Here is a 56,453-nt window from a genome sequence, read left to right on the forward strand (position 1 = left end):
GGCGTGTTCACCGAAACTCTAGGAAAGGTGTTCTCTTCCATCACCACGGCCCAGGAAGCGGAGTTCTGGGAGAAGCAACGCCATGGCCGCAACGGCTCATTGGCCGCCAAGCTGCACGGCGCACGAATCGTGTTGTCCAGCGAGATGACGGACGCTCGCCTGGATGAAGCATTCATCAAGCTGTTCACGGCCGCTGACTTGCTCACAGACCGGAAGCAACGTCCCGCTACTCAGCCCGGACCCGACCCAGCCCACACGGAAGATCCTGTCCGGCGTCCCGCTGTATGTCTCGCGGGCCGTCACGCCTGGCACCGTCTGGGGCCTGCCAAAGGACCGCGTGCTGGCCATCACACGACGGGACGTGCAGGTGGACGTATCGGCAGACGCGTTCTTCACCTCAGACCGAGTGGCCGTGCGCGGCACCATGCGGCCACCTTCAGCTACCCGCACCCGGCGGCCATCACCAAGGTCACGTTGACCGCGTAGCGCCCTGACCTGGGGGTATGCCCCCTTGGCCCGTCACGCCGGACCGCAAGCGTATAGCAGCTCTGATTCTGTACGGGTTTCGAGGCTTCAAGGGGACTGATCCCGGAGAGACGCAGGGTCCGCCCCAAGCCTGTACTTTTCAAGCATTCCGGCCAGCTCGTCTTCAGTACGCCCTTCCGGGCTGAGTGAAATTTCGTGTATAAGTTGTTTGGTGTCAACTAGAAATTTCTCCAAGGTCCCAGAAGGAAGGGCCCCGAGCGGGAAGGCGTGCGGCTGAGGATCAGGCCAAGCGCGTCGAAAGAGTGGGGAGTTTTCCAGGTTCTGCGTGAATATTTTGGCCCCTTCCTCCGGTAGTTCTTCCGGCGTGAAAGCCATGATCAACACGATCTTGGCCACCGCCAGGTAGGCGTACCCGGTGTTGTCCTGGGTAACCTCCATATCAGGCACCGAATCCATGGGTGACAGTAGGCAGGAACTGATTCCCATGCCTACATAGGCTATGGGTTCCTCGGAATGCGCGAGGAATATTCGGCCGTGACGAAATGGGCTGGGAGACTCCGCCATTTCTCGGTAATCCGCCTTCGTGAATGGGTTCTGCTGCGCTGCGTGGTTGAGGGCATAGGCCATCCACGACTTGCTGGACCAAGTGGCCAGTATTTGGAGTTTGCCCTCCGTGAGATGAATTTTCTCCCCGTTGAAGATGAATCTTGCGAGGATGCCCTTAGCGTCGCCCTCTAGGCTGCTCATCCAGCCGTGGTTGCATTCTCCGCATACCGGCACCGTGACGTGTGGTAGCCACTTCGCATACTTACCCGGGGTTTCCGTCACTGCTTGATAGCGGCCGTTCTGACCTTTTCGAAGCACAGTGTGAATCCTTGGTATGCGCTCCCCGTGGGTGCCCTCAAGGAGAATTCTTGCCCCCTCGGTGGCGTGCATCCACTCGGCCCAGATGTGTTCCTTTGTTTTTTTCCCCCTTCTCCCGCAGAAGGGGCAGTCAATGAATCTACCCATGTCGACCTCCACTCAAGTGGATCGGGGACTCAGTCTGAGTAATTGGTCCCGCCTGGAACTTAGTCGGAGCTCTCCGCAACGCGCGCCAGCCATGTACCTGTGCCAAGTCTGGGGCTGATTAGGTTCCCTGTCGACTCGACGCCCAATGTCTCGGACTTTCGACTTTGCTGGGGGGTGACACCATGCCGGGCCCCGTCCCGAAGCGTAGTGACCAGCGTCGCCGGCGCAACAAGGGCGACGGCCCCGAGGTGGTGAAGGCTCCTGGCGGAGACGAGATGGGTCCCGCTGGTCTGCCCGATTGGCATTAGATCGCCTGGGAGCTCGACGCCAGCCCGGGAGCATCACAGACGGTTGGCGACCCGGCGCACACATCCCTGACAACGCCGCCCCGTCCCTGTCCCCGTGACTACCTCCTGCGCCGGGGTGGTTGCGGGGGCATTCCTCGTTCTATGACGCCTCAACCTCTGCCATCAGTAGCCGGAGCGTCAGCGAGTGCTTTTCTGGCGGTAGTTTGTCCATGGCTAGCCGCGCGTAAGTGACGCCCCCAGCTCTGTCTCCGGACTTGGCCAGCATCAGCCCACGGTGCACTTCAAGGTGGGTTGCGAAGCGAGGCAGCGTCGCGGGTAGTTCGCGTCGGGCGGCTTCTTGTGCCTCAACGGCTCCCCGCTCATCCCCAAGCCTGGCGAGCAGCAGCGAGCGGAAGACGTTCACTCGCCACCAGGGAACGGCATAGTCGCTGGTCTGCTCATACGACCCTGCCTTGTCGAACACCCTTTGCCCTTGTTCTGACAGCCTGAGTGCCGCCCCACGATCTCCTCGTAGCGCGGCAGCGTGCGCCTTGCCGTAGATGGCGTTGAGGAGCCCTAGGGAAGGTTTCTGGCTGATGGCCATGGCCTGATCGGCCAGCACGTCGGCGACGCCGAGTGATGCCCCCTCGTATCCGAGGGCAATTGCTGCGCGACCGCGTACCCAGACGCGGGCCTGATCGTCGCCGGACTCGTCCGCAGCTTCGGCAGCGAGCCGGTACCAGTTGACCGCCTTGGATCCATCCGCCCCGGGGAACGTCTTGGCGTAAAGGGTCATGAGCCGGGACGCCACAGACCACAGCCGAGGATTCTCAAGCTGTTGCTGTACCACCACTAGCTCACCGGACACGCGACGCTGAATGTCGGCGGCGCCAAGGCTCATGTACTCCGTGCCGTAGGTGTCTAGTTTGCTCTCCCATTGGTCTACGGACGGACCGCCCCGGAGTCGGGCGGCGAAGCCCACGGACAGGAGGTCAGAGGCCACCACAGGCGCTATGGCAGCCCCTGCTGCATCAGTCAGGAATGTGCGTCGCTTCACATCGTCCTCAAGCACAGCTAGGGGAACATCGAGCACTGCGGACAAGCACCGGAGGTAGTACGCCCCCGGCGTTACCTTGCAACGCTCCCAGCGGCTGACGTACTCCCGATCAAGGTTCGTTCCAAAGGTGTCGTTGATGGCTGACGCCAGACGCCCCTGGCTCCATCCGCGCGCCCGGCGTAGATCCCTGATCAGCTCCCCAATAGACATGACCCCATCTTGCCCCTAGTGCTGCCACTAGACAGGTCAAGAAGGGCGTTCCGGAGGCTACTTGCCCCTACGGATGCCACTACGCAGCCCTGCCTGCTGTCGGGACTATCACGGGCATGACCGAGCCGACGAGATACACGACCGCATCGGTAGAACTGCCCTTACGGCTGGAGCTGGAACCCGTGGCGGTAGATGGCTGCGATGTATGCACGGCGCTGGGGAACGAACGAGAGGCGGCGCGATTGGCGGGGGACGGCTCGAAGGTCTCTGACTGCAAAGTTGAGATCAGCAGGCATCCGCACTCGGCGAAGAGTTGGGGGCGGCGGTGAGCGTGGCCGAGATGCCGTTGGAGCCTGAGTTGTGGGAGCCGTACGCGGACTCTCCCGAGGGCTGGTGGACGGAGTACGGCGGACGGTTGGATATGCGCTCTGGAGTCGTCTACTTCCCCCCTGGGACGCCCTTGCCGCCGTGCCCCTTCCCGTGTGCCAACTGCCGCAGTAAGGGCCGTCAGTAGCCCCGAAGCCCCGTTGTGCTGAGTGCTCAGGGCAACGGCGCGGTACCTCCCGATGGGAACCAGCGCGACCACGGCAGATGTGCCATGACTCCCGCCCCGTCCGCCCCTTGACTGGGGTGCCGCTTCGGCGGTGAGGGATGCCGCATCAGCCCCGTTCGGCGACGGCGAGCGATACAGCGGGGTGGGGCTTCCCTCTCTATGTGCGTATCTTGACAGACTCAGATCTTCACGATGCTCATGGCCACCATCGTGCCGCATGGCCCCTACGGCGGTCCCGCGCAGGGCCCGTCGGCGTGCCCGCCGCCCGGACGGCACCGGGGCGCGGTCGGTGCAGGCCCCTACGGAGCGGCCGTTCGCCGCATGCGGCGGGCGAGCAGGACCGACAGTCCCGCCGTGGCCGCCGAGATCGCGGCCAGGCCGCCCGCCGTGACGATCCAGGCGGGGACTCCGCCCACCTTCAGCAGCGCGTACTCGTACGTCACCCGCCGGTACGCCGTGTCCGCGGCCGTGCGGCGCAGCTCGTGGTCGCCGGTGATGTCCGACGGGTTCGGGAAGCGCTGGTCGAGGGCGGTCAGGAAGGTCGGGGCGGGGCCGGTGAGGTCGCTCACCGGGCCGGTGGGTGTGATGCGGCCCGCGAAGAAGATCTCGGGATCCGATCCGCCGAGGGTGCCGGCCGGCTCCATCCGGTGCGGGGCGAGGACGTACAGGCCCAGCGACTGGGGTGTCTTGGCGAGCCGGGACAGGCGCATCGGGTAGACCAGCCGGTCGCTGGCGAACGACAGCCGCAGGGGGTCGAGGGTGCCGTTCAGCGGGCCGCCGCGCTCGGCGGGTGCCAGCCGGATCGCGACGTACTCCCAGTGCCGCGCCACGTAGGGCCGCAGCTCTCGGGAGAGGGCCTCGGGGAGTTGGAAGCCATGGGTTTTCAGCCAGTCCCGCAGTGCGTCGGGGTCGGTGGCGGTCAGGCGCGCCACGTCGAAGGGGCCCAGCCGCTCCCGGCCGACCACACCGACGCCCGGCCCGGACGCGCCGGGGGCCGGCGGGGCCGCGGCGCCGTCCGTCGTCCGGCTGAAGGGCCAGTCGCCGCCGCGCGGCCAGAAATAGTGGCGCTGTTCGACGGCGGGGGCGGTGAGTTCGCCGAGGTCGGAGAAGAGGTCGGGGTCGCCCAGTTTCACGTCGGCACGGTGGGGCACCGGCATGATCCACGCGGCGTCCGGCGCGGTGCCGTCCACCGTCAGGCTCATGACGATCTGCTCTCGCCGGCCGTCCCAGTGCACCGCCGACATCTCGCGGTCCACCGCGATGGTGGTCTTCGGATCGTGCACCATCGCCCCGCAGCCGCACGCGTACGCGGGCCGGGCCAGTGACACCAGTTGTGTCGCCAGCAACAGCAGCACCACCAGCAGGGCCCGCCGCCGCCCGGTCGTACCGAGCGCCGTGGACACGCCCATCGTCGTCCCCCGTTCCTCACCGCCGACCGCCGTGGTCAACACGGTCACAGACGGGGAAGGGGACCGGACGGTTCCGCCGGGAGAGCCGCCGTCAGGCCGTATCCCTGCCGCGGGCGGCGCGGAGGACCTCGCGGGCCTCCGCCTCCGTCTCGACGGCGGGCGGGGAGCCGGGCAGCGGCTTGCGGGCGCTCTCGGACATCAGCAGGACGGCGACGGCGCCGATCACGGCCGCGGCCATCATGTAGTACGCGGGCATCATCCGGTCGCCGGTCGCGCCGATGAGGGCGGTGACCACCAGCGGCGTCGTGCCGCCGAAGAGCGAGACGGAGAGGTTGAAGCCGATCGACAGGGAGCCGTAGCGCACCTTGGTCGGGAACAGCGCGGGCAGCGTGGAGGGCATGGTGGAGGTGAAGCAGACCAGCAGCAGGCCCAGCGCGGCCATGCCCAGGGCGATGGCGCCCAGCGAGCCCTGACGGATCAGCAGCAGCGCGGGAACCGAGAGCAGCAGGAATCCCGCGCAGCCCGCCGCGATGACGGGGCGGCGGCCGAAGCGGTCGGTGAGGCGACCGGCGAACGGCTGGACGCCCATCATCAGCACCATCACCGCGAGGACGACCAGCAGTCCGTGCGTCTCGTCGTACTTCAGCTCCGAGGTCAGATAGCTCGGCATGTACGACAGCAGCATGTAGTCGGTGACGTTGAAGACCAGGACGAGCCCGACGCACAGCAGCATCGCCCGCCACTGCCCGCAGACCATCTCGCGCAGCCCGATCCGCTTCTCGACCTCGCGGCGTTCCTTCTCCCGCGTCCGCGCCTCCTTCTCCAACCGGGCGAAGGCCGGGGTCTCTTCGAGCCGCATCCGCAGGTACAGGCCGATCAGGCCCATCGGTCCGGCGATCAGGAACGGCAGGCGCCAGCCCCAGGAGTGGAGGTCCTCGGTGGACAGCAGCGCGGTCATCAGGGTGACCAGGCCGGCCCCGCCGACGTATCCGGCCAGGGTGCCGAACTCCAGCCAGCTCCCGAGGAATCCGCGCTTCTTGTCGGGCGCGTACTCGGCGATGAAGGTGGACGCGCCGCCGTACTCACCGCCGGTGGAGAAGCCCTGCACGAGGCGGGCGAGGAGCAGTAGGACGGGTGCCCCGACGCCGATGGAGGCGTACGAGGGGATCAGGCCGATGGCGAAGGTGCCGGCCGCCATCATGATCATGGTGATCGCCAGGATCTTCTGACGGCCGATCCGGTCGCCGAGCGGGCCGAAGACCATGCCGCCGATGGGGCGTACGAGGAACGCGGCCGCGAACGCGCCGAACGTCGACAGCAACTGCGCGGTCGGGTTCCCGGACGGGAAGAAGACGTGTCCGAGGGTGACCGCGAGGTAGCTGTAGACGCCGAAGTCGAACCACTCCATCGCATTGCCGAGGGCGGCCGCCGACACCGCGCGCTTGACCATCGCCGGATCGACGACGGTGACCTCGCCCGAGGTCGGCTTCTCCAGATCGGCCACGGCACCGAAGGGGCGGCCACCGTGCCTACGGGGCCCGGATGCGACGGGGGACTGCGTCGGCACGTGTTCGCTCGCCTGCGCTCTCTTGGACGACTGCATGACATCGCCCGCCATCGGGGTGACGGACAAAGGTCGACCATAGGTGCAGAACGGTTCATCACGGACAGTGTGCGAATGACCGCGCAGTCGGCCGTATACCCGCTTCTTGCAGGGGAAACACGCCTTCGCCGGGATTTCGGCGGGTGTGCGTTCTGTGATCCATCTCGCGGTGATCGGCCGCAACCGGGGGCGGGGGTGTGAGGTGCGCCACGGGGTGGCGGGAGGGGCGCGGAGTGGGAGGGCGCGCACGCCGGGGTACCCGCGCGGACGGCGCGGCGGCACTGTCGGCCACCGCGCCGATGGATCGTCGCGTCTCTCAAGGATCCGCCCTACGGGCGCGGTCCGCCACTCGGGCGCGGTCCGCCACTCGGGCGGCGCGTCAGGGCGGCCCGGGCGCCCCTGCGCGGCACCGCGGGCCCGCGGGCGCCGCCTCACCGCATCCACGCCTCGTACGACAGCACCTCACCCGACGTGATCCGGAAGTCCGGCAGGTCCTTGGTGAACGTCACCTCGCTGCCGAGCAGTTCCCCGGTCACCGGGTCCAGGATCACCATCTGGCGGGTGGCGTTCATGGTGCCGTCCGGCCCGTCGTAGACGTACGCCTGGCCGCGGCGGCCGAGGCGGTCGGTGACCGCGCCGGCGGGCCGCAGCCCCTCGGCACCGGCCAGCATCCGCACGACGGCGGCCGTCTCGCGCGGGCCCGGCGTCCACGCCTGCCGGAACGACGAGAGCGCCGTGAGGAGTTGGGGCGTCCGGGCACCCGCGCCGCCGTACAGCGACGCCAGATGCTCCCGCAGTGCCCCGGCGTCGGTCGGCGGCCTCGTGCGCGAGGCCAGGCCGCCCACCCGCGCCCCGGAGCCCGCCGGATACGTCGCGCGGTGCAGCACCTTCCCGTCGTTGACGGTGCGCCACCTGCCACCGGAGTCGTCGATCACCGGGCGGCCCGGGTGCCGCGGGTCGGTGGCCACGACCAGCTCCGAGCCGCTGCCGTCCGCCGCCCAGCGGGTGAGGCGCTCCTCGGGCACGGTGACCGGCGGCGCGGCGTCCGGGCCCGCCTCCATGCTCATGGACCAGCTCCGCAGATGACTGCCCCGGCGCGGCCCGTCCCGCCCGCCGGCCGCCCGCGCCCTGGCCTCCGCCCGGCGCGCCACCTCCTCCAACGGCACCGACGGGGCGCCGGCGCGCGCCTGGAGGGCGACGGGGACGGCGGCGGCCGCTGTGCTGCCGGAGTCGGAGAGGGTGAAGGCGAGCACGGCGACCAGCGCGAAGACCGCGGCCTCGGCGCGCAGGACGAGGCGCCGCCGGGCCCGGCGGGTGCGGTCGCTGTGCAGCAGGCGGTTCAGGCCGCGTTCGGCGCGGGCGTCCAGCGGGCGGTCCCGCCAGGGCCCTTCGTCGGCCCGTGCGGGATTGGCCGCGCGCAGCAGCCGAAGTTCGTCACTCATTGCCGTCGTCTCCTGCTCGTACGCACACGCTCGTCCGCCTACGGTCGATCTCCGCGCGAAGGCGGCGCCGGGCCCGGTGCAGCCGCATGGCCGCCGCGCTCCGGCCGCACCCGAGGGTCACCGCCAGCTCCTCCACGGTCAGCTCCTCCCAGGCCGTCAGCCGCAGCACCTCGCGGTCGGCGGCGGGGAGGCGGGCCAGCGCCTCGTGCACCCAGGAGCCCGGCCGTTCGGCGTCCGGGCTCTCCACGGTCTGCCGGCGGTGCACCGCCTCGTGATGGCCGAGCCGGTGCAGCAGCCGCCGGTAGCGGCCGAGCCCCCGCGCCGTGTTCGCCAGGCAGTTGCGGGCCACGCCGTACAGCCACGGCAGCGGCGCTTCGGGAAGCTCGGCGCGGCGTCTCCAGGCTATGGAGAAGACCTCCGCCACCACTTCCTCGACCTCGTGTGCCTGCCCGTCCCACCGCCGCGCCACGAAGCGGCTGACCGCCCAGTAGTGCGCGCGATAGGCATCGGCGAAGGCGTCGTCCGTGCTCATGAACCGTTGGTGTCCGGCATGGCCCCGATCTTCACACCCTGACGGGGTGACTCTTCCCACCAGGTCCCCGGCCCGCTTCGGGCCCGCAGGCGGTGACGTTCGGGGCGGGCCCGGACACCTACCGGGCATGAAGTCTCCCGTCCGGTGGCTCACGACCACCGACCACAAAACCATCGGCACGATGTATCTGGTCACGTCGTTCGCGTTCTTCTGCGTCGGCGGCCTGCTGGCGCTCCTGATGCGCGCCGAACTGGCCCGCCCCGGCCATCAGATCGTGTCCAACGAGCAGTTCAACCAGGCGTTCACGATGCACGGCACGATCATGCTGCTGATGTTCGCGACGCCGCTGTTCGCCGGATTCGCGAACTGGATCATGCCGCTCCAGATCGGCGCCCCCGATGTCGCCTTTCCCCGCCTGAACATGCTCGCCTACTGGCTCTATCTTTTCGGTTCGCTCATCGCCGTGGGCGGATTCCTGACGCCTCAAGGAGCCGCGGACTTCGGCTGGTTCGCCTACGCGCCGCTTTCCGACTCCGTGCATTCACCAGGCATCGGCGGCGATATGTGGATCATGGGTCTGGCCTTCTCGGGTTTCGGCACGATCCTCGGTTCGGTCAACTTCATCACGACGATCATCTGCATGCGGGCGCCTGGCATGACGATGTTCCGGATGCCGATCTTCACGTGGAACGTGCTGCTGACCGGTGTGCTGGTCCTGCTGGCCTTCCCGGTGCTGGCGGCGGCGCTGTTCGCGCTGGAGGCGGACCGTAAATTCGGTGCGCATGTCTTCGACGCGGCCAATGGCGGCGCGTTGCTGTGGCAGCACCTGTTCTGGTTCTTCGGGCATCCCGAGGTGTACATCATCGCGCTGCCGTTCTTCGGCATCGTCTCCGAGATCATTCCGGTGTTCTCGCGGAAGCCGATGTTCGGTTACATCGGTCTGATCGCGGCGACGATCTCGATCGCCGGTCTTTCGGTCACGGTCTGGGCGCACCACATGTACGTGACGGGCGGCGTGCTGTTGCCGTTCTTCTCGTTCATGACGTTCCTGATCGCGGTGCCGACGGGTGTGAAGTTCTTCAACTGGATCGGCACGATGTGGAAGGGCTCGCTGTCCTTCGAAACGCCGATGCTGTGGGTCATCGGCTTCCTGGTCACCTTCACCTTCGGCGGTCTGACCGGTGTCATCCTCGCCTCGCCGCCGATGGACTTCCACGTCTCGGACTCCTACTTCGTGGTGGCGCACTTCCACTACGTCGTCTTCGGCACGGTCGTCTTCGCGATGTTCGCCGGCTTCCACTTCTGGTGGCCGAAGTTCACCGGCAAGATGCTGGACGAACGCCTGGGAAAGATCACCTTCTGGACGCTGTTCCTCGGCTTCCACGGCACCTTCCTCGTCCAGCACTGGCTGGGCGCGGAAGGCATGCCGCGGCGTATCCCCGACTATCTGGCCGCCGACGGATTCACCACCCTCAACACCGTCTCCACCGTCTTCTCCTTCCTCCTCGGACTCTCCCTCCTGCCGTTCCTCTACAACGTCTGGAAGACGGCGAAGTACGGCGAGAAGATCGAGGTCGACGACCCGTGGGGTTACGGCCGTTCGCTGGAGTGGGCGACGTCCTGCCCGCCGCCGCGGCACAACTTCACGGCGCTGCCCCGTATCCGTTCCGAATCCCCGGCATTCGACCTGCACCATCCGCAGACCGCTCGCGAGGTCGAATCCGGAGTGGTGCCGGTATGAGCGAGGGCACCCGGATCGAGGAGGCCATCAACGAAATCGAGGGATATCTGCTCTGGGAGGCGGAAAAGGACCGGGCCCGCACTCGGGCGGAAGCCTTCTGCGCCGCACTTCCCTGGCTCACCGAAACCCAGCGCGGGGAAGTGGAATCGCGCTACCGCCAGGACCAGCGCGAGACGTCCCGGGTCTATCTGGAACGCATCGCGTCGCGCACTGCCGCGCTGCGGGCCGAATACGAAGGCGCGTATCGGGCGCTGCGGCGACGGCTCGTCACCGCCTGCCTCTGCGCGGCGGTGGCGGTGGCGGTTTCGGCGGCCGTGTCCGCGGCCGGCCTCACCGGGCGGTGAGGCCGGGGCGGGTGGTGCGGTCACGGCGGCCGAGGCGGCCGGCCGCCGTGATCGAGGGGGTCCGCCGGTCGGTCAGCCGGTCACCGTGATCTGGGACGCGGGGTCGGTGGTGTCGGTGACCCGGTAGGTCGCGTTGAACGTCGAACTGGTCGCGCTGGTCGGGCAGCCGAAACCGCCCTGCACCTTCACCGGCACCGAGGCGTTGGTGAAGGTCAGGGTGGACGGCGCGCCGTTGGCCCAGGTGCCGTTCACCGTCGCCGCCCCGGTGGGCGCGGCGGTCACGGTGCAACTCGCCAACCCGCTGGTCTTCAGGACGAAGCCGCCTGTGGGGATGGTCAGTCCGGCGGTCACCGGAGTGCCGTTCTGCATGGCCACGCCCCAACTGCCGGTCGTGGTGACGCTCGCGCTGACACCCGGCATGCTCGTCGTGCACGAGCCGTACGTCGCGGGCGAGATGCCGCTGCTCACCGGGCCGGCCGGGTTCTGGTTGCCGGGCGCGGCCGGTACCTGCCCGGTGGAGGTGGAAGTGGTGCAGGTGACGGTCACCGAACCGGCGGTGAAGGTGGCCTTTCCGCTGAGCGTGGCCGTGAAGCCGTGCCCGGCGGGGCTCACCGTCGTGGACGCGGCGGCGGGTGACTCCTGGCCCGCGGGCTGCGCCGCGGCGGAGCCGGCGACGGCCGGCGACAGCGCGAGGACGGTGGCGAGGCCCGCGCCGGCGGCTAACAGCGCGCGGGGGCGGTGTGTGGGGTGCGACATGGGGGGTCTCCTTAGGGGGAGGGGGTGTCAAGTGGTGCTGGAGGGGGTGCCGATGGTGCGGGAGGGGTTGTGCCGGTGGTGCGGGAGGGGTTGTGCCGATGGTGCGGCTGGGGGCGTACGGGCGGTGCGTGGGCGGTGTACGGGCGGTGCGCGGGAGATCCCGTACCGGTGGTGCGTGCGCGGGCGTGCGGACCTGCCGGACGGTGGGGGGGAGAACGCGCCCGGCTTACGCCTCGGTGGGTGCGGGCGCCGGCTGCCAGGCGAAGATCATCGCGCCGCCCAAGATTCCGAGGACTGTCCCGATCAGGAATCCGCCGAGGTTGGACATCACCAGAGCGGCCGCCGCGCACAGCACCGTGACGATGCCGGCGAGGCCCCGGTAGTACGGCGTGAACCACGCCGACAGGCCCATCAGGATCATCACCAGCCCCATGAGCACGGACGGGATCCCGGCGATGCCCTGCTGGAGCATGATCTTCAGAGGTGCGAGCGGGAGGGCGCAGATCTCCGCGCCGGCGAGGACCGCCACCAGGCCGCCCCAGAAGGGCCTTCCCTTCCGCCAGCGCCGCCATCGGGCCGCCATGTCAGAAGCATTCCTTCTTGCCCTTGGAGATCTTCATGCTCAGCCCGGAGAGCTTGAAGGTTCCCGCGTTGGTCGCCCAGGCGGTCTGCCGCAGATCGCTGATCGTGATGTCGTCGGCCTGCTGCGCGAAGAGGTCCTGCATGCCCCGCGCGTCGTCCGGACCCTTGTCCAGGGTGGAGGCGTCCCGGCCGATCTCGATGTGCCGGAAGGACGCGTTGCCGGAGAGCTGGGTGGCGTCCACGAACAGGTCGGTGGCCTGCACGGGCCGGTCGCCGGTGCCCGCGCTGAGATGGAGGGAGATGTCGCCGATCACGGGCAGGTGGGTGACGACCGACTGGCACAGGTTGTGCAGCTCGGCGGTCTTGATGGCGGTCACCACGACCGGGAGGAGCTTTCCTCTGGCGTTGGCGTCGACGCTGCCGTACTGGGCGAACCCGTCGCCCTTGAGACTGTCGGCGGACACCTTGAACTGCTGCCCCGAGACGGCGAACGAGGCCGCGAGGGCACCGTTGGCCAGAGCGAGGCCCAGGGCCGCGGTGCCGGCGAGGGCCGGGACGGTCAGCACGGCGAACCTGCGCCAGCTTATGCGTCCCGTGACATGTCTGCCGTGTGCGTCCTTCATGACGTTTCCCCTTCGAAGAGCGGTGGATCGCGCTGTCGAAATGTGTGGGGGGAGTGCGGGGCGCCGCGCGGGGTCCGTGCCGAACTACCAATGGTTACCGGCGAGTTGAATGTAAGTCTGCCAATGAGCGCTGGCAAGGTTGAGGGAGCTACCGTTTTCGGACTACTCACGCCGAACGGCCCCGCGAGGCGTCATGACGCGCCGCGGAGCCGCCCGGTCGGTCGCCGCGCGCGTCAGCCGTACCGCACCTGAAGCTCCTTGACGCCGTTGAGCCAGGCGGAGCGGAGCCGGCGCGGATCGCCCGCCAGGCGGATGTCCGGCAGTGCGTCGGCTATCGCGTTGAAGATCAGGTTGATCTCCAGGACCGCGAGGGACTTGCCCAGGCAGAAGTGCGGTCCGCCGCCGCCGAACCCCAGGTGGGGGTTGGGGTCGCGGGTGATGTCGAAGGTCTCCGGGGCGTCGAAGACGTCCGGGTCGTGGTTGGCGGAGGAGTAGAAGAGCCCCACCCGCTGCCCCTTCTTGATCTTCGCGCCGCCCAGCTCGGTGTCCTGGGTGGCGGTCCGCTGGAAGGAGACCACCGGCGTCGCCCACCGCACGATCTCCTCGGCCGCCGTCGCCGGGCGCTCCCGCTTGTAGAGCTCCCACTGGCCGGGGTGGGTGAGGAAGGCGTGCATGCCGTGCGTGATGGCGTTCCGCGTCGTCTCGTTGCCGGCGACCGCCAGCAGCAGGACGAAGAAGCCGAACTCGTCCGAGCCGAGGTTGCCCTCGTCCTCCGCCGCCACCAGCCGGCTGACGATGTCCTTGGCCGGGCACTCCTTGCGAGCGGCGGCGAGGTTCATCGCGTACGAGATCAGTTCCATCGCCGCGTTGGTGCCGACCTCTTCGGTGATGGCCAGTTCCGGGTCGTCGTAGGCGATCATCTTGTTCGACCAGTCGAAGATGCGGGACCGGTCGTCCTGGGGGATGCCGATGAGTTCGGCGATGGCCTGGAGGGGCAGTTCGCACGCGATGTCGGTGACGAAGTCTCCGGCGCCCCGCTGCCGCGCCTCGGCGACGATCCGCGCCGCCCGGTGGCGCAGCGCCTCCTCCAGGGCGCGGATGGAGCGCGGGGTGAAGCCGCGCTGCACGATCTGGCGGACCCGGGTGTGCTCGGGCGGGTCCATGTTCAGCATGATCAGCTTCTGTACGTCGATCTGGTCGCGGGTCATCGAGGCGTTGAACCGGATGATGGAGGTGTTGAGGTTGGCGGAGAAGATCTCCGGCTTGGTGGACACCTCCTTGACGTCCTCATGGCGGGTGACGACCCAGTAGCCGTCGTCGTCGAAGCCGGCGATGCCGTGCGGCTGGGCGTTCCACCACACGGGCGCGGTCTGCCGCAGCAGCGCGAACTCCGGGAGCGGAACCCGGTTCTGGTAGACGTCGGGGTCGGTGAAGTCGAACCCTTCGGGCAACGCGGGGCATGGCATCGGCGACTCCTGGTCCGATCCGGCAGGGGGTCTCTGGCAGCGGCGATACGACTGACGGTACGTCAGTTAGCGGTCCGGTGAAGGTAGTAACGGGCTCCACAAGTGGCAAGGGTCACGGCGTTGTCCGTCGCGGACAAGGGCGTGCGGCCCTCTTGCGCCCCGCAGGACGCCTCATAAGACTGTCCCGCGGAACTAGAACGCGTACTAGTTCTTTTCCGTGGGTGCCGGGACACCCGCGGACGCGAGGAGAGGACGAGTCAGTCATGGCCGCGGAACCCGTCATCGTCGAAGCCGTACGCACCCCCATCGGCAAGCGCGCAGGCGCGCTCGCCAACCTCCACCCCGCCTACCTCCTTGGCGAGACGTACCGCGAACTCCTCGCCCGGACGGGCATCCAGCCGGACTGCGTCGAACAGATCGTCGGCGGCACCGTCACTCACGCCGGCGAACAGTCCATGAACCCCGCCCGCAACGCCTGGCTCGCCATGGGCCTGCCCTACGAGACCGCGGCCACGACCGTGGACTGCCAGTGCGGGTCCTCCCAGCAGGCCAACCACCTCGTCGCCAACATGATCGCCGGCGGCGTCATCGACATCGGCATCGGCTGCGGCGTCGAGGCGATGTCCCGCGTGCCCCTGGGCAGCGGATCCAAGCACGGACCCGGCAAACCCTGGCCCGACGAGTGGAACGTCGATCTGCCCAACCAGTTCGAGGCGGCCGAGCGCATCGCCCGCAAACGGGGGCTGACCCGCGAACGCGTCGACTCCCTCGGGCTGCTCTCCCAGGAACGAGCGGCCGTCGCCTGGGCCGAGGAACGCTTCAAACGCGAGACGTTCGCCGTCCAGGTCCCCACCACCGAGGACGAACAGGCCGCCGGCCAGGGCATGTGGCGACTCGTCGACCGCGACGAGGGACTGCGCGACACCACCATGGAGGCCCTGGGGCGCCTCAAGCCCGTCATGCCCACCGCCGTCCACACCGCGGGCAACTCCTCGCAGATCTCCGACGGCGCCGCCGCGCTGATGTGGGCCTCCAAACGCATGGCCCGCGCCCTCAAACTCAAACCGCGGGCACGCATCGTCGCCCAGGCGCTGGTCGGATCCGATCCGCACTTCCACCTGGACGGGCCGATCGACGCGACCCGTGCCGTCCTGGGCAAGGCCGGCATGTCCCTCCGGGACATCGACCTCGTCGAGATCAACGAGGCGTTCGCGTCCGTCGTCCTGTCCTGGGCCCAGGTCTTCGAACAGGACCTGGCGAAGGTGAACGTGAACGGCGGCGCCATCGCCCTCGGCCACCCCGTCGGCGCCACCGGCGCCCGCCTGATCACCACCGCCCTCCACGAACTCGAACGCGCCGACAAGGAATTCGCCCTGATCACCATGTGCGCGGGCGGTGCGCTGGCGACCGGGACCATCATCCAGCGGTTGTAGGGGAAATCCCCGAGAAGACGCCCGCCGGGAGGGCGATCAACCTAGGGGTAGCGGCAGGTCAGTTGGGTGGAAATCCCCATACTCCGCGGCGCGAAGGGCCCGTAGCGTCGACGACATGAACCGAACTCAGCGGAACACCCCCGCACCGGGCGGGAACCGGCGCTTATCGCGCGGACTGGCCGCCGGCACCGCCCTGTTGCTGACGGCGCTCACCGCCGCCCCGGCCCTCGCCGCACCGTCGGCCGCGGGGGTGCGGGCGGTCGGCGGGCACGGTCCCACGAGCGCCGGCGGGCAGAGCCCCGCCATCTCCGGCGGGGCGAGACCCGGAACGGCACACGTGATCGCCGACGCCGCGCGGGCCGGGCGCGGGGCGCTGCTCTCCGTCACGCCCCTCGGCCGGCAGGACCGCGCCGAGGTCGTCTCCCACGCCGAGGACGCGGGCCTGGACGCCGCCACCGCCCGGCACGGCGTCGCCGCCTACCGCCTGACCTACCGCACCGTCACCCCCGACGGCCGCCCCACCACCGCCTCCGGCCTGCTCGCCCTCCCCACGGGCGGCGGCCGCCACCTCCCGCCCGTCGTCCACACGCACGGCACCCTCGCCTACCGTGGCTACGCCCCGTCGGTGGCCGAGGGCCCCGACCGGGCGGTGACCGTGCTGTACGCCTCGGCCGGCCGGGCCGCCATCGCTCCCGACTACCTCGGCCTCGGCACGAGCCCGGGCCGCCACCCCTACATGGACGCCCGGTCCTCCGCGTCGGCTTCGCTCGACATGCTCCGCGCGGCCCGCTCCGCCGCCCCGCGACTCGGCGCCACCCTCGACCGGAAGGTCGCCGTCACCGGCTTCTCCCAAGGCGGCCAGGTCACCATGGAACTCGGCCGCGAGCTGGACCGCGGCGCCGACCCCCGCTTCCGCCTGGGCGCTCTCGCACCGATCGGCGGCCCCTACGACCTGGACGGCAGCGAACTGCCCGGCATGTTCGACGGCCGCGTCGACCCGCGGTCCGCCGTCTTCTACGTCTCCTTCTTCCTCACCGCCCAAAACCGCCTGCACCCGCTCTACGACGACCCGCGTGAGGTGTTCCGCGCCCCGTACGCCGACCGCGTCGAGGACCTCTTCGACGGCGATCACCCGGCCGAAGACATAGCGGGCAAGCTGCCCGAGCGCCTCGAAGACCTGCTCACCGACACCTGGTACGAGAAGCTGCGCCACCCCTCCGGCGCCCTGCTGGAGGTGCTGCACGCCAACGACCGCACCTGCGACTGGACACCGGACCCGGGCGTGCCGGTCACCCTGTACTCCGCGACCGGCGACCGCGACGTGCCCATGGCCAACACCCGTGCCTGCGCCCGCGAACTGGCCGGCCACGGCGTCAAGGCCACGGTCGTCGACCAGGGCGCCGACGCCGACCACTACAGGTCCTTCCTGCGCTCGCAGCCGTCCATATCCCGCGCCCTGCCCGTCGCGCGGTCTTAGCGGGGCGCGCGACGGACAGGGGGCGGGGCACGGCGGCGCGGGGCGGGCTTCAGGCCCCTGGCCCCCTGGCTGCCCTGGTCCGGGCGGCGGCCCCGAGGCTCCCGGCTCCGCCCGATCCGCCGCTCACCGCTCGGCGCGGTCCGTCGCCTCCGATTCCACCCGGTCCGCCGCTCCCGCGGCGAAGGGGATGGGGGTGTCGAAGGAGACGGGAGTGTCGAAGGCGGCGCGGCGGGTGGCGCGGCGCAGGGCCTTGAGGACGGGGGTGCCCAGGGTCAGGGTGAGGAGGACGGTGACCAGGGCGCGGGGGAGGTCCCAGCCCAGGGAGGTGGCCAGACAGTAGGCGAGGTAGCGGGTGAGGTTGTCGTGGAGGGGGTCGCCGGGGACGAAGGAGATGCCCGAGGTCATTCCGGCGAGATAGGGCCAGCCCTGGAGGTTCATGACCAGCCCGTAGAGGACGGCGGCGACGGCACCGTATGCGGCGAGCAGCGCCAGTTCGCGGCGGCCGCGCAGCCGGTCGGGGCCCGGCAGCAGGCCCGCGCCCATCGACACCCAGCCCATCGTCAGCATCTGGAACGGCATCCAGGGGCCGACGCCGCCGGTCAGCAGCGCCGACGCGAACATCGCCACCGAACCGAGAACGAAGCCGAAGCCGGGGCCGAGCACCCGGCCCGACAACACCATCAGGAAGAACATCGGCTCCACCCCGGCGGTGCCGGCTCCCAGGGGGCGCAGGGCCGCGCCCGCCGCGGCCAGTACGCCGAGCATCGCGATGGCCTTCGCGTCCAGCCCGGTGTCGGCGACGGTGGCCACGACGACGGCGAGCAGCAGCGGCAGCAGAGCGGCGAAGAGCCACGGCGCGTCCGTGGAGTGCGCGAGGCCCGACCCGGAGTCGGCGAGCAGCGGCCAGCCGAAGGCCATCACACCGATCGCCGAGACCAGGACCAGGGCCGCGACGGAGCGGGGCCCGAGGCGTACGGCGCGCGCCTGCCGTTCGGCGACGGGGGCGTTGGCGGGCCGGCGGCGGGTGTCCTGCGGCGGGGGGAGTTCGCGCGGCGGTCCGGAGCGGTCCGTGGTCATGACGTGGCCTCCAGGGCGCGCGCCACCTGGGGGACCGTCAGCCACGGCGAAGGCGCCAGGACCTTGGCGACCTGCGGAGCGAAGGAGGGAGAGGAGAGCACGACCTCGCGGGTGGGACCGTCGGCGACGATCTCGCCGTCCGCGAGGATGACGACGCGATGGGCCAGTTCGGCGGCGAGTTCGACGTCGTGCGTGGCCAGGACGAGGGCGTGCCCCTCGGCCGCCAGCGCGCGCAGCACCTCGACCAGGCGGGCCTTGGCGGCGTAGTCCAGGCCGCGGGTGGGCTCGTCGAGCAGGAGCAGCGGCGGGCGGGCGGTCAGGACGACGGCGAGTGCGAGGGCCAGGCGCTGGCCTTCGGACAGGTCGCGGGGGTGCGCGGAGTCGGGGACGTCGGGCAGCAGCCGCGTGACGAGAGACCGGCAACTGCCGGCCGGGGCGCCCGCGTCATGGTCGGCCGCGGCGCATTCCGCGCCGACGGTGTCCGCGTAGAGGAGGTCGCGGGGCTCCTGGGGGACCAGGCCCACGTGGCGCAGGAGGGTGCGGGGGGCGGTGCGGTGCGGTGTCGCGCCGCCGACCCGGACCGTACCGGCGGCGGGCTGGTGCATGCCGACGAGAGTGGTGAGGAGGGTGGATTTGCCGGCGCCGTTGCGGCCCATCAGGGCGACGGTCTCGCCGGGACGGACGGTGAGGTCCACGCGGTGCAGCGCGTCGATCCGGCCCCGGTGGACGGTGAGTCCGGAGACGACCGCGGTGACTCCGGAGGCGGGGGAGGCCGCGGTGGTGGCGGTGGCGGCGATTCCGGAGGCGGGCGCGCTGCCGGCGGGGCCGGGGCGGCCGGGCGCGCTGCCGCCGAGACCGGGGCCGCCGGGCCCGCCGCCGGGTGCGTCGGGTCCGCCGGTCCTACCGGCCCCGCCGGTTCCGCCGGGCGCGCCGGGCCCGTAGCTCCCGCCGGCGGCGTCCCCCGGCCCCCCGGCGACCCCGCCCGCCTCCGCTGGCGTATGGGCCTTCAGACGGTCGCGCAGGGGCGCGGCCTTGCGGCGGGCGTCGCGTACGGACAGGGGGAGGGGCGACCAGCCGGCCAGGCGGCCGAGGGCGACGACCGGCGGGTGGACGGGGGAGACGGCCATGATCTCGGCGGGGTCGCCCATCACCGGGGCCGCGCCACGGGACGGCAGCAGGATCACCTGGTCCGCGTACTGCACCACCCGCTCCAGACGGTGTTCGGCCAGCAGGACCGTCGTCCCCAGGTCGTGGACCAGGCGCTGGAGCACCGCCAGCACCTCCTCGGCGGCGGCCGGGTCCAGGGCCGAGGTCGGCTCGTCCAGGACCAGGACCTTGGGGTGGGTGGTCAGGACGGAGCCGATCGCGACGCGCTGCATCTGCCCGCCCGACAGGGTGGCGAGCGCCCGGTCGCGCAGGTCGGCCAGGCCGAGCAGGTCGAGGGTTTCCTCGACGCGGCGGCGCATCACGTCGGGGGCCAGGCCCAGGGACTCCATGCCGTAGGCGAGTTCGTCCTCGACGGTGTCGGTGACGAAGTGCGCCACCGGATCCTGGCCCACGGTGCCGACCACATCGGCCAGTTCGCGTGGTTTGTGGGTGCGGGTGTCGCGCCCGTCCACGGTGACCCGGCCGCGCAGGGTGCCGCCGGTGAAGTGCGGTACGAGGCCGCAGACGGCGTTCAGCACGGTCGACTTACCGACACCGGACGGGCCGACGAGGAGGCACAACTCCCCTTCGGGGACGGTCAGGTCGATGCCCTGGACGGCCGGTTCGGCGGCGTCCCCGTAGGTGACCGAGACCTGCTCGAACCGGATCACTGGGTGGGCTCCTTCGCGAGCGGATCGGATGTGCGGCGCCCGGCGGGCGCACCGGAGCGGCCGTCGGCGCTCCCGCCCTCGCCAGGCCGTCCACCGGCCCGCCGGAGCCCGGTCCCGGGCGGTACGGGCGCGACGAACGCCGGGAGGAGGCCCAGCAGGAGGGAGGCGGCGGGCCAGAGCGGAAGGACGGGGGCGGTGAGGGGCACGGCGGGCGGGTGAAGGGCCGCCGGGTCGTAGGAGCCGGCGAAGAGGATCAGGGCGGCGGTGGCGGGGCCGGAGGCGGCGACCAGCACGGCGCGGGCGCCCCACCGTTCGGGGCGGTAGCGGGTACGTGCCGCGCGGCGGCCGCCCAGCCACAGCCCCGCGACGGCGGCGCCGAGTCCGCCCAGGAGCACCGGCGGGCCGTAACCCCCGCCGGCCCCGGCCAGCAGCCCGTACGTCCCCGCGCAGACGCCCAGCAGCCCGCCGAGCGTGAGGGCCGACGTGGTGTGCCGTACGGCGCGCGGCACGTGGGCGGTGCGGCCGTAACCGCGCGCGTCCATCGCCGCGGCCAGCGCCACCGAGCGCTCCAGGGCGCCTTCCAGCACCGGCAGCCCCACCTGGAGGAGGGCCTTGACGCCGCGGTCGGGCCGGCCCCGCAGCCGCCGGGCGGCGCGCAGCCGCCGCACATCGGCGACCAGGTTCGGCGCGAAGGTCATCGCGACGACCACCGCGACGCCCGCCTCGTAGAGCGCCCCGGGCAGCGACTTCAGCAGCCGGGCGGGATTGGCGAGCGTGTTGGCGGCGCCCACGCAGATGAGGAGGGTGGCCAGTTTCAGGCCGTCGTAGAGGGCGAAGACCATGCCCTCCGCGGTGACCCGGCCGCCGATCCGCACACCCTTGGCCCAGTCGGGCAGGGGCACTTCGGGGAGCGTGAGGAGGGTGTGCGTACCGGGAATGGGCGAGCCCAGGACGAACGCGAACACGAGCCGGATGGCGATCACGACCAGGCCGAGCTTGACGAACGCGCCGTAGGAGCGGGCCCAGGGCGCGTCCGTGCGGCGGGCCGCGACGACATAGCCGGCGACGCCCGTCAGCAGTCCGAGCAGCAGCGGATTGGTGGTGCGGGAGGCCGCGGTCGCCAGGCCGAGCGCCCACAGCCACCACGCGCCGGCGTGCAGCGCGGTGCTCCGGGTCGCTCGCGGGGCGCTCATCCGCGCCGGCGGCGCGCCTGCCATACGGCGGCCGCGCCCAGTACGGCGACGGCCGCCAGGCCGCCGAACAGCCCGGCGGACGGGCCGCCGTCGTCCCCGCCACCGGCCGCCCCGTCGGAAGCGGCGGGCGCCCCCGTGGTGGGGTTGCCCCGCGACCCGCTCACCTGCTCGGCGCACCCCGACTTCGGGTAGTCGGCGATGGCGCACAGCAACGCGTCGGCGTCGTAGCGCAGGGGCCGGGCCACGGCGGCCAGCGCGTCGCCCGCCGAGGCGTCCTCGGGGACCCGGGCGCAGGCGGTGCGGGGCTTGGGCGGTGTCTCGCCGCCGGGTGCGTCCGCCGCGGTGCCGAAGTCGATGACGACCCCGACGCGCTTGCTGCCGCCCTTGGCGGGCGTGCCGTGGCACACCGCGGCGAAGGCGGCGTCCGGCCGGGGTGTGGCCGCCGCGGCGGAGTCGGCGCTGACGGCGAACCGGAACCCCTCGACGGCCCCGTCGGCCGGCCGCACGGTGGCCGGGCCCTCGGTGGCGTACGCCCACGAGCCGCCCTTGCTGTGCCAGAACGACCAGTAGCGGTATTCCTGCGCCTGCGCGGGCGCGGCGCCCAGGCCGCAGACCGTGCCGGCCAGCAGCAGGGCGCCGGCGACCGAGGAACGCCTCAACAGCCTCATCAGAGCGCGTTCTTCTTCTTGCGGCCGCTCAGCAGGAAGCCGACTCCCGCACCGGCGGCGAGCCCGACACCGACGATCCACCAGACGCCGCCGCCCCCGTCGTCCTTCGTGCCGGACCCGGCGTCCTTCCCCGGCGTGGCGGACGGCCGCGCGCCGCCGGCCGGCTCGGGGCCGGTGGCGTTGAGCGCGGCGACCAGGTCGGTGCCGCCGAAGGAGCGCGGGTCGGTGCCGGTGGCATGGGCGGCGAGGACCAACTGCGCGTACGCGGCGGGGCCGCTCTTCTTCGCCCAGTCCGCGGAGTTCTTCTCCAGCCACTTCAGCGGCTGCCGGGCGGCGGCGCCGTGCGAGCCGGCGGCCAGTGCCACGACGGCGTCGGCGGTGTTGCCGACGTCGGGCTGGTCCTCGGCGCCCGGCATCGCCGACATCAGGTGGTGGCCGTTCTTGTCGAGCTGCGCGACGAGGTAGGCGTCGGCGCCCGCCGCGGCCCGCTCCGGCCCGCCCGCCCCGGGCTTCGTCTTTCCGCCGTCCTCGCAGGCGAGCGGCTCGACGGGCTTCTTCGCGTCCTCGCCGGCCGGTTCGACGACGAAGCCGGCGCCCCGGGCGCCGAGCGCGGCCGCGGCGGTGGCGTCGGCGTTGGGGACCAGGGCGCCGTCCTTGGGCTGGAAGGCGAACGCGCCCCGTTCGGCCTTCTTCGCGTCGCACCCCAACTGGAAGGCCGGCAGCGCGTCGTACGGCGTCCGGCCGCCCTTCGCGGACTTCACCGACTCCGGCTTCACGCGGGCCGAGACCAGCGCCCCGATGACGACGGACGTGGAGTTGGCGTCGCTGGGCGAGCCCGGCAGCGAACTCCAGCCGCCGTCGTCGTTCTGTACGGACTTCAGCCAGGTCACGGCCTTCCGCACGCTGTCGGCGTGCCCGCCGAGCGCGGCCAGCGCCTGGACGGCGGCGGCCGTCTGGTTGGTGTCCCGCATGGTTTTGGCGTCGCACTTTGCGGCCGGGTCGGCGCGGAACGCGGTGAACGAACCGTCGGCGCACTGCTGGCCGGTGAGCCAGTCGACGGCCGACGCCGCGGGCCGCACGCCGAGGGTGTCCTGGGCGAGCAGGGCGAGGGACTGGCGCCACACCCCGTCGAACTCGGGGGACTGCGTGCCGTACAGGCCGTCGGGCAGCTTCTTCGGGGAGGGGGCGGCGGCGGGCGCGGCGGAGTCGGCGAACGCGGCGGGGGCGGCGGCCGCGCCCAGCACGGCCGCGGTGGCCAGTGCCGTGGCGGTGCGGCGGGCCAGGACGGCGAAGGAATGGGCCATGGGGGCCATGGGAGCCACGGGGGCCATCGGTGGGTGCCTCTCGGGTCGGTTCGCAGCGGTGGTACGCAGCCGCGCTCGGCCGGCCGTCCGCGCGCCGATCGGTTGATCCGCGCCGGTGGCACCGGGCTCGACTCCGTATTCCTCGACGGTGCCGCGACCGGCCGCCCGCGGGGGCGGGTGGTCCGGTGGCGGGAGCCTTGGTCGTGCCCGGACGGGCGCTCCGGCTGCGGCGGCCGTGCGGGCCGCGAGCGGGTCGCGGTGCGCGGGCGGGCCGTCCTCACGGTTGCGGGTCAGCGCCGGATTTCCACCGGCTTCCCCCGATCGGGCACGAATGAAGTTGTCCCGCACACCTTAACCGGCGGCCCGCCGGGACTCGCTCGCACGTACGGGGCCGGGCCTCGGGGGCGGCCTGGGGCACCTGCGACCAGCCGCCAACCATGCCCGCCCCCTGCCCGCCGCCGCGCCCTGCCCGCCACCGCCCCCTGCCCGCCGCCGCGCCCACCGCCGCCGCGTCACCCCAAGGGGACCGCCAGATAGGTCGCGGGGTCGGAGCCCGGGACGCGCTCCGCCCGGCCGAGTTTCACCAGGCGGCGCAGGTGCGCCTCGGCTTCGGAGACGGCGATGGTGCGGGAGCCGTAGGGGATCTGGTCCCAGGGGCGGTTCCACTCCATGGCGACGGCGAGCTGCCACGGCGTGAGCGGTTCGCGGAGCAGTGCTCTCAGTGCGGACAACCGCTCTTCATGGTGAGCGATGAGCTCTCTTACGCGCCGGTCCGCTCCGGTGAACGCGTGCTGATGGGCGGGCAGAACCTCGGCCGGGGCGAGCCGCCCGATCCGTTCCAGGGAGTCGAGATAGTCACCCAAGGGATCGGTAGCGCCCCCCGAGCTCTCGACGTCGTTCGAGCAGGCGGCACCCCCCTCACCGTCCGGGTCCTCGTACAGACCGATGTGCGGGCTGATGCCGGGCAGGAGGTGGTCGCCGGAGAAGAGCCGCCCGGAACCCGGCCCCCGCAGCGCCGGATGCTCCTCCTCCAGATGCAGGCACACATGGCCCGGGGTGTGGCCCGGGGTCCAGATGGCGCGCAGCCGGCGTCCGGGCAGGTCGAGAAGCTCGCCGGGGCCGATCTCGCGGTCCGGCAGCGCGGGCGGACGCGCGGGCAGGGCCTCGGCGCGACCCCGGGCGCGCGCCGCGCGGAGCGGCGCCAGATGCTCCTCCGGCGCGCCGGCCGCCGTGAGTTTGGCGATCAGGAACTCCAGCCACCGCCCCGGCTCCGCCTCGCGGGTGCGGCGCACCATGGCCGTATCGGCGGCGTGCATCGCGATCCAGGCGCCGGACGCCTCCCGGACCTTCCCGGACAGGCCGTGGTGATCGGGGTGGTGGTGGGTGATCAGGACGCCGTGCAGGTCGGCGAGGGCGAACCCGCAGGCGGTGACACCCGCGGCGAGGGTGTCCCAGGAGTCCGGGTCGTCCCAGCCGGTGTCGATGAGCACCGGACCGCGGTCGGTCTCCAGGAGGTGGACGAGGGTGTGGCCGAGCGGATTGTCCGGGATGGGGACGGCGATGCTCCACACCCCGCCCTTGTGGTCGGTCACCTGTGTCATCCCGGTCCCCTCTCGGTGTGGCATGCCCGCTCACTATAACTAGAACCGGTTTCATTACGGCCTGAAGTGGACGGGTGGGAAAGGAAGTTGGCGGGCAGGGCTGGGCAGGGGGCCGGGGGGCGCATCGGGCCGGGCCGCGCGGCGGCGGTGATTCGGTGCGCGCCGTGGACTCCTCCCACCGCACCTGGTATCAGTTTCTGACGCACGTCTGATGCACCGTCAGAACTTTTCGGCACAGGGCGGCCAACCCGCGGGAGGCGGCAGCGATGAGCGACCTGATCGAACACGGACAGCTCTACATAGGCGGCGAGTGGGTCGATCCCGCCGGCGGCGGCACCATCGAGGTCGTCTCGCCGCACACGGAGAAGGTCATCGGCCGCGTACCGCACGCCTCGCGGGCCGACGTCGACCGCGCGGTGGCCGCGGCCCGCACCTCCTTCGACTCCGGGGTGTGGGCGAACGCCCCCGTGGCGGACCGGATCGCCGTCGTCACCCGTATCAAGGACGGCGTCGCGGCCCGCAGCGAGGAGCTCGCCAGGATCATCAGCTCCGAGAACGGCACCCCTTACACCTCCGGCGTCATGGTGCAGTCGCTGGCCGCGATGCTGGTGTGGGACGCGGCTCTCACGGTCGCCCGTGACTACGTGTTCGAGGAGCGGCGGGCCGGGATCCTGGGCCCGCTGCTGGTGCGGCGCGAGCCGGTCGGCGTCGTCGCGGCCGTCGTGCCGTGGAACGTCCCGCAGTTCGCCGCCGCCGCCAAGCTCGCGCCGGCGCTGCTGGCCGGCTGCTCGGTGGTGCTGAAGGTGTCGCCGGAGACCCCGCTGGACGCGTATCTGCTCGCGGAGATCGTGACCGAGGCCGGGCTGCCGGAAGGGGTGTTGTCGATCCTGCCCGCGGACCGGGAGGTCAGCGAATACCTGGTCGGGCACCGGGACGTGGACAAGGTGTCGTTCACCGGGTCGGTGGCGGCGGGCAAGCGGGTCATGGAGGTCGCCTCCCGCAACCTCAGCCGGGTCACGCTCGAACTGGGCGGCAAGTCCGCCGCGGTGATCCTGCCGGACGCGGACCTGGACGCGGCGGTCGCCGGCATCGTGCCGTTCGCCTGGATGATCAACGGCCAGGCGTGTGTGGCCCAGACGCGGATCCTCGCGCCGCGCGCCCGCTACGACGAGATCGCCGAACGGTTCGCCGCGGCGGCCGGCGCCCTGAAGGTCGGCGACCCGCTGGATCCGGCCACCGAAGTGGGCCCCCTGGTCGCCCACCGCCAGCAGCGGCGTTCGCTGGACTACATCGCGCTCGGCCGGCAGGAGGGCGCGAAGGTCCTGGTGGGCGGCGGCCGGCCCGCGGCGCAGCCCACCGGCTGGTACGTCGAGCCGACGCTCTTCGGCGAGGTCACCAACACCATGCGGATCGCCCGCGAGGAGATCTTCGGCCCGGTCATCTGCCTGCTGCCGTACGACGACGAGGCGGAGGCGGTGGCCCTCGCCAACGACTCCGAATACGGGCTCTCCGGCTCGGTGTGGACGGCCGACGTCGAGCGCGGCCTCGACGTCGCGCGGCGGGTGCGCACCGGTACGTACTCGGTGAACACCTTCAGCATCGACATGCTCGGCCCGTTCGGCGGCTACAAGAACTCCGGCATCGGGCGGGAGTTCGGGCCGGAGGGCTTCGGCGCGTACCTGGAGCACAAGATGATCCACCTGCCGGCGGGTGCCTGATGGGGGACCGCTGGCGGGTGGAGGTGGACCGGGCCGTGTGCATCGGCTCGGGACTGTGCGCCGCCACGGCACCCGACGGCTTCCGGCTCGACGGGACCCGCCGGTCCCACCCGGTGGAGCCCGAGACGGACGCCGGTGAGCGGCTGCTGGCGGCGGCCGAGGGATGCCCGGTCGAGGCGATCACCCTCACCGCCGCGGACGGTGGCGAGGCGGTCTTCCCACCGGATGAGTGAGCGGGGCGGGTGGCGGGGTGGGGGAGGGCCAGTAGGGGGTGGGGCGGGCGGTCCCTTAGGGGGTCGGTGGGCCCCTTGCGGACCAACTACCCAGGTGGGGCCAGGAGTTAACGCGGCCAGCCGACCCTCAGCGGCCGACCGACCCCCAGCGGCTGGCCGGCCCTCGGCGGCCGGCCAGCCCGCAGCGGCTCTCCCGCCGTCAGTGGCGTCCGCCCCCAGCGGCCAGCCGACCCTCAGCGGGCCGCCCCACCCGCAGCGCCTTGGCCCGCCCTCAGCGGCCTGCCCCCGCCCCCGTCCCCGCCCCCGGGGCCGTGAGGTCGATCAGTCGGCAGGCCGTCTCGATGTCGATCTTCACCTGGGCGATCGAGGCCCGCCCCGACAGCCAGGTGATCAGCGCCGAGTGCCAGGTGTGCTCGATCACCCGGACCGCGGAGAGCTGGTCGGCGCTGGGCGGCCCGTCCAGCCCCATCGCGTCGAGGATGATCGCGGTGGTCAGCCGCGAGACGGTGTCCACCTCCGGGCTGACCGACCGGTCGGCGAACGTCAGCGCGCGCACCATGGCGTCCGCGAGCTGCGGCTCCCGTTGCAGGGCGCGGAACGCCCGCATCAGCGTCTGGGCGACCCGCGCGCCCGGGTCCTCCTCCGACGGCGGGCGCTTGCGCAGCGTCTCGTGCATGTGCTGGAGCTGGTCCTGCATGGTCGCCACCAGCAGATGCACCTTGGAGGGGAAGTAGCGGTAGAGGGTGCCGAGCGCGACGCCCGAGGACTCGGCGACCTCGCGCATCTGCACGGCGTCGAAGCCGCCGCGGCCGGCCAGCCGGGCGCTGGTGTGCAGGATGCGGCGGCGCCGGGCCTCCTGACGCTCGGTCAGGGGAGGACTCGCGGGAAGCGCCGGTCCGGCCGCCTTGGATTCCGTAGTCATGTGTCCCATTCCGTGGCATTCCGACCGCGATGAGGTGAGTGCCGGTGGTGTGATCGGCACAGCATGGCAGGGGTCGGGCCGTGGCGCGAATCACCTGGTGCGACTCTTCGCGCCTCGTTCCCGGCCGGTAGATTCGTGGCTCCGCGAACTGATCGGTAGCCGATCGGCAGCCGAACAGTTCTGAAACTTGTTCTAGATTACCGCCAGCGGTTACGCTCCGGCGAAAGTCCAGTGAGAAGGGGGCCGAGCGTGACCGCAGAGGCCGTCCAGGCAGCCGCGCCTCGCCCCGCGGAGGCACCCTCGGCCTCCGGCCCGAAGAACGGCGAACGCCCCCTGCGCATCGCGATGCTCACCTACAAGGGGAACCCGTTCTGCGGCGGTCAGGGCGTCTACGTACGCCACCTCTCCCGCGAACTGGCCCGCCTCGGCCACACCGTCGAGGTGATCGGCGCCCAGCCCTATCCCGTCCTCGACGACGGGGTGACGCTGACCGAGCTGCCCAGCCTCGACCTCTACCGCCAGCCCGACCCGTTCCGCACGCCCCGGGCCGGCGAGTTCCGCGACTGGATCGACGCCCTCGAAGTCGGCACCATGTGGACCGGCGGCTTCCCCGAACCGCTGACGTTCTCCCTGCGGGCCCGGCGCCATCTCGCCGCCCGCCGCGGCGAGTTCGACGTCGTGCACGACAACCAGACCCTCGGCTACGGCCTGCTCGGCGGCCCCGCCGCCCTCGGCGCCCCCCTGGTCACCACCATCCACCACCCCATCACCGTCGACCGGCGGCTCGACCTCGACGCCGCCGACGGCTGGAAGCGCCGCGCCTCGGTCCGCCGCTGGTACGGCTTCACCCGCATGCAGAAGCGGGTCGCCCGCCGGCTGCCGTCCGTCCTCACCGTCTCCGGCTCCTCCCGCCAGGAGATCATCGACGACCTCGGCGTACGGGACGGCCGCATCCACGTCGTGCACATCGGCGCCGACACCGACCTCTTCTCACCCGACCCGTCCGTCCCCGAGGTGCCCGGCCGGATCGTCACCACCTCCAGCGCGGACGTCCCGCTCAAGGGCCTGATCCACCTCGTCGAGGCGCTCGCCAAGGTCCGCACCGAAAACCCCGACGCGCATCTGGTGGTCGTCGGCAAGCGCGCCGACGACGGGCCGGTCGCCGCCGCCATAGAACGGCACGGCCTGTCCGGCGCCATCGAGTTCGTCAAGGGCATCAGCGACGCCGAGCTCGTCGACCTCGTCCGCGGCGCCCAGATCGCCTGCGTCCCCTCCCTCTACGAGGGCTTCTCGCTGCCCGCCGCCGAGGCGATGGCCACCGCCACCCCGCTGCTGGCCACCACCGGCGGCGCCATCCCCGAAGTCGCCGGCCCCGACGGCGAGACCTGCCTGGCGGTGCCGCCGGGCGACGCCGGGGCGCTGGCCGCCGGCCTGCTGCGCCTGCTGGGCGACGCCCCCTTGCGCCGCCGGCTCGGCGCGGCCGGTCGCGAACGGGTCCTGGCCCGCTTCACCTGGCGCCAGGCCGCCCTCGGCACCGCCGAGCGCTACCGCGAGGCCATCGCCCTCCAGGCGGGCCCGGCCGCCGCCCGCGCCCTGGCCCAGGCCCCGACGGGCGCGGCCCCCGCCACCCCGAGCACCGCCGGACGCGCCTAGATGAGTGAGTCCGCCCGGCCCCGCGCCGCGCGACCCGCCACCGGCCGGGCCCGCCCCTCTTCCCCCAGCCACCACCGCCCTGAACCGCCGGACGAAAGCAGAACGCCGTGCTGACCGTCGACTTTTCCCGCTTCCCGCTCGCCCCGGGCGATCGCGTACTCGACCTGGGCTGCGGCGCCGGCCGGCACGCCTTCGAGTGCTACCGGCGCGGCGCGCAGGTCGTCGCCCTCGACCAGAACGGCGAGGAGATCCGCGAGGTCGCCAAGTGGTTCGCCGCGATGAAGGAGGCCGGCGAGGCCCCGGCGGGCGCCTCCGCCACCGCCATGGAAGGCGACGCGCTGGCCCTGCCGTTCCCCGACGACAGCTTCGACGTCGTGATCATCTCCGAGGTCATGGAGCACATCCCCGACGACAAGGGCGTACTCGCCGAAATGGTCCGGGTGCTGCGCCCCGGCGGCCGGATCGCCGTCACCGTGCCCCGCTACGGCCCCGAGAAGATCTGCTGGGCGCTCAGCGACGCGTACCACGAGGTCGAGGGCGGCCACATCCGCATCTACCGGGCCGACGAACTGCTCGGCAAGATGCGCGAGGCGGGCCTGAAGCCCTACGGCACGCACCACGCCCACGGCCTGCACAGCCCCTACTGGTGGCTCAAATGCGCCTTCGGGGTCGACAACGACCAGGCGCTGCCGGTGAAGGCGTACCACAAGCTCCTGGTCTGGGACATCATGAAGAAACCGCTGGCCACCCGCCTCGCCGAGCAGGCGCTCAACCCGCTCATCGGCAAGAGCTTCGTCGCCTACGCCACGAAGCCGCACCTGCCCGGCACGGACGCCGCGCCGGCCACCGCCGCACCGGCGACCTCCAAGACCGCCGCCGGGGCCGCCAAGTGACGAGTCCCGGGCGTACCGAACGGCTGGTCCTGCCGGGGGTGCTCACCGCCGAACAGGCGGCTCGCACGGTCGCCGGCATCGTGGCGACCCAGCGTGAGGACGGCGCGATCCCCTGGTTCCGCGGCCACCACCTCGACCCGTGGGACCACACCGAGGCCGCCATGGCCCTGGACGCGGCCGGCGAACACGAGCGCGCCGAGGCCGCGTACGACTGGCTGGTCCGCCACCAGAACCCCGACGGTTCCTGGTACGCGGCCTACGCCGACGGGGACGCCGAGGCGCCCACCGACCGCGGCCGCGAGACCAACTTCTGCGCCTACATCGCGGTCGGCGTCTGGCACCACTTCCTGTCCACCGGCGACGAGACGTTCCTGGACCGCATGTGGCCCGCGGTCTACGCGGCGATCGAATACGTCCTGGAACTCCAGCAGCCCGGCGGCGAGATCGGCTGGAAGCGCGAGGACGACGGCACCCCCGTCACCGACGCGCTGCTGACCGGCTCCTCCTCCGTCTACCAGGCGCTGCGCTGCGCCCTCGCGCTCGCCGACCAGCGCGAGGAGCCGCAGCCCGACTGGGAACTGGCTCTCGGCCGCCTCGGCCACGCGATACGCCACCACCCCGAGCGCTTCCTGGACAAGGCCCGCTACTCCATGGACTGGTACTACCCGGTGCTGGGCGGCGCGGTGCGCGGCGAGGACGCCCGGCAGCGGATCGACGCGGACTGGGAACGCTTCGTCGTACCGGGCCTCGGGGTGCGCTGCGTCCTGCCCAACCCCTGGGTCACCGGCGGCGAGAGCGCCGAACTGGCCCTCGCCCTGTGGGCGATGGGCGAGTCCGAACGGGCCGTGCAGATCCTGAAGTGGATGCAGCACCTGCGCGCCGACAACGGCATGTACTGGACCGGCTACGTCTTCGACGACGACGCGATCTGGCCCCGCGAACTCACCTCCTGGACGGCCGGATCCCTCCTCCTGGCGGTCGCCGCACTGGGCGGCGACGAGGCGACCACCTCCGTCTTCGGCGGCGAACGACTGCCGGAGGGCCTCGATCCGGACTGCTGCCGGTAGGCGGACGCGCCCGGTGCTCGGCGACCGCGCGCTGCTCGACCTGTGGTCGGCGCGCGCGTCGTTCGGGTGAGAGGCGTGGCGACGGCCGGCGTTCAGCAGGCCAGTTCGGCCAGCACCCGGAGCGTGTGCGGGTCGGGCGCGGTGACCAGCAGGTCGGTGACCGGCCCCGCGCGCCACAACTCCAGGCGCTCCGCGATCCGTTCGCGCGGCCCGACCAGCGAGATCTCGTCGGCGAAGGCGTCGGGGACGGCCCGCACCGCCTCCTCCCGACGGCCCTGGAGGAACAGCTCCCGCACCCGCCCGGCCTCCTCCTCGAAGCCCATGCGCGCCATCAGGTCGGCGTGGAAATTCCTGCTCGCGTGCCCCATCCCGCCGATGTAGAAGCCGAGCATCGCCTTCACCGGAAGCAGCCCCTCGGCCACATCGTCGCAAACCTTCGCGCGCGCCATGGGGGCGACGCGGAAACCGTCGGGCGCGCCGTCGAGGGACGCGCGATAGACCTCGGTGCGCGTCGGTGACCAGTACAGCGGCAGCCAGCCGTCCGCGATCCGCGTGGTCTGCGCGATGTTCTTGGGGCCCTCGGCGCCCAGGAAGACGGGCAGATCGCCGCGCAGCGGGTGCGTGATGGGCTTCAGCGGCTTGCCCAGACCGGTGCCGTCCGCACCGCGATAGGGGTGCGGATGGAAGAGGCCGTCCGACTCCACCGGCGCCCGGCGGCGCAGGACCTGGCGGACGACGTCCACGTACTCGCGGGTCGCGGTCAGCGGGCTCTTGGGAAACGGCCGCCCGTACCACCCCTCGACGACCTGCGGCCCGGACAGCCCGAGGCCCAGCGTCAGCCGGCCTCCCGAGAGGTGATCGAGGGTCAGGGCGTGCATCGCGGTGGCGGTGGGGGTGCGCGCGGCCATCTGTGCGACGCAGGTGCCCAGGGAGATCCGTGAGGTGTGGGCGGCGATCCAGGTGAGCGTGGTGAAGGCGTCCGAGCCCCAGGCTTCCGCGGTCCACACCGAGTCGTAGCCCAGCCGCTCGGCCGCGCGGGCGAGTTCGAGGTGGGCGGGGTCGGGACCGCGTCCCCAGTAGCCGAGTGCCAGGCCGAGTCGCATGGTGCCGCCTCTCCGTGACGGTGACGGTTCACGTTCGGTGCTCTGACGAGGGGCCCGTACGTACGCCCGCCCGTACGGCCGGGCCGGTTTTGTGACGCCCCGTCAGATCTGTGTCGCCCGCGCACTGTACGACCCGGGTGCGGGCAGCGCAACGGCCCCCCGCCCGTGGAGGACGAGGGGCCGCGAAAGGACCGCTGTGCGTTCCGGTGTCGCTCGCCGGTGTCAGCCGCGCTGGATGCCGGTGGTGTCCTGGAGGACGCCGCGCCGGCCGTCCTGGGTCTGCGCGATCAGGGCCTGGCCGCGCTGCTCCACCGCGAGGTACCAGGTGCCGGGCGCCAGTTCGGCGATCGGCGACGGCGAACCGTCCTCGCCGTACAGCGGGCGCGCGACGGGCACCGCGAACCAGAACGGCGCGAACTCGGCGGAGCCGGCGGCCGCCGCGGCACCCTGCGCGCCCCCTGCCGTGCCACCGGCCGGCGCCTGCTGGCCGCCGTAGGACGCGTCGGCCGGCTGCGGCGCCTGCTGCTGGCCCGCCGGGTAGCCGTAGCCGCCGGCCGGCGGCTGCTGCTGCGCGCCGGGGTAGCCGTAGCCCGGGTTGGGGCCGGCGCCGTACGGCGAGGCCACCTGTGGCTTGGGCGCGCCGACCAGGGCGGCCTTCAGTGCGGGGACCAGGGGCGTGGCGACGGCCGCGCCGGCCAGGACGAGGCTGGCGATCAGGCCGAGGATCAGGCCGGCGGACGCGCCGTGGCTGTCGATGATCGTCCAGAACTCGGTCCAGGCGACGAAGACGGCCAGCGCCACACCGATCTGGGTGAGTTCCAGACCGGCGACCTTGCGCGGCTGCGGCAGGGCGCGCGACACCACGACCAGGGCCGCGGCGGCGATACCCGCCAGGTAGACGCTCATCAGCAGCCGCAGGGAATCCCACGCGTTGGGGTTGTCCGCCTCCGGGGGGCAGAACTTGCCGCTGCACGGAGGGGCGTCGTACGAGGTGAGGTCGAGGAACGAGGCGATGAACAGCAACACCGCTGCTCCGATCACCACGCCGTCGCCTCGAGTGAGGGAGCGGATGTTCACGTAAGGGTCCTTTGTCGGTTTCGTGGATCTGGTCGTCGCGGTCGCTGGCGCGCGGTGCGAGGCACGGCGGTGGCCCCCCATCGTAAAGGGGAACCTATCGCCGAATCCGCCGGGCCGTCTTCTTCGTTTGGACGTCGTATCGCCGGTGGCGGCGGTGGCGGTATCCGCGGCCGTAAGCCGTGGCCTATCGGCGGCTTTCGACGGCCGCGGTCAGCGGGTCAGGAAGTCCGTAATGCCCTCGGTGATCCCCCGCGCCGCCTTTTGCCGCCACCGCGCGTCGGTCAAATGCGCGGCGTCCTTCGCGTCGCGCATATTGCCGCACTCGATGAACACCTTCGGCACCGTCGAGAGGTTCAGGCCGCCGAGATCGGAGCGCACGTCCAGGCCGGTGCCGCCGCCGATGTAATTGGAAGGAGCGCTTCCGGTCACCGCCAGGAACCGGCCCGCCAGGCGTTCGCCCAGTTCCCGGGAGGGCGCCACGATCGCGGAGGTGTCCGCCGGTCCGGCCGTGACGCGTGCGGGCAGGATGACGTGGAAACCGCGGTTGCCGGCGCCCGAGCCGTCGGCGTGGACGGAGACCGCCGCGTCGGCACGGGCCCTGTTCCCGAGGGCGGCCCGCTCGTCCACGCACGGGCCGTACGGGCGGTCGCCGTCCTGGGTGAAGACGACCTTCGCCCCCTGGTCCTGGAGGAGGGTGCGGGCGCGGCGGGCGACGTCCAGGGTGAACGCGGCCTCGGCGTAGCCGTCGTTGGTGGAGGTGCCGGTGGTGTCGCATTCCTTGCGGTCGTTGCCGATGTTCACCAGCCGGGCGATGTCCCGCCCGTGATCGCGGTTGCGCGGATTGTGCCCGGGGTCGATCACCACGACCTTCCCCTTGAGGCGGCCGTTCGGTTTCGCCGTGCCCGAGCCGCCCTTGGAGCCGCCGTCCGCGTTCCCGCCGTCCGCATTCCCACCGTCCGACCCTGACCCGTCCGCGCCGCCGCCCGGGGACGCGGACGGTGCGGGCGGCGCCGCCCGGCCGGGCTCGCCCCCGTCGCCGCCCGAGGAGCGCCAGATCAGCCAGCCCGCGGCACACGCCGCCACCAGGCCGGCCAGCGTGACGAGGAGGGTGCCGCGCAGGCGGCGGCGCGGGGGGAAGGTGCTGCCGTCGGACACGTTCGCGATCGCCGCTCAGATGCCGGGGCCGGTGCGGCGCAGGACGTGCAGCGAGCGGTGGACGGACGTCTCGGTGAACGCGCCGGACTCCAGGGCCCTGCGGTAGACGCGGTACGGGGCCTGGCCGCCGTCCGCCGGGTCCGCGAAGACGTCGTGGATGACCAGGAGGCCGCCGGGGGCCACGTGCGGCGCCCAGCCCTCGTAGTCGGCGCGGGCGTGCTCGTCGGTGTGGCCGCCGTCGATGAAGACCAGGCCGACCGGGGCCTGCCAGAGGGCCGCGGCCTGCGGAGAACGGCCCACCAGGGCGATCACGTGGTCCTCCAGGCCGGCCGCGTGCAGCGTGCGGCGGAAGGTGGGCAGCGTGTCCATCCGGCCGACCTCGGGGTCGACGACCGACGGGTCGTGGTACTCCCAGCCGGGCTGCTGCTCCTCGCTGCCCCGGTGGTGGTCGACGGTGACGGCCGTGATCCCCGCGCCGCGGGCGGCGTCCGCGAGCAGGATCGTGGACCGCCCGCAGTACGTACCGACCTCGACCAGTGGCAGGCCGAGCGCCGCCGCCTCGGTGGCGGCCGCGTACAGGGCCAGGCCCTCGTCCACGGGCATGAAGCCCTTCGCCGCCTCGAAAGCGGCGAGAATCTCCGGCTGCGGAGTTATGGGAGCCGTGGGAGCGGCCATGGGCTTCCTCCTGGTGATGCGGTCAGTGGCTCATGGTGCCGTATGCGGCGCGGCGGGCGGTGCGGGGGTGCTCCGGCCACCGGTGCGCGCATTCCGAAATGCCGGAACGGGCCAGAACAGCGGTTCGTATCTCCCGCCGTGTCCTGCCGTATGTCCTGCCGCTTTTTTCCCTGATTTCCTGCCGGTCTTTCCCGGATGTCCGCCGGCGGTGAATTCGCGTACGGAGAGTGGGGGAGGGGCGGGCGAGCGGGTGCGGCACCGGAATTCATCCCGCCGTTTCCGGGGCGTATGCGAACCGTTCGCGGCGAATGCGGACAGCGGCGGCGCGACAAAAGGGGCGCGAGGCGTGCGAGGTGCGCGAGGGGACCGGGGGGCGGCCGCGCGTCCGCCCCGCCCTCCGGTCGGCCCGTCCGACTTCGCCATCCGACCTTCCCTCAGATTGGAACGTGTTCTAGTCTGCCTGCCCGGCGTGGGCGACCATCGCGACCCCGAGCCCCGCCCCCGCCCGACGCACTGGAGGACCCGCATGGCCGGCAAGGCATACCTCGTCGGGGTCGGGATGACCCGGTTCGAAAAGCCCGAGAGCCGCGACTGGCAGTACTGGGACATGGCCGAGGAGGCGGGCACCAAGGCGCTCGCCGACGCCGGGACCGGCTACGACGCGGTCGAGCAGGTGGCGGTCGGCTACTGCTACCAGGCGTCGACGGCCGGACAGCGGGCCGCGTACGAACTGGGGCTGACCGGCGTCCCCGTCTACAACGTCAACAACAACTGCGCCACCGGCTCGACCGCCCTGATGATGGCCCGCCAGTTCGTCGAGGCGGGCGTCAACGACTGCGTCCTCGCCCTCGGCTTCGAGAAGATGAAGCGCGGCGCGCTGGGCGGCGGCTCGGACGGCGGCGACTTCGCGACCTCGCCGGTGGCCCGGCACTACGGCGTCATGGCGGCCGCGCACGGCTTCGAGATGACCCCGCCCACCGCCCAGATCTTCGGCAACGCCGCCCGCGAGCACATGGACCGCTACGGCACCACAGAGGAACAGCTCGCCGCCGTCGGCGCCAAGAACCACCGGCACTCCGCGCACAATCCCCACGCCCAGTTCCAGGACGTCTACACCGTCCAGGAGATCCTCGCGGCCAAGACCATCCACCGCCCGCTGACCCGGCTGCAGTGCTCGCCGACCTCCGACGGCGCGGCCGCCGCCGTCGTCGCCTCCGAGCGGTTCGTCCGCGAACACGGCCTGGCCGAACGGGCGGTGGAGATCGTCGCGCAGGCCATGACGACGGACACCGAGGAGAGTTTCGCCGCCGGCTCCTGCATCGACGTCGTCGGCAAGCCGATGTCCCGGGCCGCGGCCCGGCAGGTGTACGAGGCGAGCGGGCTCGGCATCGAGGACGTGGACGTCATCGAGCTGCACGACTGCTTCTCGGTCAACGAACTACTGACGTACGAGGCGTTGGGGATGTGCGCGGACGGCGCGTCGGGGAAGCTGGTCGCCGACGGCGCCACGACGTACGGCGGACGCTGGGTCGTCAACCCCTCCGGCGGCCTGATCTCCAAGGGCCATCCGCTGGGCGCGACCGGACTCGCGCAGGCCGCCGAGCTGGTGTGGCACCTGCGCGGCACGGCGGGGACACGGCAGGTGGCCGGCGCCCGGGTCGGTCTGGCGCACAACATCGGCCTCGGCGGCGCGGCGGTGGTGACCCTGTTGCGCAAGTGAGGCCCGGGCCACCGGAATCCCCTCCTCCCTCCGACCTAGGTCCCCGGTCAACTGGCATGTACACCGATATCCCGATGCGGGCCCCGCGCGCCGAATGCGAGCATGGTCGGCATGCCCCCGATAGCCACCCCCACCACGCTGTCCCGCACCCCGCGCCGTACCGCCGCGCCCGCCTGGCTGCTGATGCTGCTGGTGTGCGCCGGCCAGTTCCTCGTCGTCCTGGACGTCTCCGTCGTCAACGTCGCGCTGCCCAACATGCGTGCGGGGCTCGGCCTGAGCGAACTGGGCCTGCAGTGGATCGTCAACGCCTACGTCATCACCTTCGCGGGCTTCATGCTGCTGGGCGGCCGGGCCGCCGACCTCTTCGGGCGCAAGCGGATCTTCGTCGCCGGTCTCGGGCTCTTCACGATCGCGAGCCTGGGCGGCGGCCTCGCCCAGGAGCCCTGGCAACTGATCGCGGCCCGCACCGTCCAGGGCGTCGGCGCGGCCGTGCTCTCCCCGGCCACCCTGACGATCCTGACCACCTCCTTCCCGGCCGGCCCGGCCCGCACCCGGGCCATCGCCACCTGGACGGCGGTCGGCGCGGGCGGCGGCGCGGTGGGCGGCCTCGTCGGCGGGGTGCTGACCCAGTACCTGTCGTGGCGCTGGGTGCTGCTGATCAACGTGCCGGTCGGCGCGCTCGTCCTGGCCGGCGCGGTGCTGTGGCTCACCGAGAGCCGGCGGGACACCGGGCGGCGGCTCGACGTCCCCGGCGCGCTGCTGGTGACCGGCGGGCTGGCCCTGGTGGCGTACGGCATCGTGCGGACCGAGACCGACGGCTGGGTCTCGGCGTCGACCCTGCTGCCGCTGGCCGCCGGACTGCTCCTCGTCGCGGCCTTCATCGCCGTGGAGGCGCGCGCCAAGGCCCCGCTGATGCCGCTCGGCCTCTTCCGGCTGCGCTCGGTGTCCTCGGCGAACGCCGCGATGGTCCTGGCCGGCGCCGCCATGTTCTCGATGTGGTACTTCCTGTCCCTCTACGTGCAGAACGTGCTCGCCTACACGCCCCTTGAGGCCGGGCTGTCGTTCATCCCGCACTCGCTCAGCATCGTCCTCGGCTCGAAGCTCGGGCCGCGCCTGATGACCCAACTGGGCGCCAAGACGCTGGCCGTCGTGGGCGCGGTCGTCTCCGTGTGCGGCATGGGCTGGCAGAGCACGATGGGCGCCGACGGTACGTACCTCACCACGCTCCTGGGCCCCGGCATCCTCATGGCGTTCGGCGCGGGCCTGACCGCCACCCCCATCGCCGCCATCGCCACCTCCGGCGCCGACCCCGCCGACCAGGGCCTGGTCTCGGGCCTGATCAACACCTCGCGCCAGATGGGCGGCGCGCTCGGCCTGTCCGTCCTGTCCACCGTCGCCGCCGCCCGCATCGAGGCCGGCCACGGCCCGGCGGCGCTGGCGAGTGGCTACGGACTGGCCTTCCGGGTCGGCTCGCTGGTCCTGGTGGCGGCCATCGCGTTGATGGTCATCGCCCTGCCGCGCGGGCGGGCGGAGCGGAACTGACAAGCCGTCAGGGGTCTTCCCGGTGCCGGACGGATCGGCTATACATGACACCCATCGGCTAGAACGCGTTCTAGAAGTGTGCTGACGGGCGCCGCCGGCCGACCGGATACGACCCCGGCACGGCCGACGGTGCGGACGGCCGCGCCGGGGTCTTCCCACCGTGGTGAAGGAGCCAGCAGCCCCATGCCCATCGACGTTGCCAAGGCCACCTCCGCCGAACCGCGGATCACCGAACTCGTCTGGGACCACAAGGACGTCCAGCTCTACCACCTCGGCGTCGGCGCCGGCGCGGCCACCCCCGACAAGCCGGACGCGGCCACCGACCCCGCCGAACTGCGCTACACCCTGGAAAGCGCCCTGCACGTCCTGCCCAGCTTCGCGACCGTCGCGGGATCGGGGTCGCCCGTGCCCGACCGGAGCCGCGAACCCGGGGAAGGAAACGATGCCGCCGGCGGGCTCGGCGCCCTCGGCATCGACGTCGACCTCGCCGCCGTCCTCCACGGCGGCCAGAGCGTCACCGTCCACCGCCCCCTGCCGGTACGCGGCCGCGCCACCCAGACCTCCACCGTCCCCGCCGTCCACGACAAGGGCAAGGCCGCCGTCATCGTGCTGCGCTCCGAAGTCGCCGACGAGGACGGACCGTTGTGGACCTGCGACAGCCAGATCTTCGTCCGCGGCGAGGGCGGCTTCGGCGGCGACCGCGGCCCCTCCGCCCGCCTCGAACCACCGGGCCGCGCCCCCGACCTCACCGCCGAGCGGCACATCCGCGCCGACCAGGCGCTGCTCTACCGCCTCAGCGGCGACTGGAATCCCCTGCACGCCGACCCGGAGTTCGCGGCGACGGCCGGCTTCGACCGGCCGATCCTGCACGGCCTGTGCTCCTACGGCGTCACCCTCAAGGCCGTCGTCGACACCGTCCTCGGCGGCGACGTCTCCCGCGTCCGCGCCTACACCACCCGCTTCGCCGGCATCGCCTTCCCCGGCGAGACGCTGCGTATCCGCATGTGGCGCGACGCCCCCGGCCCCGGCCGCGTCCAGGTCGCGGTCACCGCCGCCGACCGCGCCGACGCCCCGGTCCTGGCCGACACCGTCGTCACCCACCGCTGACCCCGAGCGCATCCGCACGTCCGTACGTACGAGAGGAGCCGCACCGTGCGCGCAGCCGTACAGCACGAGACCGGACAGGACAAGCTCGAAGTCCTCGACGACATCGAGGCGGTGGGGTTCGGCCCCGGCAAGGTCAGGATGCGGATACGGGCGACCGGACTGTGCCATTCCGACCTCTCCGCGATGAACGGGGTGCTGCCGCAGCCCGCGCCCTTCATCCCCGGGCACGAGGGCGCCGGCGAGATCCTCGACGTCGGCGACGGCGTCACCGGGCTCCGGCCGGGCGACCGCGTCCTGATGTGCTGGCTGCCCGCCTGCGGCGGCTGCCCCTCCTGCAAACGCGGCCAGACCCATCTGTGCCTGGCCGGATTCATGAACGCCGGCACGCCCAACTTCCGGCGGACCGGCGGCACCCCGTCGGACGTCTTCGGCTTCGCCGGGACCGGCACCTTCGCCGAGGAAGTCGTCGTCGGCGCCCACTGCGCGGTCCCCATCCCCGACGACGTGCCCTTCGAGATCGCCGCCCTGATCGGCTGCGGCGTCACCACCGGCCTCGGCGCGGCCTTCAACACCGCCCAGGTGGAGCCCGGTTCGTCGGTCGCGGTGATCGGCTGCGGCGGCGTCGGCGTCTCCGTCATCCAGGGCGCCCGGGCCTGCGGCGCCGCCCAGATCATCGCCGTCGACCCGATCGCCGCCCGCCGCGACGCCGCCCTGGGCTTCGGCGCCACCGAAGCCGTCGCACCCGACGCGTTCGCCGACGCCAAGGCCCGGATCACCGGGGGCGAGGGCTTCGACTACGTCTTCGAGGTGGTCGGCAAGTCCGCCACCGCCCGCACCGCCTACGACATGGCGCGGCGCGGCGGCACCCTGTGCGTGGTCGGCGCGGGCGCCATGGACGACACCTTCCAGGTCAACATGTTCGAGCTGTTCTTCGACGAGAAGCGGATCCTGCCGTCGCTGTACGGCGGCGGGGACGTGCTGCGCTCCTACGAACGCGCCATCGCCCTGTGGCGGGCCGGCCGGATCGACCTCGAAGGCATGATCACCCACCGCGTCCGGCTCGCCGACATCAACGACGCCCTCGACCAGATGCGCACCGGCACCGCGCTGCGCACCTGCATCGAGATCTGACCCGTACGGACGGCGAGCCCTGCCCCGGCAGCGGCTCGATGCCGTACCGCGATCCGAGAGGACAGCAATGGCACAGCCACTGGACGGCCTGACCGCCCTCGTCACCGGCGCCGGGCGGGGCCTGGGCCGCGCCGAGGCCGTGGAACTGGCCAAGCTGGGCGCCCGCGTCGTCGTCAACGACTTCGGGCAGCCGGGCCGGGACGGCTCGGGCGAGGCGTCCGCGGCGCCCGCCGAGGAGGTCGCCGCCGAGATCCGCGCGGCCGGCGGGCAGGCCGTCGCCCACCTCGGCGACGTCGCCGACTTCGCCCAGGCCCGCGCGATGGTCGACCTGGCCGTCACCCGCTACGGACAGCTCGACATCCTGGTCAACAACGCGGGCATCCTGCGCGACCGGATGGTCTTCTCCATGAGCGAGGACGAGTGGGACTCGGTCATCCGCGTCCACCTCAAGGGCCACTTCAACACCACCCACTTCGCGGCGGCCCACTGGCGCGCCCGCGCCAAGGCGGCCGGCGGTCCGGTCCACGGACGCGTCATCAACACCTCCTCCGAGGCGTTCCTCGCGGGCTCCGCCGGACAGCCCAACTACGCCGCGGCCAAGGGCGGCATCGTCGGCCTCACCACCTCCACGGCCCTGGCACTGGCCAAGTACGGGGTCACCGCCAACGCCATCTGCCCGCGGGCCCGCACCCGGATGACCGAGGACGTCTTCGCCGGCTTCGCGGTCCCCGAGGACGGCCGGCCCGACCCGCTCGCGCCCGAGCACGTCGCGCCGCTCGTCGGCTATCTGGCCTCGCCCGCCGCGGCCGGCGTCAACGGCCAGCTCCTGGTCGTGCACGGCGGCATGGTCGCCGTCGCCGAACGCCCGCGGATCGCCGCCAAGTTCGACACCGCCAAGGACCGTTTCAGCTACCAGGAGCTGGACGAGCTGCTGACGCCGTACTACGCGGGGCGCCCCGCGAACGAGACGTTCGCGGCGGCCGAGGTGCTGGGGCTCGGACACGCGTGACGGCCGTGGCCGCGGCCGTCATGGGTCACGCCGCCCGGGCCTGCTCCTCCCGGCGGTGCCGGCCGTTGGCCGCGACCCTGGCCTCCTCCGTGGCGGCCGGGCCACGGTGCCTGCCGGCGCCGGCGGCCGTGACGGCCTGGGCGGATGCCTCCTGAGGGCGCGCCTGGGTCGATTCGGTTCGGGCTTCGGACATGGAAAACGTCACTCCGTCAGATCGCTTACTGCTGTACGCGCGGGACCTCCTCGGCCCCCCAGGGCCATGCCCTGACGGCACCTCTGGTGGCCGGGTCAACCGGCTGCGTAGCCCCCACCCGAATTCTATCGGGGCGGGAAATCGTGCTCCACCGGGCCTCCCGGGCCGCCATGGGTGCCTGCTGCAAGGGCACTGGCCTGCACATTCGGGGATGCGCCGAGGCGTCGCGCGGTTCCCCGGTCGGCCATTGAGGATGTGTGGATCCTGTGACCCCGGTGTCGGCATCCTCGGTGGCTGGGACAATCCCGGCGCCCGCCCCGGGGCCGACCGGCACGGCTTCCCTGACGTAGACCCTGACACCGGCTCCGGCATCCGCCCCGAGGCCGGGCCCGACGTCCGCACCGACACCTGCTCTGACGTCCGGCCCCACTGCCGCCCCGGTGCCCGTTCTCGCCGTGCCCACCGTCGTCATGCCCGGCCCCGCCGCGCCCACCGCTGTTGTGTCCGGCCTCGTCGTGTCCGCCGCCGTCGGGCCCGTCCCCGTCGCGCCCTTCCCCGGAACCGTCCGCAGCTCCGGCTCCAGTGGTACGGCCATCCGCGCCACCCCGCACGGCACCGTCTCCGTCGCGTACGGCAGCAGCAGTTCGCCGCCCGCCGTCCACAGGCCGGCCCCCGCCAGCCAGCCCTCCGGCGCCGGCAACTGCCGCAACCGCCGTCCCGCGGGCCGCCATACGCCGAGCCAGGTGCCGCTCGCGGCGTCGATCCGCAGGGCCACCGCGCAGCTCTCCGGCATCAGGATCTGCCCCGGCTGCACCGCGAACGGCGTCACCGTCACACCTCCCCGGCCCCCGGCCCCGCCATCGGCCCCGCCGCGCTCGCCGTCCGCCGCGGCGAAGCCCGCCGGCCGCAGGCATTCGGGGAAGCGCACCGGCAGACCGCTGCCGAGCACGCCCCAGCCCAGCCGGTCATGCCCCGGCGCGTCCGACCGTACGAGCAACAGCCCGCTGTCCGGATCGGCCAGCAGCAGCCGGTCGTTGCTCTCCTCGGTGATCTGGAGCAGCGGACCGGCCTCGCCGCCGCGCTGGAGGTCGACCACCACGGTCTTGGTCCGGCCCTCCCACTCCCGGTCCAGGGCCAGCAGCCGCCCGCCGCGATCCAGCCACACACCGCCCGCACACCGCCCCGACAGCTCGGTGATCAGCTCGGGGCCGCCCGCGCCGCCGTGCACCAGCCACAGCGCGGTGCTGTGCGCGCCGGGTGCCAGGGCGTACGCGCGCGTCCCGCCCGGGACGGGCGGCAGCAGGGTCAGCCCGGGCGCGGCCACGGCGCCGAGGGGAATCTCGCCGGTCCCCGGCCCCGTGGGGTAGAGCAGCGACAGGGCGAAGTGGTCGGCGACCCGGCGCAGGATCAGCACCCGGCCGTCCGGGAGCGGCAGCAGTTCGGTGTCCGGCTCCTCGGGCTGGCTGCCCGCCAGCGGCACGGCGTACGGCTCGGGGCCGCCGATCGTCCACCGCTCCGGAAACCAGCTCCCGGCGGCGTCGTCGTGACGGGCGAGCCGGGCGGCGTACGAGCCGTCGGCGGCGATCGTCAGCGCCGCGCGGTGCGGACTGCCGACCGCCGGTGCGTCCTCAGTGGCACAGATCGTCATCTGGTGGTCACCTCCAGTCAGCACCGAAGCTAGTTTTCGTACTCCCGGCCGATCAACGCAAGTTGCCGCACTTCACGCATAAGGATGGCGATTGTCCGGTTCGCCGGTACCGGGCGGGCCGGTTGTGCTGGGCGGGGCGCGGGTGGTGCACGCGCGGCACGTGGCGGGTTATGCACAGGGCGGGTACGCGACTCGTCGCCGGGGCACGGGTGAGAGGTAACCTTCCACCCGTGCCCGCACTGTCTGAAGTCCTCGCCGCGCTCGACGCCCTCTGGCCCCCGGAGCGGGCCGAAGAGTGGGACGCCGTAGGCCCCGTCTGCGGGGACCCCGGCAACGAGGTCCGCCGCGTGCTGTTCGCCGTCGACCCCGTCCAGGAGATCGCCGACGAGGCCGTGGAGCTCGGCGCCGACCTCCTGGTCACGCACCACCCGCTCTATCTGCGTGGCACGACGACGGTCGCCGCGTCGACCGTCAAGGGCAAGGTCGTGCACACGCTCATCAAGCACGACATCGCGCTGCACGTCGCGCACACCAACGCCGACACCGCCGACCCCGGCGTCTCCGACGCCCTGGCCGGCGCCCTCGACCTGCGCGTCTGCGGCCCCCTCGTGCCGGATGCGACCGACCCGGCGGGCCGCCGCGGCCTGGGGCGGATCTGCGAACTGCAGCATCCGATGAGCCTGGCCGACCTCGCCGCCCACACCGCGGCCCGGCTGCCGGCCACCGCCCAGGGCATCCGGGCGGCCGGCGACCCGCGCCGCGAGATCCGCACCCTCGCCGTCTCCGGCGGCTCGGGCGACAGCCTCTTCGACGCCGTACGCGCCGCCGGCGTGGACGCGTTCCTCACCGCCGACCTGCGGCACCACCCGGCCTCCGAGGCCACCCAGACCACCGGGAGCACCCCGCCGGCGCTGCTCGACGCCGCCCACTGGGCCACCGAATGGCCCTGGTGCGAGCAGGCCGCGGCCCAGCTCGACGCGGTCTCCGACCGGCACGGCTGGGGCCTGCGCACGCATGTCTCCCGTACGGTCACCGACCCCTGGACCGCCCACGCGGCGTCCGCCCCGCACTTCACCCCGACGAACACAACAGGAGCCCCACGCTGAACGCCGCGCCCGCCGACCAGATCCGCCTCCTCGACGTCCAGGCACTCGACGTCCGCCTGTCGCAGCTCGCGCACCGGCGCAAGAACCTGCCCGAGCTCGCCGAGCTCCAGGCACTGGAGGCCGACCTCACCCAGCAGCGCGACCTGCTCGTCGCCGCCCAGACCGAGGAGAGCGACACCGCCCGCGAGCAGACCAAGGCGGAGCAGGACGTGGACCAGGTGCGCCAGCGCGCCGCCCGCGACCAGAAGCGCCTGGACTCCGGGGCCGTCACCTCGCCCAAGGACCTGGAGAGCCTCCAGCGCGAACTGATCTCGCTGGCCAAGCGCCAGAGCGACCTGGAGGACGTCGTCCTGGAGGTCATGGAGCGCCGCGAGGCCGCCCAGGAGCGGGCCGCCGAGCTCACCGGCCGGGTCGAGTCCATCCAGGCCAAGGTCGACGACGCCGCCGCCCGCCGCGACGCGGCCTACGCCGAGATCGACGCCGAGGCCGCCACGGCCACCAAGGAGCGCGAGCTGACCGTCGCCGACATCCCGGCCGACCTGCTGAAGCTCTACGACAAGATCCGCACCAAGGAGGGCGGCGTCGGCGCGGCCCGCCTCTTCCAGCGCCGCTGCGAGGGCTGCCGCCTGGAGCTGAACATCACCGAGGTCAACGACGTGCGGGCGGCCCCCGCCGACGAGGTCCTGCGGTGCGAGAACTGCCACCGCATCCTGGTCCGCACGCCCGACTCGGGTCTGTAGGCCATGGCCCGTACGTTCATCGTCGAAGCGGACGGCGGGTCCCGGGGCAACCCGGGGCCGGCCGGCTACGGCGCGGTCGTCCTGGACCCGGCGACCGGCGAGACACTGGCCGAGGCCGCCGAGTACATCGGCACCGCGACCAACAACGTCGCCGAGTACAAGGGCCTGGTCGCCGGCCTGCGGGCCGCCCGCGCCCTCGACCCGGGCGCGCGCGTCCGGGTGCGGATGGACTCCAAGCTGGTCGTCGAGCAGATGTCGGGCCGCTGGAAGATCAAGCACCCGGACATGAAGCCGCTGGCCGCCGAGGCCAAGACCGTCTTCCCGCCCGCCCAGGTCACCTACGAGTGGATCCCGCGGGAGAAGAACAAGCACGCCGACCGGCTCGCCAACGAGGCGATGGACGCAGGCAAGATCGGCAAGCAGTGGGAGCCGCGCGACTCCCGCGCGCAGCTCGCCGCCGCGCCCGCCCGCTCCACCGCCGCGCGTGCCGCCGACGAGGCCGCCGAGGCCGCGGCGGAGTCGACGGCGACCCGCACCCCGCCGGTCGGCTGGGCCTCCGCCGATCTCGGCGTACCGGCGACCTTCGTCCTGCTGCGGCACGGCGAGACGCCGCTGACGGCCGAGAAGCGCTTCTCCGGCAGCGGCGGCAGCGACCCGGCGCTGTCGGACGTCGGCCGCCGGCAGGCCGAGGCGACCGCCGCCGCGCTCGCCGCCCGCGGCACCGTCCAGGCCGTCGTCAGCTCACCGCTGCGCCGTTGCCAGGAGACCGCCCAGGCCATCGCGGCCCGGCTCGGCCTGGAGGTCCGTACCGACGAGGCGCTGCGCGAGACGGATTTCGGGGCCTGGGAGGGCCTGACCTTCGGCGAGGTCCGCGAGCGTTTCCCCGCCGACCTCGACGCCTGGCTGGCCTCCGCCAAGGCGGCGCCGACCGGCGGCGAGTCGTTCGCGGCGGTCGCCCGCCGGGTCGCGGTGGCCCGGGACAAGCTCATCGCCCGGTACGCGGGCCGCACCGTGCTGGTCGTCACGCACGTCACGCCGGTCAAGACGCTGGTCCGGCTGGCGCTCGGCGCCCCGCCGGAGTCGCTGTTCCGTATGGAGCTGTCCGCGGCGTCGCTGTCGGCCATCGCGTACTACGCCGACGGCAACGCCTCGCTGCGGCTGCTGAACGACACGTCCCACCTGCGGTAGGACGCCCGACGTCCGGGGCACCTCGTGTGCGGACGGGCCCGGCGCACCCCTGGTGTGCCGGGCCCGTCGCCGTAGGCCCGGCCACGGACCTCATCCGGCCCGCAGGGCCGCCGCTTCCCGGGCCAGGTCCCGCACCCGCCCCCAGTCCTTCGTGGCCAGCGCGCCGGCCGGGAGCATCCACGTACCGCCGACGCAGTCCACGTTCGGCAGCGCCAGATACGACGGCGCCGACGACCGGCCGATGCCGCCGGTGGGGCAGAACCGGGCGTGTGGCAGCGGCCCGGCCAGCGCCCGGAGGTAGGCGGCGCCGCCCGCCGCCTCGGCGGGGAAGAACTTCAGCTCGCCGACGCCCTCGTCGAGCAGCGTCATCACCTCCGAAGCCGTCGAGACGCCCGGCAGGAACGGCAGCCCGCTCTCCCGCATCGCGCCCAGCAGCCGCGGCGACCAGCCGGGGCTGACCAGGAATCGCGCACCGGCCGCGCGGGCCGCGGCGGCCTGCGCGGGGGAGAGGACCGTACCGGCGCCGACGACCGCGTCCGGGACCTCGTCGGCGATGGCGCGGATCGCGTCCAGCGCGGCGGGCGTGCGCAGCGTCATCTCGATCGCCGGCAGGCCGCCCGCCACCAGCGCCCGGGCGAGCGGCACGGCGTCGGCGGCCTCGTGCAGGACGACCACCGGGAGGACGGGGGCGAGCCCGAGGATCGACGACGGGATGAGGGCGGGGCGGGACGGGGCGGGCGGGGGCGAGGCGGCGGCGCTGGTCACGCCGCCCATGCTCCGCCCGGCGCCCACGCTCCGCAACGGACGTTGCACATGCCGCAACCGAACCAGCCGGCCCACCAACCGGCCGACCGGCCGCGGGCGCCCGGGCCGACGCCTCAGCGGCGCCTCAGCGGCGTCTCACAGCTCCGTCACGACGACATCCAGCGCCCACGCCTTGCCGGCCTTCGCCGGGGCCTCGGCCTCCACCGCGTAACCCAGGTCGCGCAGCGCGTCCACCAGCTCGGCGGGCCCGGCCGGAACGGCGCCCGCCGTCAGCAGGTCGCGCACCATCCGGCCCTTGGTCGCCTTGTTGAAATGGCTGACCACCGACCGCTTCTCCACCCCGTCCACGATCTTCGACTGGAGCACCCGCACCGTCGCGGTCCGCCCGGCGACCTCGCCCTTGGGCTTCCACGCCGACGCGTACGCCGCCGACCGCAGATCCAGCACCAGACCGTCCCCGGCGGCCGCCGGCAGCACCTCGGCCATCGGCGCCCGCCAGTAGGCGCCCAGCGCGCCCAGCGCGGGCAGTTTCACGCCCATCGAGCAGCGGTAGGACGGAATCCGGTCCCCGATCCGCACGGCGCCCCACAGGCCCGAGAAGACCAGCAGGGACCGGTCGGCCAGCCGTCGCGCCGCCGCGTCCAGGGAGGCGAGCCCGAGGGCGTCGTAGAGGACCCCGGTGTAGATCTCGCCGGCCGGGCGGGTCGCGGCGGTGCGCAGGCCCGCGTTCTTGGCGACCTCGCCGCGCAGCCCCTCGCTCAGCCCGAGCACCTCGCGGGCCTTGTCCTCGTCGGCCGCGCACAGTTCGACCAGTTCCTCCAGCACCGCCGCGCGCGCCGCGCCCAGCCCCGGCAGCGACAGCGACTGAAGGTCCAGCGGCGCCCCGGCCCCTCCCGCGGCCTTCCCTTCGGACGGCGGCAACAGCACGAGCACGACGATCTCCTTCACGGCGGTACGGGCGGGGGTGCGGCCCCGCCGAAAGCGTAGAGCCTGCGCGAGGCGGAACGAGAACCCGCGGCCCGCGGCCTGAGACCCGCGGCCGGGGCCGCCCGCCCCCGCCCCCGCTTGCCGCTCCCGCCCGCAGCCCCCAGCTCCCGCCCCCGCTCCCACCCCACGACCCGCCCGCCCCCCACGCCGCGCCGCGAGCGCCCCGCCGCCATACGCTCGGTTTCATGCCCCGTCGCCATATGCATGTGACCGACGCAGCCGAGGCACCGCTGCGCGCCGCGTTGCGGGAGCTGCGCGGCGAACTGGAGATCCCGGACCACTTCCCGCCCACCGCACAGGCCGAGGCGGACAGCGCGGCCCGCGCCCCCCGCATCCCCGCCGGCGACGGCGCCGTGGCGACCGAGCACACCCTCGACGACGCCACCGACCTCCCTCTCTTCACCATCGACCCGCCCGGCGCCCGCGACCTCGACCAGGCACTCTTCCTGGCCCGGCGGCCCGGCGGCGGCTTCCGCGTCCACTACGCCATCGCCGACGTCGCCTCCTTCGTGACCCCCGGAGGCGCCCTGGACGCCGAGGCCCACCACCGCGTCACCACCCTGTATCTGCCCGACGAACGGATCCCGCTGCATCCGCCGACGCTCAGCGAGGGCGCCGCCAGCCTGCTGCCCGACCAGGACCGGCCCGCCGTCCTGTGGCAGCACGACCTCGACGCGCACGGCGCCCTGACCGCCACCTCCGTACGCCGCGCCCTGGTCCGCTCCCGGGCCCGGCTCGACTACGACGGCGTCCAGCGGATCATCGACGACGGCACCGCCGAGGAGCCCCTCGCGCTGCTCCGCGACATCGGGCTGCTCCGCGAGGAGCGGGAAGTGGCCCGCGGCGCGATCTCCCTCCACGTCCCCGAACAGCGCATCACCCGGCGCCACGGCCGCTACCGCCTCGCCTACCGCGCCCCGCTCCCGGTCGACGGCTGGAACGCGCAGATCTCCCTGCTCACCGGCATGGCCGCCGCCGACCTCATGCTCGCCGCCGGCACCGGCATCCTCCGCACGCTGCCCACCGCCCCGGACGGCTCGGTCGCCCGCCTGCGGCGCACCGCCCACGCGCTCGGCGTCGACTGGCCCCACCACACGTCCTACGCCGGCCTCGTCCGCTCCCTGGACCCCCGCCGCCCCCGCCACGCCGCGTTCCTCCAGGAGTGCACCACGCTGCTGCGCGGCGCCGGCTACACCGCCTTCGACGGCACCGCGCCGCCGACCGCCCGCGCGCTGCACGCCGCCGTCGCCGCCCCCTACGCGCACGCCACCGCACCCCTGCGCCGCCTCGTGGACCGCTACACCTCCGAGCTGTGCCTGGCCGCCTTCGCCGGCACCGAACCGCCCAACTGGGCCCGCGCCGCCCTCGACCGGCTCCCGGACGAGATGGCGGCCGGCATCCGCCACGCCAACCAGGTCGAGCGGGCCTGCGTCGACCTCGTGGAGGCGGCGTTCCTGCACGACCGGATCGGCGAGGTCTTCGGCGCCGTCGTCATCGACCTCGACGACGACCACCCCACCCGGGGCACCGTCCACCTCACCGACCCCGCCGTCATCGGCACCGTCACCACGACTCCGGACGGCCCGCCCCTCCCACTCGGCGACCACCTGCGCGTCCGCCTCACCACCGCGGACCCCGGCCACGGCCCGGTCCACTTCGTCCCCGCGTGACCGCCGGGCCCGTGCCCCTCGTGTCGCGCGACAAGCCGCGCCGCCGTGACAAGCCGCGTCGCGTGCCCACCGCACCGTGGGGCGGCCGCAGGCGGGGCGCGAGGACGCCCGCCGCGTACGGGTAGCATGGTCGGCACGGCGGACGAGCCGGCCGGGCGGTCGCGTGGGGACCTGAGAGGGTCCTCCCGAGGAACGTCCGGGCTCCACAGGGCAGGGTGGTGGGTAACGCCCACCCGGGGTGACCCGCGGGACAGTGCCACAGAAAGCAAACCGCCGGGACCGCGAGGTCCCGGTAAGGGTGAAACGGTGGTGTAAGAGACCACCAGCCTCCGAGGTGACTCGGAGGGCTCGGTAAACCCCACCCGGAGCAAGGTCAAGAGGGATCATCGGCTGATGGTCCTGCGCGGACGACCGAGGGCTGCCCGCCCGAGTCCGCGGGTAGACCGCACGAGGCTGCCGGCAACGACAGCCCTAGATGGATGGCCGCCTCCCCTCGGCCCGCAAGGACCGGGGGAGACAGAACCCGGCGTACAGGCCGACTCGTCCGCCGCCACCTGGGACTTTGTCTCGGAAAGGGCCTCCGACCTGCGTCGGAGGCCCTTTCCGGTCTTTCGGGGGCTTATGCCTGTTGAGGCGGAGGGAAGTCCCTCGAAAGTACCTCTGACAGAGCTGAAAGTCCCTGAAGAATCCCAGAGATGGGCGGTCATCGGAGGCGTCTGAGCAGCCGCTCCATGCGGGTATCCAACCTGATGACGAAGTTGCGTACCGCTCAAGGCGCTGCCCCTGGGAGCGGGATAGATGGGTCTGTCGGTGCGATCTCCGCCTGCGCGGAGCGGGCAGCCCGACCTCGCGGCCCAGATGCGCGAACTCCTGGGGCTTCGTCCCGCCGCCTGTCGTTCTCTTCTCTCAGCTCGTCGAGGGCGATGGGGAGAGCTTCAACCTGGTCCTGGCCGACGCCCTCGAATCCCATCGTCATCGTTACCAGGTCGCCGACCGCGCGGCCGACCGCGACGCAGCGACCAACATCGACATCCTGGCACTGACCTGCCACGCCAGCCGCAGGAGCCGGACGATCCGAGCCAAGTCCCCCTACTTGCTGCAGCGGTTGCTCCAGGCAGCCGAAACCTTGGCAGCCGGCCCCCAAGCACAACGGGCCCACCGTGTGCTATGCCAGCCGGCATCCGGGACGCGCGCTGCTCGGCTTCGGCAGGTTTGGCTTTCCGCGGGGCGATGAGTGAGATGCCTCCGAGGGCCGGGGCGAACCGGGGTGCCGCGGCGTGCTCCATCCCCGTCGCACAGGTTCGCCATGGAGTTGGTGATGATCGTGCTGCTGCGAAGGTCCGCCCCGCCGGAGCTGAAGAGGGGCTGCCCCCGGAACGCCTACCACCGAAATCTCCCACATCTCTGCTGACGGGTAGCCGACCGGCTGGCACGCCCGTACCAAGGCGACTGTGAATTCCGAGCCACCCCTGCCCACCTCGAACCAGCTCTACTCCAAGGAGGCGGGTTCCAGCACCTCGTTCGCCTGCAGGAGGGCAGAGATACGTGCGACCGTCTCCAGAGCTGGTTCCAGCCCTGGCGCGGTTACATTCTCAAGATCCCAGAATCATGAGCCGCATTCCCTCGGTGCGCGCATCGGAGTCGGCACGGAACTTCCTTGAGTTTCAGCCGCGTTGGTCAGGAATGCGGCGAGGCAACCGACTCGGGAGGGTCGCTCTGCCGGAGAGCCTCGCTGGCCGCTTACCCGGTGTCTCAGTGCCGGCCGGAGTACTCCTGCAGCATGTCGAGCGAGTCGATGTCGTGCAGCTCGGGCACCCTGCGGAACCCGGCCACTTCCCGGAGCGCGTCCAGAGGCGGCACCCCCGCCTGACGCACCTTCGCGACGGGCCGGCCGCGGTCCGCACGGTCACGGAAGAGTCTCCTTCGGGACGCCGAGTCGCTGGCTCCTCATTCCTCATTGTGAGGGTCTCAGAGCTTGTCCGTCAGATTTGGGCCCAAGCCTTTTTCATCGGCATCTGGCGCCGCGATGCCGAATTCGGTGGCGACCCCGAAGTAAGTTGCCTCACCGAGTTCTGGTGCGACACCGAGCGCAGAGCCGAGTCCCTTCAACGCGTCCGCAAGTCGCGGTGCATTCCTGGCCTGCACTTCGTGGTGAGGACGGCCAGAAAAGTCGAACGACCCCCAGATGTCATGGTGTACGGAGAGAGTGGCTGTCGGTCCGTAGGAGCCAGTCGTTACGGACAGATCCACCAGTCGCGGCTCCGTGCGTGCCTTACCTTCAGCATCAAACCATGTGCCAGAGCCAACAATCTGCAATCTATTGATTTTCGAGTCCGGGAAGGAGGAGGGCTGGCTTCCGAGCACCTTATCAGGCAAGGAAGGATCATCCAGTGGCGTGCAGACGAACACCCTACTCATGATGCCGGTGAAGCCAGATCCACGTACGTACCATTTGCACTCCAGGCTGACCGGAGTAAGCAGGTCGAACCGATTTAGCACTTCGACCATTCTGGCAGCAACACGCAAGGCGGATTGAAGTCCTGGGGGAGTGACCTCTCCGAGGTCCCAGAACCACGATCCGCATTCCTTCGGGGCGCGCATTAGAGTTGACATTCTTTCCCCTTACGGATAGATGGAGCCATCAGCCGGAATCTTAATTGCTCCGTCCTCGAAGCGTAGAAGGAATGTCACTCCGGATTCCTCTGCTAGCTCCTCCATAGCTCCAAAAACCCGAGGTTTCAAGGTCGATATTGAATGATGGACATCGAGGATGGCAACGCCTTGCCGCATAAACTCATAGTCCAACTGGTCGGCTGAACTCTCTGCATTCTTCAGCACCTTCTTGGCGCTGGATACATTTTTGAGCTGGTATCCGTAATCGATCCCCCCGTCGGCGTTTCGGGTGTAGACATCCAGGTCCCACGGTGTCGTGGCGTCTCCGAACTCGAACCCAAGGCGCGTAAACCCTCGACTCTGCAGCTCGGTCGCATGAGTAAGAGCCATGTAAGCGGCTGGAACCATGCTGCTGAGGGGATCACTCCGACTGGGCCCCTTCTTGCACATCTTTAGAATCCCATCGTAATTCTCCACCCCGCGAAGATGCCCGCGGTTGATGAGTTCAGCAACGCCTGCCCCGTAGGGGTCCTTGCTGAGACTACGCAAGACAAGTGCCCGATCTCCCTGATCCAGCCTTGCATGGCTGAGCTCTGCGAGAAGGTCGGCTTCCTGCTCCGGCCTTAGCGGCCCCGTGTGTGTCTGCGCGACCTCGTCCGGCACCCGGCCGTACCTGCTCGGATCGACGTCCGGCACGATGTTGGCCGCGTCGCTGTGTGCACCGGTTTCAAGGCCGCCGCCCGTATGGGCCGCGTCGTCGGCGCTGTCGCCCAGATCGTCGAGGCCGCCCGCGCCCGGGGTCTCCGGGTGGCCGGAGCCGGGTATGGCGTTGTCGGCCGTTGTGCCGCCCGGGATCACATTGTCGGTCGTGGAGCCGCCAGACACGTCGCGGCCGCCGCCCGTAGACGGCGTCTCCGTGTGGCTGCCGCCGGTCGTGGGGGCGTGGTCGCCGGTGCGGCCTGGTCCGACTGCCCCGTTGTCCACGTTGTTCGTGGGCATATGGCTGCCCGCGCTGCCGCCCGGGGCGCCGTGGTCGCCGGCACGGCCCGTGGGGGTGTTGTCGCCTGGCCCGGTGCTGCCGTGGCCGGCGTTGTCGCCGGCGCGGGTTGGGTCGGAGACGTCCGAGCCGACGCGGGTGACGTCGTCGCCCCGTCCGCCGACGCCGGCCGGGACCCGTTGCTCCTGGTGGGCCGGGGTCTCGATTCGTGGGTTGTCCGCGCCCGTGGTGGGTGCGGGGGGCGTGCCCTTGGGGGCGTCCTTGGCGTGTTGGAGGAGGCTGCCGTCGTCCTTGCTGTAGAGGTTGCCGGCGGCGTCCGTGTAGTTGCTTGTGAAGGGGTCCTTCACGGTGTGCGGCGGGAGGGTGACGGTGCCTTCGGGCAGCTTGATTCTGCCGCCCGGGTGCTTGCTCGCCCCTTCCGGAACGGCGGCGCCCTCGGGCAGATGGATCGTGCCGTCCGGCATCTTGGCGGCACCCTCGGGGAGGCTGTAGGCGCCGTCGGAGATCTTCGGGACCTCGACGTGGCCGAGGGCCTTGAGGTGGGCCATCACGTCGCCGACCTTCGACACGCCCGCGCCCGCGCCCTTAATGACGTAGGTCATCGGGTCGACGGCGCTACCCACCTTGCTGACGACGGACAGGCCCTTGGCCATCGCGCCGGCCTTGCCCGCGCCCTGCACGGCGGCCCCGCCACCACGGGTGAAGACGGCGGTCACGACGTTGAAGGTGACCGCGCCGGCGGCCCGGGAGCCGTTCGATTCCCACCGGTCCCAGGCCACAAGAGCCTTGCCGGTATCCAGCACCGCGGTACGCGAGTCCCGCAGCCAGGAGGGGAGCATGTTCCCCGGCATCGTCGCGTAGGCGGGCCCCACAATGGGCAGCGTGGTGATCGTAAATGCGGTGGAGAGCTTGGCCAGCCCTTTCCACGCCTCGCCGGCGGCGTCCCCGCCGTGCCCGCCGAACAGGGTGTACAGGCCGTCGATGGTGCCCCCCACGCCGTCGACGATGAAGCCCTTGGCGAAGTCGTAGGCGTGCTCCCACACCTGCCATGCGGGAACGGATTCCTCGACCGCCTCGCCCCAGGGCAGGCTCTTGGAAGCCTTGAGGGCTTCGGCGTCGTAGCCGTATCCCTTCTTGTGGGAGCCGTCGATGGTGTGGAGCGCATGGCCGCCGACCAGGCCAACTATCTTGGCGTGGCAGTCGCGTTCGGCTTCTTGGAATGCGGCCCAGACCTCGGCGATCTTGTTGCGGCGGCCCAGGTTCTCCTCGACCAGGTCGCCGTCCTCGCTCCAATCGTCTTCGGCGGCCTCGTTGTCGCGGAAATCGGCGGCTTCCTGCTTGAGCTGCTTCAGCCGGTGGATCAGTGGCCTGATCTCCCGGGCGTAGGTGCCCAGAGCCTTGGCGATGACGTGTATGTCGTCACTGAGGTTGTGTGCCGTGCGCTCCACCGGTTCGGTGACGCCGAATAGCTGCTCCGCCTCGGGCGCCTTGTAGAAGGCGGCCAGTCCGCCGAAGGACTTGTGGACGTCCGAGCCAGCGGTTTGGACCTTGGAGCCGCCCCGGGACAGCGCCTTCGTCTTGGCTTCCAGAACGTCCAGATCGCCCGTGAAGACTGGTACATCGGCCGACTCGTCCGCCGCTCAGCTCATCCGGCCCCCCGGCCCCCCGGCCCGCGCAAGCGCGTGGCCGGGGGGCTTTGTGTGGGTGGCTTACTCGCGGGCGTGGGGCGTCAGGTGGATTGGGCCTGTTGGTAGAGGTTCTTGGCGTCGTCGCCGAAGTACGGGCCGAACATGGTGTTCGGCAGGAACTGGTAGCCGAAGCTGTTGACCGAGGACTGCAGGCCGGTGCCGGTGGATTCGTTGAACGAGGTGAACCACGGGCCGCCGCTCGACCCGCCGGTCATGTTGCAGGACAGGCCGTGGTCCTTGGAGAACAGCGGGTCCTTGATGGTGTTTCCGCTGCAGTAGATGAGTTTGCTGCCGTCGTACGGGGCGGCCGCCGGGTAGCCGAAGGCGTACATCGCCTTGTTGTAGCCGGTGTTGAAGGCCAGGCCCTGCCCGCCGACGACGTCCGTGAGCTTCTTGCCGTCGAGCGGGGCGACGACCGCCGCGCCGACGTCGTAGTTGATGTCCTCGCTCGCCGTCCACTGGGGCGTGGAGAGGGTCTTGGCGGCCGGCCACTTGCCGTACGGGGCCTGGCCGTCGTGGTAGCCGGGCACGAAGACCCAGTTGGTGTGCCAGGCGCCCTCCAGCTTGACGCAGTGCCCGGCCGTGAGCACCGTGCTCTTGTTGGCGCTGGTCACCGCGTCACCCGAGCAGGACGCCGAGCGGCCCTTGTAGGTGAAGAAGACCCGGCCGGTTGTTTTGACGACCGCGCCGCCGCCGGTCCACGGACCGCCGGCCTGGGGGAGCGCGGCGGCGAGGGACGCCGCCTTCGCCCGGAGGGTGGGCAGGACCGTGAAGGGGGCGCTTCGGCGGACGGGTGCGGCGGTGGTGGACTTCTTCGCGGCGCCGGAGGTGAGGTCCAGGGGGGTGGCGGAGCGCATCCGGGCCGCGGTCCAGAAGGCGGCGGGCGCGGCGGTGTGCGAGGTGGCGTGCCGGCCGGGGGCCGGTGGGGTGACGGCGGAGGCCGGGCCGGTGGGGAGGGCCAGGGCGAGCAGGGTGCCGGCGGCTGCCAGGGTGCCCAGCGCCGTACGGGAGTTGAGGGGGCGGCCGGTCCGTATGCCACGCACGGTCGGCAGGACGCGAACGGTTCGTCTCACGCGTAACTCCTTCTGCGGGCCGCGCCCGTGGGGGACGCGGCCGAGGGGGACGGGACCGCGCGGGGCGGCCCGGCAGATGAGCGGTGCGGATCGGACGTACGGAGGTGT

Annotated in this window: 49 protein-coding genes, 1 other RNA gene and 1 riboswitch (1 of these 51 running past the window's edge); of the genes, 22 read left to right on the plus strand and 28 right to left on the minus strand. The window is 72.1% G+C overall.

Annotated features, from left to right (window positions below):
- Positions 1-486 carry the 3' portion of a phage/plasmid primase, P4 family gene (locus ACZ45Z_RS06835; protein WP_468357420.1) on the plus strand. It extends 378 nt beyond the left edge of the window, so only the last 486 of its 864 coding nucleotides appear in the window; the start codon falls outside the window, past its left edge; the stop codon is at positions 484-486.
- An 87-nt stretch (positions 487-573) separates the two neighbouring features.
- On the opposite strand, the gene ACZ45Z_RS06840 is transcribed toward ACZ45Z_RS06835, so the two are convergent.
- Positions 574-1,497, minus strand: a complete 924-nt coding sequence (locus ACZ45Z_RS06840; protein ID WP_468357178.1) for a hypothetical protein — start codon at positions 1,495-1,497, stop codon at positions 574-576.
- A 182-nt stretch (positions 1,498-1,679) separates the two neighbouring features.
- Between ACZ45Z_RS06840 and ACZ45Z_RS06845 the strand changes: the two genes are divergently transcribed.
- Entirely contained in the window at positions 1,680-1,805 is a 126-nt protein-coding gene (locus ACZ45Z_RS06845) for a phage terminase small subunit (protein ID WP_468357181.1), read from the plus strand.
- Between the two features lie 139 nt (positions 1,806-1,944).
- Here the strand turns inward: ACZ45Z_RS06845 and ACZ45Z_RS06850 are convergent, their stop codons facing one another.
- From ACZ45Z_RS06850 to ACZ45Z_RS06870, 5 genes are all read right to left on the minus strand, one after another.
- A complete protein-coding gene (locus ACZ45Z_RS06850; protein WP_468357184.1) occupies positions 1,945-3,051 on the minus strand; it encodes a helix-turn-helix domain-containing protein in 1,107 nt (368 codons plus the stop codon).
- A gap of 852 nt (positions 3,052-3,903) precedes the next feature.
- Entirely contained in the window at positions 3,904-5,013 is a 1,110-nt protein-coding gene (locus ACZ45Z_RS06855; RefSeq protein WP_468357423.1) for a DUF2330 domain-containing protein, read from the minus strand.
- Positions 5,014-5,104: 91 nt separating this feature from the next.
- A complete protein-coding gene (gene proP / locus ACZ45Z_RS06860) occupies positions 5,105-6,616 on the minus strand; it encodes a glycine betaine/L-proline transporter ProP (protein ID WP_468357426.1) in 1,512 nt (503 codons plus the stop codon).
- Positions 6,617-7,047: 431 nt separating this feature from the next.
- Positions 7,048-8,058: a CU044_5270 family protein gene (locus tag ACZ45Z_RS06865; RefSeq protein WP_468357187.1), complete on the minus strand. Its 1,011-nt coding sequence runs from the start codon at positions 8,056-8,058 to the stop codon at positions 7,048-7,050.
- Positions 8,051-8,590: an RNA polymerase sigma factor gene (locus ACZ45Z_RS06870; RefSeq protein WP_468357190.1), complete on the minus strand. Its 540-nt coding sequence runs from the start codon at positions 8,588-8,590 to the stop codon at positions 8,051-8,053. Before ACZ45Z_RS06870 ends, ACZ45Z_RS06865 begins: the two co-directional genes overlap by 8 nt.
- Positions 8,591-8,717: 127 nt before the next feature.
- On the opposite strand from ACZ45Z_RS06870, the gene ctaD reads away from it, so the two are divergent.
- Positions 8,718-10,331 (plus strand): aa3-type cytochrome oxidase subunit I, encoded by a 1,614-nt coding sequence (ctaD, locus tag ACZ45Z_RS06875; RefSeq protein ID WP_468357193.1) that lies wholly within the window; start codon positions 8,718-8,720, stop codon positions 10,329-10,331.
- The gene (locus ACZ45Z_RS06880) at positions 10,328-10,675 is read left to right on the plus strand and encodes a hypothetical protein (RefSeq protein ID WP_468357196.1); all 348 of its coding nucleotides are present in this window, start codon (positions 10,328-10,330) and stop codon (positions 10,673-10,675) included. The genes ctaD and ACZ45Z_RS06880 overlap by 4 nt, the downstream gene beginning before the upstream one ends.
- Positions 10,676-10,747: 72 nt before the next feature.
- On the opposite strand, the gene ACZ45Z_RS06885 is transcribed toward ACZ45Z_RS06880, so the two are convergent.
- The 4 genes from ACZ45Z_RS06885 to ACZ45Z_RS06900 all read right to left on the minus strand — a co-directional run bounded on the left by ACZ45Z_RS06885 (position 10,748) and on the right by ACZ45Z_RS06900 (position 14,102).
- Positions 10,748-11,431, minus strand: coding sequence for a hypothetical protein (locus ACZ45Z_RS06885; protein WP_468357199.1), 684 nt, complete (start codon positions 11,429-11,431; stop codon positions 10,748-10,750).
- 226 nt (positions 11,432-11,657) lie between these two features.
- Entirely contained in the window at positions 11,658-12,014 is a 357-nt protein-coding gene (locus tag ACZ45Z_RS06890) for a DUF6114 domain-containing protein (protein WP_468357202.1), read from the minus strand.
- A 1-nt stretch (position 12,015) separates the two neighbouring features.
- Complete coding sequence (locus ACZ45Z_RS06895) at positions 12,016-12,636, minus strand: DUF6230 family protein (protein ID WP_468357205.1); 621 nt, start codon at positions 12,634-12,636, stop codon at positions 12,016-12,018.
- Positions 12,637-12,869: 233 nt separating this feature from the next.
- Positions 12,870-14,102 (minus strand): cytochrome P450, encoded by a 1,233-nt coding sequence (locus ACZ45Z_RS06900; RefSeq protein WP_468357208.1) that lies wholly within the window; start codon positions 14,100-14,102, stop codon positions 12,870-12,872.
- Positions 14,103-14,365: 263 nt separating this feature from the next.
- Between ACZ45Z_RS06900 and ACZ45Z_RS06905 the strand changes: the two genes are divergently transcribed.
- Positions 14,366-15,535, plus strand: a complete 1,170-nt coding sequence (locus ACZ45Z_RS06905; RefSeq protein WP_468357211.1) for a steroid 3-ketoacyl-CoA thiolase — start codon at positions 14,366-14,368, stop codon at positions 15,533-15,535.
- 115 nt (positions 15,536-15,650) lie between these two features.
- Positions 15,651-17,012, plus strand: coding sequence for an alpha/beta hydrolase family protein (locus tag ACZ45Z_RS06910; RefSeq protein WP_468357215.1), 1,362 nt, complete (start codon positions 15,651-15,653; stop codon positions 17,010-17,012).
- Positions 17,013-17,135: 123 nt separating this feature from the next.
- On the opposite strand, the gene ACZ45Z_RS06915 is transcribed toward ACZ45Z_RS06910, so the two are convergent.
- From ACZ45Z_RS06915 to ACZ45Z_RS06940, 6 genes are all read right to left on the minus strand, one after another.
- The gene (locus tag ACZ45Z_RS06915; protein ID WP_468357218.1) at positions 17,136-18,089 is read right to left on the minus strand and encodes an ECF transporter S component; all 954 of its coding nucleotides are present in this window, start codon (positions 18,087-18,089) and stop codon (positions 17,136-17,138) included.
- Complete coding sequence (locus ACZ45Z_RS06920) at positions 18,086-19,906, minus strand: ABC transporter ATP-binding protein (RefSeq protein ID WP_468357221.1); 1,821 nt, start codon at positions 19,904-19,906, stop codon at positions 18,086-18,088. The genes ACZ45Z_RS06915 and ACZ45Z_RS06920 overlap by 4 nt, the downstream gene beginning before the upstream one ends.
- The gene (locus ACZ45Z_RS06925) at positions 19,903-21,123 is read right to left on the minus strand and encodes an energy-coupling factor transporter transmembrane component T (protein ID WP_468357225.1); all 1,221 of its coding nucleotides are present in this window, start codon (positions 21,121-21,123) and stop codon (positions 19,903-19,905) included. The genes ACZ45Z_RS06920 and ACZ45Z_RS06925 overlap by 4 nt, the downstream gene beginning before the upstream one ends.
- Complete coding sequence (locus ACZ45Z_RS06930) at positions 21,096-21,767, minus strand: SCO2322 family protein (protein ID WP_468357228.1); 672 nt, start codon at positions 21,765-21,767, stop codon at positions 21,096-21,098. The genes ACZ45Z_RS06925 and ACZ45Z_RS06930 overlap by 28 nt, the downstream gene beginning before the upstream one ends.
- A complete protein-coding gene (locus tag ACZ45Z_RS06935; RefSeq protein ID WP_468357231.1) occupies positions 21,767-23,071 on the minus strand; it encodes a prenyltransferase/squalene oxidase repeat-containing protein in 1,305 nt (434 codons plus the stop codon). Before ACZ45Z_RS06935 ends, ACZ45Z_RS06930 begins: the two co-directional genes overlap by 1 nt.
- 248 nt (positions 23,072-23,319) lie before the next feature.
- A riboswitch (cobalamin riboswitch) is annotated at positions 23,320-23,446 on the minus strand.
- A 137-nt stretch (positions 23,447-23,583) separates the two neighbouring features.
- Positions 23,584-24,672, minus strand: a complete 1,089-nt coding sequence (locus tag ACZ45Z_RS06940; protein WP_468357234.1) for an MBL fold metallo-hydrolase — start codon at positions 24,670-24,672, stop codon at positions 23,584-23,586.
- A gap of 266 nt (positions 24,673-24,938) precedes the next feature.
- Between ACZ45Z_RS06940 and ACZ45Z_RS06945 the strand changes: the two genes are divergently transcribed.
- Positions 24,939-26,390 carry an aldehyde dehydrogenase gene (locus ACZ45Z_RS06945; RefSeq protein ID WP_468357237.1) on the plus strand — a complete coding sequence of 484 codons (1,452 nt, stop codon included), beginning with the start codon at positions 24,939-24,941 and terminating at the stop codon, positions 26,388-26,390.
- Positions 26,390-26,623, plus strand: a complete 234-nt coding sequence (locus ACZ45Z_RS06950) for a ferredoxin (protein WP_468357240.1) — start codon at positions 26,390-26,392, stop codon at positions 26,621-26,623. Before ACZ45Z_RS06945 ends, ACZ45Z_RS06950 begins: the two co-directional genes overlap by 1 nt.
- A gap of 271 nt (positions 26,624-26,894) precedes the next feature.
- Here the strand turns inward: ACZ45Z_RS06950 and ACZ45Z_RS06955 are convergent, their stop codons facing one another.
- Complete coding sequence (locus ACZ45Z_RS06955) at positions 26,895-27,545, minus strand: TetR family transcriptional regulator (RefSeq protein ID WP_468357244.1); 651 nt, start codon at positions 27,543-27,545, stop codon at positions 26,895-26,897.
- 249 nt (positions 27,546-27,794) lie between these two features.
- Between ACZ45Z_RS06955 and ACZ45Z_RS06960 the strand changes: the two genes are divergently transcribed.
- The 3 genes from ACZ45Z_RS06960 (at position 27,795) to ACZ45Z_RS06970 (ending at position 31,158) form a co-directional block, all read left to right on the plus strand.
- Complete coding sequence (locus ACZ45Z_RS06960; RefSeq protein WP_468357247.1) at positions 27,795-29,198, plus strand: glycosyltransferase family 4 protein; 1,404 nt, start codon at positions 27,795-27,797, stop codon at positions 29,196-29,198.
- 107 nt (positions 29,199-29,305) lie between these two features.
- Positions 29,306-30,091 carry a class I SAM-dependent methyltransferase gene (locus ACZ45Z_RS06965; RefSeq protein WP_468357249.1) on the plus strand — a complete coding sequence of 262 codons (786 nt, stop codon included), beginning with the start codon at positions 29,306-29,308 and terminating at the stop codon, positions 30,089-30,091.
- Entirely contained in the window at positions 30,088-31,158 is a 1,071-nt protein-coding gene (locus tag ACZ45Z_RS06970) for a prenyltransferase/squalene oxidase repeat-containing protein (protein ID WP_468357252.1), read from the plus strand. Before ACZ45Z_RS06965 ends, ACZ45Z_RS06970 begins: the two co-directional genes overlap by 4 nt.
- Positions 31,159-31,250: 92 nt before the next feature.
- Here ACZ45Z_RS06970 and ACZ45Z_RS06975 read toward each other — a convergent pair whose 3' ends face one another.
- From ACZ45Z_RS06975 to ACZ45Z_RS06990, 4 genes are all read right to left on the minus strand, one after another.
- Positions 31,251-32,261, minus strand: coding sequence for an LLM class F420-dependent oxidoreductase (locus tag ACZ45Z_RS06975; protein ID WP_468357255.1), 1,011 nt, complete (start codon positions 32,259-32,261; stop codon positions 31,251-31,253).
- A gap of 222 nt (positions 32,262-32,483) precedes the next feature.
- Complete coding sequence (locus ACZ45Z_RS06980; RefSeq protein WP_468357258.1) at positions 32,484-33,338, minus strand: DUF5336 domain-containing protein; 855 nt, start codon at positions 33,336-33,338, stop codon at positions 32,484-32,486.
- A gap of 210 nt (positions 33,339-33,548) precedes the next feature.
- Positions 33,549-34,493, minus strand: a complete 945-nt coding sequence (locus ACZ45Z_RS06985) for an N-acetylmuramoyl-L-alanine amidase (protein ID WP_468357261.1) — start codon at positions 34,491-34,493, stop codon at positions 33,549-33,551.
- 15 nt (positions 34,494-34,508) lie between these two features.
- Positions 34,509-35,168 (minus strand): class I SAM-dependent methyltransferase, encoded by a 660-nt coding sequence (locus ACZ45Z_RS06990; RefSeq protein WP_468357264.1) that lies wholly within the window; start codon positions 35,166-35,168, stop codon positions 34,509-34,511.
- A gap of 526 nt (positions 35,169-35,694) precedes the next feature.
- Between ACZ45Z_RS06990 and ACZ45Z_RS06995 the strand changes: the two genes are divergently transcribed.
- From ACZ45Z_RS06995 to ACZ45Z_RS07015, 5 genes are all read left to right on the plus strand, one after another.
- Positions 35,695-36,888 (plus strand): lipid-transfer protein, encoded by a 1,194-nt coding sequence (locus ACZ45Z_RS06995; protein ID WP_468357267.1) that lies wholly within the window; start codon positions 35,695-35,697, stop codon positions 36,886-36,888.
- Between the two features lie 102 nt (positions 36,889-36,990).
- Positions 36,991-38,430 carry an MFS transporter gene (locus ACZ45Z_RS07000; protein ID WP_468357270.1) on the plus strand — a complete coding sequence of 480 codons (1,440 nt, stop codon included), beginning with the start codon at positions 36,991-36,993 and terminating at the stop codon, positions 38,428-38,430.
- Between the two features lie 183 nt (positions 38,431-38,613).
- Positions 38,614-39,537, plus strand: a complete 924-nt coding sequence (locus ACZ45Z_RS07005) for a MaoC/PaaZ C-terminal domain-containing protein (protein WP_468357273.1) — start codon at positions 38,614-38,616, stop codon at positions 39,535-39,537.
- A gap of 45 nt (positions 39,538-39,582) precedes the next feature.
- Complete coding sequence (locus ACZ45Z_RS07010; RefSeq protein ID WP_468357276.1) at positions 39,583-40,668, plus strand: Zn-dependent alcohol dehydrogenase; 1,086 nt, start codon at positions 39,583-39,585, stop codon at positions 40,666-40,668.
- A 67-nt stretch (positions 40,669-40,735) separates the two neighbouring features.
- A complete protein-coding gene (locus ACZ45Z_RS07015; RefSeq protein WP_468357278.1) occupies positions 40,736-41,677 on the plus strand; it encodes a 3-oxoacyl-ACP reductase in 942 nt (313 codons plus the stop codon).
- 25 nt (positions 41,678-41,702) lie between these two features.
- Here ACZ45Z_RS07015 and ACZ45Z_RS07020 read toward each other — a convergent pair whose 3' ends face one another.
- A complete protein-coding gene (locus ACZ45Z_RS07020; protein WP_468357280.1) occupies positions 41,703-41,870 on the minus strand; it encodes a hypothetical protein in 168 nt (55 codons plus the stop codon).
- A gap of 25 nt (positions 41,871-41,895) precedes the next feature.
- Positions 41,896-43,518 carry a TFIIB-type zinc ribbon-containing protein gene (locus ACZ45Z_RS07025; RefSeq protein WP_468357283.1) on the minus strand — a complete coding sequence of 541 codons (1,623 nt, stop codon included), beginning with the start codon at positions 43,516-43,518 and terminating at the stop codon, positions 41,896-41,898.
- Between the two features lie 230 nt (positions 43,519-43,748).
- On the opposite strand from ACZ45Z_RS07025, the gene ACZ45Z_RS07030 reads away from it, so the two are divergent.
- From ACZ45Z_RS07030 to ACZ45Z_RS07040, 3 genes are read left to right on the plus strand one after another with little or no spacing between them, the layout of a single operon-like run.
- Positions 43,749-44,624 (plus strand): Nif3-like dinuclear metal center hexameric protein, encoded by an 876-nt coding sequence (locus tag ACZ45Z_RS07030; RefSeq protein ID WP_468357286.1) that lies wholly within the window; start codon positions 43,749-43,751, stop codon positions 44,622-44,624.
- On the plus strand, positions 44,621-45,364 hold the full coding sequence (locus ACZ45Z_RS07035) for a zinc ribbon domain-containing protein (RefSeq protein ID WP_468357429.1): 744 nt from the start codon (positions 44,621-44,623) through the stop codon (positions 45,362-45,364). Before ACZ45Z_RS07030 ends, ACZ45Z_RS07035 begins: the two co-directional genes overlap by 4 nt.
- Before the next feature lie 3 nt (positions 45,365-45,367).
- Complete coding sequence (locus tag ACZ45Z_RS07040) at positions 45,368-46,552, plus strand: bifunctional RNase H/acid phosphatase (protein ID WP_468357288.1); 1,185 nt, start codon at positions 45,368-45,370, stop codon at positions 46,550-46,552.
- Positions 46,553-46,642: 90 nt separating this feature from the next.
- On the opposite strand, the gene eda is transcribed toward ACZ45Z_RS07040, so the two are convergent.
- Together eda and yaaA are read right to left on the minus strand one after the other, a co-directional pair.
- Positions 46,643-47,326, minus strand: coding sequence for a bifunctional 4-hydroxy-2-oxoglutarate aldolase/2-dehydro-3-deoxy-phosphogluconate aldolase (gene eda, locus ACZ45Z_RS07045; RefSeq protein WP_468357291.1), 684 nt, complete (start codon positions 47,324-47,326; stop codon positions 46,643-46,645).
- A 126-nt stretch (positions 47,327-47,452) separates the two neighbouring features.
- Positions 47,453-48,250 carry a peroxide stress protein YaaA gene (gene yaaA, locus ACZ45Z_RS07050; protein WP_468357294.1) on the minus strand — a complete coding sequence of 266 codons (798 nt, stop codon included), beginning with the start codon at positions 48,248-48,250 and terminating at the stop codon, positions 47,453-47,455.
- A gap of 239 nt (positions 48,251-48,489) precedes the next feature.
- Here yaaA and ACZ45Z_RS07055 point away from each other — a divergent pair, with 239 nt between their 5' ends.
- The 3 genes from ACZ45Z_RS07055 (at position 48,490) to ACZ45Z_RS07065 (ending at position 51,208) form a co-directional block, all read left to right on the plus strand.
- Entirely contained in the window at positions 48,490-49,974 is a 1,485-nt protein-coding gene (locus ACZ45Z_RS07055; RefSeq protein ID WP_468357297.1) for an RNB domain-containing ribonuclease, read from the plus strand.
- Positions 49,975-50,117: 143 nt separating this feature from the next.
- Positions 50,118-50,521, plus strand: an RNA gene (gene rnpB / locus ACZ45Z_RS07060) — RNase P RNA component class A.
- Positions 50,522-50,797: 276 nt separating this feature from the next.
- Positions 50,798-51,208, plus strand: a complete 411-nt coding sequence (locus ACZ45Z_RS07065; protein WP_468357432.1) for an Imm49 family immunity protein — start codon at positions 50,798-50,800, stop codon at positions 51,206-51,208.
- Between the two features lie 734 nt (positions 51,209-51,942).
- On the opposite strand, the gene ACZ45Z_RS07070 is transcribed toward ACZ45Z_RS07065, so the two are convergent.
- From ACZ45Z_RS07070 to ACZ45Z_RS07080, 3 genes are all read right to left on the minus strand, one after another.
- The gene (locus tag ACZ45Z_RS07070) at positions 51,943-52,575 is read right to left on the minus strand and encodes a hypothetical protein (protein WP_468357300.1); all 633 of its coding nucleotides are present in this window, start codon (positions 52,573-52,575) and stop codon (positions 51,943-51,945) included.
- Between the two features lie 21 nt (positions 52,576-52,596).
- A complete protein-coding gene (locus tag ACZ45Z_RS07075; protein WP_468357303.1) occupies positions 52,597-55,032 on the minus strand; it encodes a hypothetical protein in 2,436 nt (811 codons plus the stop codon).
- Positions 55,033-55,313: 281 nt separating this feature from the next.
- Entirely contained in the window at positions 55,314-56,345 is a 1,032-nt protein-coding gene (locus tag ACZ45Z_RS07080; RefSeq protein WP_468357306.1) for a trypsin-like serine peptidase, read from the minus strand.
- Positions 56,346-56,453: the final 108 nt, after the last annotated feature.

It is taken from the genome of Streptomyces sp. NPDC031210 (genome assembly GCF_055570395.1).

Coding starts and splice junctions, on each gene's coding strand:
- ACZ45Z_RS06840 (WP_468357178.1), bottom strand. CDS start 1,497: ATGGGTAGATTCATTGACTGCCCCTTCTGCGGGAGAAGGGGGAAAAAA.
- ACZ45Z_RS06845 (WP_468357181.1), top strand. CDS start 1,680: ATGCCGGGCCCCGTCCCGAAGCGTAGTGACCAGCGTCGCCGGCGCAAC.
- ACZ45Z_RS06850 (WP_468357184.1), bottom strand. CDS start 3,051: ATGTCTATTGGGGAGCTGATCAGGGATCTACGCCGGGCGCGCGGATGG.
- ACZ45Z_RS06855 (WP_468357423.1), bottom strand. CDS start 5,013: ATGGGCGTGTCCACGGCGCTCGGTACGACCGGGCGGCGGCGGGCCCTG.
- proP (WP_468357426.1), bottom strand. CDS start 6,616: ATGCAGTCGTCCAAGAGAGCGCAGGCGAGCGAACACGTGCCGACGCAG.
- ACZ45Z_RS06865 (WP_468357187.1), bottom strand. CDS start 8,058: ATGAGTGACGAACTTCGGCTGCTGCGCGCGGCCAATCCCGCACGGGCC.
- ACZ45Z_RS06870 (WP_468357190.1), bottom strand. CDS start 8,590: ATGAGCACGGACGACGCCTTCGCCGATGCCTATCGCGCGCACTACTGG.
- ctaD (WP_468357193.1), top strand. CDS start 8,718: ATGAAGTCTCCCGTCCGGTGGCTCACGACCACCGACCACAAAACCATC.
- ACZ45Z_RS06880 (WP_468357196.1), top strand. CDS start 10,328: ATGAGCGAGGGCACCCGGATCGAGGAGGCCATCAACGAAATCGAGGGA.
- ACZ45Z_RS06885 (WP_468357199.1), bottom strand. CDS start 11,431: ATGTCGCACCCCACACACCGCCCCCGCGCGCTGTTAGCCGCCGGCGCG.
- ACZ45Z_RS06890 (WP_468357202.1), bottom strand. CDS start 12,014: ATGGCGGCCCGATGGCGGCGCTGGCGGAAGGGAAGGCCCTTCTGGGGC.
- ACZ45Z_RS06895 (WP_468357205.1), bottom strand. CDS start 12,636: ATGAAGGACGCACACGGCAGACATGTCACGGGACGCATAAGCTGGCGC.
- ACZ45Z_RS06900 (WP_468357208.1), bottom strand. CDS start 14,102: ATGCCATGCCCCGCGTTGCCCGAAGGGTTCGACTTCACCGACCCCGAC.
- ACZ45Z_RS06905 (WP_468357211.1), top strand. CDS start 14,366: ATGGCCGCGGAACCCGTCATCGTCGAAGCCGTACGCACCCCCATCGGC.
- ACZ45Z_RS06910 (WP_468357215.1), top strand. CDS start 15,651: ATGAACCGAACTCAGCGGAACACCCCCGCACCGGGCGGGAACCGGCGC.
- ACZ45Z_RS06915 (WP_468357218.1), bottom strand. CDS start 18,089: ATGACCACGGACCGCTCCGGACCGCCGCGCGAACTCCCCCCGCCGCAG.
- ACZ45Z_RS06925 (WP_468357225.1), bottom strand. CDS start 21,123: ATGGCAGGCGCGCCGCCGGCGCGGATGAGCGCCCCGCGAGCGACCCGG.
- ACZ45Z_RS06930 (WP_468357228.1), bottom strand. CDS start 21,767: ATGAGGCTGTTGAGGCGTTCCTCGGTCGCCGGCGCCCTGCTGCTGGCC.
- ACZ45Z_RS06935 (WP_468357231.1), bottom strand. CDS start 23,071: ATGGCCCATTCCTTCGCCGTCCTGGCCCGCCGCACCGCCACGGCACTG.
- ACZ45Z_RS06940 (WP_468357234.1), bottom strand. CDS start 24,672: ATGACACAGGTGACCGACCACAAGGGCGGGGTGTGGAGCATCGCCGTC.
- ACZ45Z_RS06945 (WP_468357237.1), top strand. CDS start 24,939: ATGAGCGACCTGATCGAACACGGACAGCTCTACATAGGCGGCGAGTGG.
- ACZ45Z_RS06950 (WP_468357240.1), top strand. CDS start 26,390: ATGGGGGACCGCTGGCGGGTGGAGGTGGACCGGGCCGTGTGCATCGGC.
- ACZ45Z_RS06955 (WP_468357244.1), bottom strand. CDS start 27,545: ATGACTACGGAATCCAAGGCGGCCGGACCGGCGCTTCCCGCGAGTCCT.
- ACZ45Z_RS06975 (WP_468357255.1), bottom strand. CDS start 32,261: ATGCGACTCGGCCTGGCACTCGGCTACTGGGGACGCGGTCCCGACCCC.
- ACZ45Z_RS06990 (WP_468357264.1), bottom strand. CDS start 35,168: ATGGCCGCTCCCACGGCTCCCATAACTCCGCAGCCGGAGATTCTCGCC.
- ACZ45Z_RS06995 (WP_468357267.1), top strand. CDS start 35,695: ATGGCCGGCAAGGCATACCTCGTCGGGGTCGGGATGACCCGGTTCGAA.
- ACZ45Z_RS07000 (WP_468357270.1), top strand. CDS start 36,991: ATGGTCGGCATGCCCCCGATAGCCACCCCCACCACGCTGTCCCGCACC.
- ACZ45Z_RS07005 (WP_468357273.1), top strand. CDS start 38,614: ATGCCCATCGACGTTGCCAAGGCCACCTCCGCCGAACCGCGGATCACC.
- ACZ45Z_RS07015 (WP_468357278.1), top strand. CDS start 40,736: ATGGCACAGCCACTGGACGGCCTGACCGCCCTCGTCACCGGCGCCGGG.
- ACZ45Z_RS07020 (WP_468357280.1), bottom strand. CDS start 41,870: ATGTCCGAAGCCCGAACCGAATCGACCCAGGCGCGCCCTCAGGAGGCA.
- ACZ45Z_RS07025 (WP_468357283.1), bottom strand. CDS start 43,518: ATGACGATCTGTGCCACTGAGGACGCACCGGCGGTCGGCAGTCCGCAC.
- ACZ45Z_RS07040 (WP_468357288.1), top strand. CDS start 45,368: ATGGCCCGTACGTTCATCGTCGAAGCGGACGGCGGGTCCCGGGGCAAC.
- eda (WP_468357291.1), bottom strand. CDS start 47,326: ATGGGCGGCGTGACCAGCGCCGCCGCCTCGCCCCCGCCCGCCCCGTCC.
- ACZ45Z_RS07055 (WP_468357297.1), top strand. CDS start 48,490: ATGCCCCGTCGCCATATGCATGTGACCGACGCAGCCGAGGCACCGCTG.
- ACZ45Z_RS07070 (WP_468357300.1), bottom strand. CDS start 52,575: ATGCGCGCCCCGAAGGAATGCGGATCGTGGTTCTGGGACCTCGGAGAG.